This is a genomic window from Cupriavidus sp. 2KB_3, from assembly GCF_052115685.1.
GTDB classification, from domain to species: Bacteria; Pseudomonadota; Gammaproteobacteria; order Burkholderiales; family Burkholderiaceae; genus Cupriavidus; species Cupriavidus campinensis.
In genome coordinates, this window is sequence record NZ_JBFRHD010000003.1 from 113,539 (window position 1) to 171,209 (window position 57,671).

46 protein-coding genes (2 of these 46 only partly in view) are annotated in these 57,671 nt (G+C 68.5%); 20 read left to right on the plus strand and 26 right to left on the minus strand.

What is annotated here, in order from left to right; translation table 11 throughout:
* Positions 1-694, plus strand: partial view of a DSD1 family PLP-dependent enzyme gene (locus AB4120_RS03835; protein WP_149139418.1) — the 3' portion only. Its footprint begins 455 nt before the window's first position; only the last 694 of its 1,149 coding nucleotides appear in the window; the start codon falls outside the window, past its left edge; its stop codon occupies positions 692-694.
* 50 nt (positions 695-744) lie between these two features.
* Here AB4120_RS03835 and AB4120_RS03840 read toward each other — a convergent pair whose 3' ends face one another.
* Entirely contained in the window at positions 745-1,230 is a 486-nt protein-coding gene (locus tag AB4120_RS03840; protein WP_149139082.1) for a hypothetical protein, read from the minus strand.
* 450 nt (positions 1,231-1,680) lie between these two features.
* Between AB4120_RS03840 and AB4120_RS03845 the strand changes: the two genes are divergently transcribed.
* The 5 genes from AB4120_RS03845 to AB4120_RS03865 all read left to right on the plus strand — a co-directional run bounded on the left by AB4120_RS03845 (position 1,681) and on the right by AB4120_RS03865 (position 6,969).
* Entirely contained in the window at positions 1,681-1,893 is a 213-nt protein-coding gene (locus tag AB4120_RS03845; RefSeq protein WP_441641861.1) for a hypothetical protein, read from the plus strand.
* A 52-nt stretch (positions 1,894-1,945) separates the two neighbouring features.
* Complete coding sequence (locus AB4120_RS03850; protein WP_149139080.1) at positions 1,946-4,096, plus strand: phosphocholine-specific phospholipase C; 2,151 nt, start codon at positions 1,946-1,948, stop codon at positions 4,094-4,096.
* A gap of 117 nt (positions 4,097-4,213) precedes the next feature.
* Positions 4,214-5,128, plus strand: a complete 915-nt coding sequence (locus AB4120_RS03855) for a LysR substrate-binding domain-containing protein (RefSeq protein WP_441641862.1) — start codon at positions 4,214-4,216, stop codon at positions 5,126-5,128.
* A 48-nt stretch (positions 5,129-5,176) separates the two neighbouring features.
* A complete protein-coding gene (locus tag AB4120_RS03860; RefSeq protein WP_441641863.1) occupies positions 5,177-6,208 on the plus strand; it encodes a M14 family zinc carboxypeptidase in 1,032 nt (343 codons plus the stop codon).
* Complete coding sequence (locus tag AB4120_RS03865) at positions 6,205-6,969, plus strand: alpha/beta fold hydrolase (protein WP_441641864.1); 765 nt, start codon at positions 6,205-6,207, stop codon at positions 6,967-6,969. Before AB4120_RS03860 ends, AB4120_RS03865 begins: the two co-directional genes overlap by 4 nt.
* On the opposite strand, the gene AB4120_RS03870 is transcribed toward AB4120_RS03865, so the two are convergent.
* The 4 genes from AB4120_RS03870 to AB4120_RS03885 all read right to left on the minus strand — a co-directional run bounded on the left by AB4120_RS03870 (position 6,966) and on the right by AB4120_RS03885 (position 8,928).
* The gene (locus tag AB4120_RS03870; protein ID WP_144196965.1) at positions 6,966-7,298 is read right to left on the minus strand and encodes a helix-turn-helix domain-containing protein; all 333 of its coding nucleotides are present in this window, start codon (positions 7,296-7,298) and stop codon (positions 6,966-6,968) included. The two genes, AB4120_RS03865 and AB4120_RS03870, sit on opposite strands and share 4 nt — an antisense overlap.
* A gap of 2 nt (positions 7,299-7,300) precedes the next feature.
* Positions 7,301-7,639 (minus strand): type II toxin-antitoxin system RelE/ParE family toxin, encoded by a 339-nt coding sequence (locus AB4120_RS03875; RefSeq protein ID WP_144196964.1) that lies wholly within the window; start codon positions 7,637-7,639, stop codon positions 7,301-7,303.
* A gap of 207 nt (positions 7,640-7,846) precedes the next feature.
* Positions 7,847-8,449, minus strand: coding sequence for a TetR/AcrR family transcriptional regulator (locus AB4120_RS03880; protein WP_149139077.1), 603 nt, complete (start codon positions 8,447-8,449; stop codon positions 7,847-7,849).
* 128 nt (positions 8,450-8,577) lie between these two features.
* Entirely contained in the window at positions 8,578-8,928 is a 351-nt protein-coding gene (locus AB4120_RS03885; RefSeq protein ID WP_441641865.1) for a copper resistance protein CopQ, read from the minus strand.
* Positions 8,929-9,222: 294 nt separating this feature from the next.
* Between AB4120_RS03885 and AB4120_RS03890 the strand changes: the two genes are divergently transcribed.
* Positions 9,223-10,131 carry an alpha/beta hydrolase gene (locus AB4120_RS03890; protein ID WP_149139076.1) on the plus strand — a complete coding sequence of 303 codons (909 nt, stop codon included), beginning with the start codon at positions 9,223-9,225 and terminating at the stop codon, positions 10,129-10,131.
* A gap of 7 nt (positions 10,132-10,138) precedes the next feature.
* Here AB4120_RS03890 and AB4120_RS03895 read toward each other — a convergent pair whose 3' ends face one another.
* The 6 genes from AB4120_RS03895 to AB4120_RS03920 form a co-directional block, all read right to left on the minus strand.
* Positions 10,139-11,371: a methyl-accepting chemotaxis protein gene (locus AB4120_RS03895; protein WP_441641866.1), complete on the minus strand. Its 1,233-nt coding sequence runs from the start codon at positions 11,369-11,371 to the stop codon at positions 10,139-10,141.
* Positions 11,372-11,508: 137 nt separating this feature from the next.
* A complete protein-coding gene (locus AB4120_RS03900) occupies positions 11,509-12,120 on the minus strand; it encodes a vWA domain-containing protein (RefSeq protein ID WP_149139075.1) in 612 nt (203 codons plus the stop codon).
* A 74-nt stretch (positions 12,121-12,194) separates the two neighbouring features.
* Positions 12,195-13,250 carry an ATP-binding protein gene (locus AB4120_RS03905; RefSeq protein ID WP_187645237.1) on the minus strand — a complete coding sequence of 352 codons (1,056 nt, stop codon included), beginning with the start codon at positions 13,248-13,250 and terminating at the stop codon, positions 12,195-12,197.
* Between the two features lie 5 nt (positions 13,251-13,255).
* The gene (gene cobN / locus AB4120_RS03910) at positions 13,256-17,074 is read right to left on the minus strand and encodes a cobaltochelatase subunit CobN (RefSeq protein ID WP_149139073.1); all 3,819 of its coding nucleotides are present in this window, start codon (positions 17,072-17,074) and stop codon (positions 13,256-13,258) included.
* Between the two features lie 4 nt (positions 17,075-17,078).
* Positions 17,079-18,158 carry a cobalamin biosynthesis protein CobW gene (gene cobW, locus AB4120_RS03915; protein WP_149139072.1) on the minus strand — a complete coding sequence of 360 codons (1,080 nt, stop codon included), beginning with the start codon at positions 18,156-18,158 and terminating at the stop codon, positions 17,079-17,081.
* Between the two features lie 44 nt (positions 18,159-18,202).
* Positions 18,203-22,300 carry a cobaltochelatase subunit CobN gene (locus tag AB4120_RS03920; protein ID WP_187645236.1) on the minus strand — a complete coding sequence of 1,366 codons (4,098 nt, stop codon included), beginning with the start codon at positions 22,298-22,300 and terminating at the stop codon, positions 18,203-18,205.
* A gap of 463 nt (positions 22,301-22,763) precedes the next feature.
* Between AB4120_RS03920 and AB4120_RS03925 the strand changes: the two genes are divergently transcribed.
* From AB4120_RS03925 to AB4120_RS03935, 3 genes are all read left to right on the plus strand, one after another.
* A complete protein-coding gene (locus AB4120_RS03925; RefSeq protein WP_149139069.1) occupies positions 22,764-23,075 on the plus strand; it encodes a hypothetical protein in 312 nt (103 codons plus the stop codon).
* Positions 23,076-23,194: 119 nt separating this feature from the next.
* Positions 23,195-23,866, plus strand: a complete 672-nt coding sequence (locus AB4120_RS03930; RefSeq protein ID WP_149139068.1) for an alpha/beta hydrolase — start codon at positions 23,195-23,197, stop codon at positions 23,864-23,866.
* Positions 23,863-24,234 (plus strand): hypothetical protein, encoded by a 372-nt coding sequence (locus AB4120_RS03935; RefSeq protein WP_186296803.1) that lies wholly within the window; start codon positions 23,863-23,865, stop codon positions 24,232-24,234. Before AB4120_RS03930 ends, AB4120_RS03935 begins: the two co-directional genes overlap by 4 nt.
* 10 nt (positions 24,235-24,244) lie before the next feature.
* Here the strand turns inward: AB4120_RS03935 and mdtD are convergent, their stop codons facing one another.
* Entirely contained in the window at positions 24,245-25,651 is a 1,407-nt protein-coding gene (mdtD, locus tag AB4120_RS03940) for a multidrug transporter subunit MdtD (RefSeq protein ID WP_262389786.1), read from the minus strand.
* A gap of 129 nt (positions 25,652-25,780) precedes the next feature.
* Between mdtD and AB4120_RS03945 the strand changes: the two genes are divergently transcribed.
* The gene (locus tag AB4120_RS03945) at positions 25,781-26,638 is read left to right on the plus strand and encodes a LysR family transcriptional regulator (protein ID WP_144196952.1); all 858 of its coding nucleotides are present in this window, start codon (positions 25,781-25,783) and stop codon (positions 26,636-26,638) included.
* Positions 26,639-26,666: 28 nt separating this feature from the next.
* On the opposite strand, the gene AB4120_RS03950 is transcribed toward AB4120_RS03945, so the two are convergent.
* Positions 26,667-27,779 carry an AGE family epimerase/isomerase gene (locus AB4120_RS03950; protein ID WP_149139067.1) on the minus strand — a complete coding sequence of 371 codons (1,113 nt, stop codon included), beginning with the start codon at positions 27,777-27,779 and terminating at the stop codon, positions 26,667-26,669.
* Between the two features lie 198 nt (positions 27,780-27,977).
* Between AB4120_RS03950 and AB4120_RS03955 the strand changes: the two genes are divergently transcribed.
* The 4 genes from AB4120_RS03955 to AB4120_RS03970 all read left to right on the plus strand — a co-directional run bounded on the left by AB4120_RS03955 (position 27,978) and on the right by AB4120_RS03970 (position 31,039).
* Positions 27,978-28,247 (plus strand): hypothetical protein, encoded by a 270-nt coding sequence (locus AB4120_RS03955; protein ID WP_149139066.1) that lies wholly within the window; start codon positions 27,978-27,980, stop codon positions 28,245-28,247.
* A 175-nt stretch (positions 28,248-28,422) separates the two neighbouring features.
* Positions 28,423-28,689, plus strand: a complete 267-nt coding sequence (locus AB4120_RS03960) for a hypothetical protein (RefSeq protein WP_144196949.1) — start codon at positions 28,423-28,425, stop codon at positions 28,687-28,689.
* A 278-nt stretch (positions 28,690-28,967) separates the two neighbouring features.
* Positions 28,968-29,876: a ferritin-like domain-containing protein gene (locus AB4120_RS03965; protein ID WP_211943569.1), complete on the plus strand. Its 909-nt coding sequence runs from the start codon at positions 28,968-28,970 to the stop codon at positions 29,874-29,876.
* Positions 29,877-29,896: 20 nt separating this feature from the next.
* A complete protein-coding gene (locus AB4120_RS03970; protein WP_441641895.1) occupies positions 29,897-31,039 on the plus strand; it encodes a glycosyltransferase in 1,143 nt (380 codons plus the stop codon).
* Between the two features lie 24 nt (positions 31,040-31,063).
* On the opposite strand, the gene hpnA is transcribed toward AB4120_RS03970, so the two are convergent.
* The gene (gene hpnA / locus AB4120_RS03975) at positions 31,064-32,056 is read right to left on the minus strand and encodes a hopanoid-associated sugar epimerase (RefSeq protein ID WP_149139065.1); all 993 of its coding nucleotides are present in this window, start codon (positions 32,054-32,056) and stop codon (positions 31,064-31,066) included.
* Positions 32,057-32,268: 212 nt separating this feature from the next.
* On the opposite strand from hpnA, the gene ispH reads away from it, so the two are divergent.
* Both ispH and hpnH read left to right on the plus strand, forming a co-directional pair.
* Positions 32,269-33,267 carry a 4-hydroxy-3-methylbut-2-enyl diphosphate reductase gene (gene ispH, locus AB4120_RS03980; protein ID WP_149139064.1) on the plus strand — a complete coding sequence of 333 codons (999 nt, stop codon included), beginning with the start codon at positions 32,269-32,271 and terminating at the stop codon, positions 33,265-33,267.
* Positions 33,268-33,300: 33 nt separating this feature from the next.
* Entirely contained in the window at positions 33,301-34,467 is a 1,167-nt protein-coding gene (hpnH, locus tag AB4120_RS03985; RefSeq protein WP_149139063.1) for an adenosyl-hopene transferase HpnH, read from the plus strand.
* 111 nt (positions 34,468-34,578) lie between these two features.
* Here hpnH and AB4120_RS03990 read toward each other — a convergent pair whose 3' ends face one another.
* Entirely contained in the window at positions 34,579-35,220 is a 642-nt protein-coding gene (locus AB4120_RS03990) for an MlaC/ttg2D family ABC transporter substrate-binding protein (protein WP_144196945.1), read from the minus strand.
* A 168-nt stretch (positions 35,221-35,388) separates the two neighbouring features.
* Here AB4120_RS03990 and AB4120_RS03995 point away from each other — a divergent pair, with 168 nt between their 5' ends.
* Together AB4120_RS03995 and AB4120_RS04000 are read left to right on the plus strand one after the other, a co-directional pair.
* Complete coding sequence (locus AB4120_RS03995; RefSeq protein WP_441641867.1) at positions 35,389-38,115, plus strand: MMPL family transporter; 2,727 nt, start codon at positions 35,389-35,391, stop codon at positions 38,113-38,115.
* A gap of 155 nt (positions 38,116-38,270) precedes the next feature.
* Positions 38,271-39,149, plus strand: coding sequence for an MlaA family lipoprotein (locus AB4120_RS04000; RefSeq protein ID WP_149139414.1), 879 nt, complete (start codon positions 38,271-38,273; stop codon positions 39,147-39,149).
* Between the two features lie 189 nt (positions 39,150-39,338).
* Here the strand turns inward: AB4120_RS04000 and AB4120_RS04005 are convergent, their stop codons facing one another.
* The 9 genes from AB4120_RS04005 to AB4120_RS04045 form a co-directional block, all read right to left on the minus strand.
* The gene (locus AB4120_RS04005) at positions 39,339-40,508 is read right to left on the minus strand and encodes a sensor histidine kinase (protein ID WP_441641868.1); all 1,170 of its coding nucleotides are present in this window, start codon (positions 40,506-40,508) and stop codon (positions 39,339-39,341) included.
* A gap of 16 nt (positions 40,509-40,524) precedes the next feature.
* On the minus strand, positions 40,525-41,241 hold the full coding sequence (locus AB4120_RS04010) for a response regulator transcription factor (RefSeq protein ID WP_092297083.1): 717 nt from the start codon (positions 41,239-41,241) through the stop codon (positions 40,525-40,527).
* A 261-nt stretch (positions 41,242-41,502) separates the two neighbouring features.
* Positions 41,503-42,873 carry an exopolysaccharide Pel transporter PelG gene (pelG, locus tag AB4120_RS04015; protein ID WP_149139062.1) on the minus strand — a complete coding sequence of 457 codons (1,371 nt, stop codon included), beginning with the start codon at positions 42,871-42,873 and terminating at the stop codon, positions 41,503-41,505.
* A 1-nt stretch (position 42,874) separates the two neighbouring features.
* Positions 42,875-44,470: a GT4 family glycosyltransferase PelF gene (gene pelF / locus AB4120_RS04020; protein WP_149139061.1), complete on the minus strand. Its 1,596-nt coding sequence runs from the start codon at positions 44,468-44,470 to the stop codon at positions 42,875-42,877.
* The gene (locus AB4120_RS04025) at positions 44,467-45,453 is read right to left on the minus strand and encodes a lipopolysaccharide N-acetylglucosaminyl transferase (protein WP_144196937.1); all 987 of its coding nucleotides are present in this window, start codon (positions 45,451-45,453) and stop codon (positions 44,467-44,469) included. The genes pelF and AB4120_RS04025 overlap by 4 nt, the downstream gene beginning before the upstream one ends.
* A 3-nt stretch (positions 45,454-45,456) precedes the next feature.
* Positions 45,457-46,947: a PelD GGDEF domain-containing protein gene (locus tag AB4120_RS04030; protein WP_149139060.1), complete on the minus strand. Its 1,491-nt coding sequence runs from the start codon at positions 46,945-46,947 to the stop codon at positions 45,457-45,459.
* A gap of 40 nt (positions 46,948-46,987) precedes the next feature.
* A complete protein-coding gene (locus AB4120_RS04035; RefSeq protein WP_262389924.1) occupies positions 46,988-47,539 on the minus strand; it encodes a penicillin-binding protein activator LpoB in 552 nt (183 codons plus the stop codon).
* Positions 47,540-47,587: 48 nt separating this feature from the next.
* The gene (locus AB4120_RS04040) at positions 47,588-51,742 is read right to left on the minus strand and encodes a tetratricopeptide repeat protein (protein WP_441641869.1); all 4,155 of its coding nucleotides are present in this window, start codon (positions 51,740-51,742) and stop codon (positions 47,588-47,590) included.
* Entirely contained in the window at positions 51,705-54,584 is a 2,880-nt protein-coding gene (locus tag AB4120_RS04045; protein ID WP_441641896.1) for a bifunctional glycoside hydrolase 114/ polysaccharide deacetylase family protein, read from the minus strand. The genes AB4120_RS04040 and AB4120_RS04045 overlap by 38 nt, the downstream gene beginning before the upstream one ends.
* A gap of 848 nt (positions 54,585-55,432) precedes the next feature.
* Here AB4120_RS04045 and AB4120_RS04050 point away from each other — a divergent pair.
* The gene (locus tag AB4120_RS04050; RefSeq protein ID WP_039009350.1) at positions 55,433-55,636 is read left to right on the plus strand and encodes a cold-shock protein; all 204 of its coding nucleotides are present in this window, start codon (positions 55,433-55,435) and stop codon (positions 55,634-55,636) included.
* Between the two features lie 203 nt (positions 55,637-55,839).
* Here the strand turns inward: AB4120_RS04050 and AB4120_RS04055 are convergent, their stop codons facing one another.
* Both AB4120_RS04055 and AB4120_RS04060 read right to left on the minus strand, forming a co-directional pair.
* Positions 55,840-57,261, minus strand: a complete 1,422-nt coding sequence (locus AB4120_RS04055) for an aldehyde dehydrogenase family protein (RefSeq protein ID WP_149139058.1) — start codon at positions 57,259-57,261, stop codon at positions 55,840-55,842.
* 55 nt (positions 57,262-57,316) lie between these two features.
* Positions 57,317-57,671: the 3' portion of a LuxR C-terminal-related transcriptional regulator gene (locus AB4120_RS04060; RefSeq protein WP_441641870.1), read on the minus strand. It continues 2,402 nt past the right edge of the window; only the last 355 of its 2,757 coding nucleotides appear in the window; the start codon falls outside the window, past its right edge; it ends in the stop codon at positions 57,317-57,319.

Below are 57,671 nucleotides of genomic sequence, written 5' to 3' on the forward strand. Positions count from 1 at the left end.
CCGCTGCGGCGTGGCCGACGCGCCGGCGGCAATCGCCCTGGCAGAACGGATTGCCGCCCATCCCCGCCTGTCCCTGCGCGGCTTGCAGGCGTATCACGGCGGCATCCAGCATCTGCGCGACTGGGCAGCCCGCCGCGACGCCGCTGCGCAAGCCGCCGAACGCACCGGCGCCGTGCTGGCGAAGCTGGCGGCGGCGGGCGTGCAATGCGAGGTGGTAACGGGCGGCGGCAGCGGCAGCGTGGAGTTCGACCTCGGCAGCGGCGTGTACACCGAGATCCAGCCGGGCTCGTACGTGTTCATGGACGCCGACTACGGCAGCAACGCCTATCCCGGCGCGCTGCGCTTCGAGCACAGCCTGTTTATCGCCACGACGGTGATGAGCGTGGCCGCCGGCGACCGCGTCATCCTCGATGCGGGGCTGAAGTCGATGGCGGTGGATTCAGGCTTGCCGTGGATCTGGGCCGATGGCGCGGCGTCCGGGGCGCTGGAATACGTGGCGGCGAACGACGAGCATGGCATCGTCAAACCCCGGCAGGCCGGCAACCTCGCCGCCCTGCCCGCGCTGGGCAGCCGCGTGCTGCTGGTGCCGGGCCATTGCGACCCGACCCTCAATCTCTACGATGCACTGGTGACGGTGCGCGGCGGCGTGGTGGAAGCTCTGTGGCCGGTGGCCGCGCGCGGCTTCAGCCGCTGAGGGAAGGGAAAGGGAAACGGGGAACGGGAAAGGGAAGGGAAAGGCGTGCGCTAGGCGAGCTGGGCGGCCAGCTCGTTGAGATCGGCGGTGGTCCATTCGCGGCCGGTCCACGCCTCGAAGCGCAGCTCGGACAGCGGAATCTCGTTCAGCGTGCCGATCCAGTCGGTGGGCGCGGCGCCGCAGCGCAGGCCGGCGGCCACCATCGCCATGGCGTCTGGCACTTCGATATCGGCCACGCGCGTGACCGTCGGCCACGGCAGCAGGCGCGCGTCAGTGGCCGCGATGCCAAACCGGTAGAGCCCAAAGCGTGCATGCAGGGCGGCGCGCGAAAGCGCGTGACGCGCCTCGTTCAGGCCATCGTCCTGGGTGGCGGATGGGTCCCATTGCTGGTTGCGCGAAAACCATAGGATGTCCTGCTCCCCAGGACGCGCGGGCCGGCCATGGGCCATCGCGGGCTTGAGCCGTCCCGAGCGCGCAATCGCGGCCAGCGGCGTACCCACGGTGTAATGCCAGACGTAACGTGATTCGGTGTTCATGTACCGCTCCTGCAAGCCCTTCCGCTTTGCAGAATGGGGGCGGAAAGCCTCGCTCACAAGCAAGGTCATGCCACGTTGCAAGTGCAACAAAAATGCGTTTGTGGGGGTTATCCGATGCGCCGGTCCTGCAGCCCGGTCTGGGCAAGGATCTTCCCGAGTCCGGCAGTCTGACAGGTAAACAGGATTCGGGGGCGAATTGGAGGAAACCTTCCAAACACCATAGCACAGGACTTGGTGCGACGCAGCATCCGTCGCCATCAAATGTGCGTCCGGCGCCCTTTGGGGCCAAATCGGCGAATGTCCGTATCAGGATTCTTTGGGCGTATGTCACCGGGGGGACAAGGCGGGTCCGTACGCTGCGAAGCGCATCGCGAGCCACGCGAACGACGCGAGCAACGCATAGGGCGCTTGACGGCACCCACCCCACCCCTCCGCAAGAGAATCCAGACCATGCACGACATCCGCACCCTTGCCAGCCTTGCCCACGTGCGGCCGCCCAAAGCCCCGCGCCCCCTGGCCGGGCTGGCCGCCACCCTGCTGCTCTGCGCGGCGCTGACCGCCTGTGGCGGCGACGACACCCCGCCCACCGCTGGACAACCTGGCGGCACACCGACCCAGCCGGGCCAGCCCACCGATACGCCCAAGCTGAAGTGCGCGCCCTGAAGCGCCGCGATCCCCCTCTCCGAATCCAGAACCGCTCAGGGCAGAACTCGACATGAACTCCAGCAGCCGACGCAATTTCCTCAAGATGGCAGGCGGCAGCGCCGCCGCAACCGCCGCGCTCTCCGCGTTTCCGCCGGCCATTCGCCGCGCGCTGGCCATTCCGGCCAACAACGTCAACAAGTCGATCCAGGACGTGCAGTACGTGGTGATCCTGATGCAGGAAAACCGCTCGTTCGACAACTACTTCGGCACGTTCAAGGGCGTGCGCGGCTTCGGTGACCGCTTCCCGATCCCGCTGCCGGGCGGCCGCAACGTCTTCCAGCAGACCTACGCCAACGGCAACACCAACCGCGTAGTGCTGCCGTACCACCTGGACAGCACCGCCGGCAACGCCCAGCGCGTGAGCGGCACCCCGCACAGCCAGCCGGATGGCCAGGCCGCCTGGGACCTCGGCCGCATGAGTGCCTGGCCGACCTCGAAGAAGACCCAGTCGATGGGTTACTACAAGCAGAAGGAACTCGAATTCCAGTTTGCGCTGGCGGACGCCTTCACGCTGTGCGACGCCTACCACTGCAGCTTCCACGGCGGCACCAACACCAACCGCCTGTTCCACTGGACCGGCACCAACGACCCGTTCGGCCAGAAGGGCGGCCCGGTGATCGACAACAGCGGCGACTCGCTCGACGCCACCGGCATCAACTACACCTGGACCACCTACCCGGAGCGCCTGCAGACTGCCGGCGTGACCTGGAAGGTCTACCAGAACATGCCGGACAACTTCACCGACAACCCGCTGGCCGGCTTCGCCCAGTACCGCGCCGCCAACGCCGCGCTCGGCAACGCGGCCAACGGTGCGCCCTACCCAGCCTACACGCCGGCCAACGACGCCGTGAACCCGCTGTTCAAGGGCATCGCCAACACCATGCCCGATGGCGGCTTCCTGCAGGCACTGCGCGATGACATCGCCGCCGGCACGCTGCCGCAGGTGTCGTGGATCGTGGCCCCGGCCACGTACTCGGAGCACCCGGGGCCGTCGAGCCCGGTGCAGGGCGCCTGGTACACCCAGGAGGTGCTCAACGCGCTGACGGCCAACCCGGACGTCTGGAGCAAGACCGTCCTGCTGATCAATTTCGACGAAAACGACGGCTTTTTCGACCACGTGCCGCCGCCCTGCGCCCCGGCGCTGGACGGCAAGGGCAACCCCATCGGCGCCGCCACGATGGACGCCGCCGCCGAGTACTACAGCGTGGACAAGACGCCGTTCGGCCCCGGCCCGCGCGTGCCGATGTACGTGGTGTCGCCGTGGAGCCGTGGCGGCTGGGTCAACTCGCAGGTGTTCGACCACACCTCGGTACTGCGCTTCCTCGAAAAGCGGTTCGGCGTGCAGGAGACCAACATCAGCCCCTATCGCCGCGCGGTGATGGGCGACATGATGACTGCGTTCGACTTCGTCAACCCCAACGGCACCACGTCGATCTCCTTCACGGGCCTCGACAAGACCGGCGCGGACACCCAGCGCACCCAGCAGGAGGCGCTGGCCCAGATTCCCACGCCGACCGTGGCGGCGCAGACCATGCCGACGCAGGCCAGCGGCACGCGGCCCTCGCGCGCGCTGCCGTACACGCTGCACACCAGCGGGCTGGAAGATCCGGTCAACCGCGCCATGATCCTGAAGTTCCACAATGACGGCACCCAGGCGGCGGTGTTCCACGTCTACGACCGCCTGCACCTGGGCAGCGTGCCGCGCCGCTACGCGGTGGAGCCGGGCAAGAAGATCGACGCCACGTGGGATGTCTACGCCACCGACAGCGGCCGCTACGACCTCTGGGTACTCGGCCCGAACGGCTACCATCGCGCCTTCATCGGCGACGTGAGCGCCCAGCAGGAAGCCGGCGGCGGCGCCGCGCCGGAGATCCGCGTGTGCTACGAGGAATCCGACGAGCCCAAGGTCTGGCTGACGCTGATCAACCGTGGCAAGGCAGCCTGCACCTTCACGGTGGTGCCCAACGCCTACCGCACGGACGGCCCGTGGACGTTCGAGTTGCCCGCCGGCAAGGAACTCGACCAGCCCTTCCCGGTGAAGTCGCAGGGCAACTGGTATGACTTCACGGTGACCACCCCGCAGGGCGGCTTCTCGCGGCGCTTTGCCGGCCGCGTGGAGAACGGCACCCACACGGTGTCCGATCCGGCGATGGGAAGCTAAGCCCGCCAGGGCCCGGTCGGCGCCCCTGTCCCCTTGGGAGAGGGGCGCCGCCGTACCCACCACTGTCACATTGCCAGGCTAGGCTCGCGGGTTCGTCCTGAATTCGATGGGAGCCCCATGCTTGGCGATCTGCTGATGACGTTCTATGAAGTGGCGCGGCAAGGCAGCATCACGAGCGCGGCCCGGCAACTGCGGCTCAGCCAGCCCACCGTCACCGGCCGCATCCGCCAGCTGGAAGTGCTCTACGGCGTGGAACTGTTCCACCGCCGCGCCAGCCGGCTGGACCTCAGCGACGTCGGCGTGGCCCTGATGCCGCTGGCCGAACAGATGATGCAGCAGGAGGGCGAGGCCGATTTCCTGCTCCGCAACGCCGGCAACCTGCGGCTGGGCAGCCTGCGGATTGGCGCCACCGGCCCCTACTACATCCTGCGCAGCGTGGCTGCGTTCCGGGAACGCTACCCGGCCGTGGCGGTCAGCATCGAGATCGGCAACTCGCGGCAGATGCTCGACGCGCTGTTCGAATACCGGATCGATGCCGCGGTGTCGTCGCACGCCGTGGACGACGACCGGCTTTCCCGCACCCTGCTCGCCGCCGACCCGATGGTGCTGGTTGCCCATCCGCTCCACCCGCTGGCGCGCCGCCCGCGCGTGGAAGTGGCGGAACTGGCCGCCTGCCATCTGATCGTGCGCGAACAGGGGTCGATGACCCGCGAGGCCACCGAGGCCGCGCTGGGCGCGGTAGGCATCGATCTGCCGCCCCATACCGTGATCGGCAGCCGCGAAGCCATCTGCGAGGCGATCCGGCACAACCTCGGCGCCAGCGTGATGCCCGTGGGCGAGGTGCCGCGCGACCCCGCGCTCTGCGTGGTGCCCTTCGCCAGCCAGGCGCCGGTCATCCACGAATATCTCTACAGCCTCAAGATCCGCAGCGGGACGCGGCTGGTGCGCGCGCTGCTGGACTGCCTGGTCCTGCCGGGCAGCGCCGCGCAGCGGCATTGCGAGGTTCCACGGCCTGCACCTATATTGAACTGAGTTGACCTGCGCCCCCCCGTCCACCGCCCCCAAGGACCCCCTCCGCCGATGACCGACCCGGGCCGCCCCAGCTTTCCCGAGTACGACCAACTGCTGGCGCTGCTGGAATTGGGCGCCCCGTGGTTCCGGTCGCGCGTGGCGTGCGAGGTAGCCGTGGACGGCCGCTCGTTCGGGGTGCATGTGGCGGCGCTGGGCACGGACGCGCCCGATGCGCCGGCCATCGGCATCTTCGGCGGCATTCACGGGCTTGAGCGCATCGGCACCCAGCTGGTGCTCGATTACATGCGCTCGCTGCTGTGCCGCCTGCAATGGGACGAGCTGCTCCACCGCGAGTTGCAGGCCGTGAAGCTGGTCTTCATGCCGATCGTCAACCCGGGCGGCATGCATGCGGCCACGCGCGCCAATCCCCGCGGCGTGGACCTGATGCGCAACGCGCCGCAGAACGCCGATGCGCGCGTGCCCTTCCTGGCCGGCGGGCAGCGTCTCGGCGCGTGGCTGCCGTGGTATCGCGGCCGCGCCGGGGCGCCGATGGAGCCCGAGGCCGCCGCGCTGCTGCGCGTGGTGGAGGAAGAACTGCTGGGCCGGCCCCTCAGTTTTGCGGTGGATTGCCATTCCGGCTACGGCTGGCGCGACAGCATCTGGTTCCCCTACGCGCGCACCCACACGCCCATGGCGCACCTGCCAGAGATGTACCTGCTCAAGACCATGTTCGAGCAGGCCCACCCGCACCACGGCTACGCCTTCGAGCCGCAGAGCCACCAGTACCTGCTGCACGGCGACCTGTGGGACTACGCCTACGACCGCGCGCCGGCGGGCACGCTGTTCCTGCCGATGACGCTGGAGCTGGGCTCGTGGCTGTGGATCAAGAAGAATCCGCGTCAGCTCTTCTCGCGCGCGGGCATTTTCAATCCGATCAAGGCCCACCGCACGGCGCGCGTGCTGCGCCGGCACGTGAGCCTGTTCGACTTCCTCGGCCGCACCGCCTTCGCCCCGGAGCGATGGCTGCCCCAGGGCGCCCATCGACAGCAGTTGCTGACGCAGGCGCGCGCGCACTGGCAAGACCGGAAACCTGCGCCATGAGCCCGTGGATCTTCCTGCGCGGCCTGACCCGCGAGTCGCGCCACTGGGGCGACCTGCCCGCGCTGTGGACCGCCCGCGGCCTGGGGCGCCCGACCCTGATCGACCTGCCCGGCAACGGCACGGCCCACCACGCGACGGTGCCCGCCGACGTGCGCGGCATCATGGAAGCGGTGCGCGCCACTGCCTGCGCCACCGGGGTGACGGCCCCGTACCGCATCCTGGCGATGTCGCTCGGCGCCATGGTTGCCACCGAATGGGCCCAACGCTACCCCGGGGAAGTGGCCGGACTGGTGCTGATCAACACGAGCATGCGCCCCTTCAGCACCCTGCCGCAACGGCTGCGCCCCCAGAACTGGGCGGCGCTCATCGGCATGGCCAACCATTGGCACGACCGCGCCCGCTGCGAGCGCACGGTCCACCGCCTGACCTGCGAGCGGATGGATACGCGGGACACCGACCTGGCGGCGTGGGTCACCATCGGCCAAACCGCCCCGGTCACCCGCGCGGCGGCCCTGCGCCAACTGCTGGCAGCCGCCCGCTACCGGGCCGCCCCCGCCGCCCCGCCCTGCCCCACGCTGATCCTCTCCTCGGACGCCGACCGCCTCGTCAACCCGGTCTGCTCGGCCCGCATCGCAGCGGCCTGGAGGGCGCGGCACCTGCGCCATCCGTGGGCAGGACATGACCTGCCGCATGACGATGGGGGGTGGTTGTGCGGGGTGGTGGCCGGGTCTGGCCTTGCGTCAGGGGATGCGACTGCCTAGCCCACCGCGATCGTCACCGGCTTGCCGATGCGACTCAGCATCTCCACCAGCGTGTCGAGCGTGAACTTCGCGGTTTTCTGATTCACGACGTCGGACACGCGGGGGCGAGACACCATCAGGATCTCGGCAGCATCCGCCTGCCGCAGGTTGTGTTCGTCGATCCAGCCGCTGATCTCGCGCATCAGTTGCTGCTTGAGCAGACGGGTGTCGTTAATCTCCTTCTGGGAAACGGCATGGAGCCGTTCGGCCTCGTCCGGGGCAAATCCCAGCTCGAGAAACAGGTTCGCACCCGGCTTGGTGACGTGTCGGATCTTGGTATCGATCGTCATGACTAGTGTTTCCATCCTATATCCAGCGCCCGATAGCGCGCGCGTGCAATCGCACGGTCCCCCAGGCTGGTGGCCTGGGTCTTCTTCTGAAAGCAATGCAGTACGTAGACCGCGTCGTCGAATCGTGCGACGTACATCACCCGATAGATCCCACTCGCCTCACGAATTCTCAGTTCGCGCGTGCCGGGCCCGATGTCGCCAAACGGTTTCCAGTCGGTGGGATCCAGCCCCGCCTGCACCTTGGCGAGTTGAAAGCCCGCCTGCCGTCTGGCGTCGTCGGGAAACAAAAGCAGATCTGCATAGGCTGACCCTACCCAACGGATTTCTCTTTCACGATCCATGCTGCCCCATCTGTACAAAATTTTATACCAAGGCAGTTCCGTGCACAACGGTCACACGGCCCCGCTGCCTCTGGATGCACAGATGTAACGTGCTCTTTTCCCGACAAAATTGAGCCACAGCAGATCGCACGCCGATTTAACAATCTGACAAAGAAAAACCGCCGGAGACCTTGCGGCCATCCGGCGGTTTTTTATGCAGCGTCTACGTCAGGCGCAGGTCTTGCCCAGCAGTGCGGCGGCACGTTTGTTGCACAGGGCGCCGAGCAGGGTTTCGGCGGCGGCTTCCAGGCGCTCCTGCGTGCCAAACAGCCGGGCGGCGATCAGGCCGTTCTGAAGCGCACCATACAGCACTTGTGCGAGCATTTCGGGCGGCACGGGGTACAGGGTCTCGCGTTGTTGCTGCCCCCGCTCGAGCAGCTTGGCGAGCCAGGCCTCGTTAATGTGATAGAAATCCTTGAGCACGTTGTGCACAGGCTCAGGCAGCGACAGCACCTCGGTGGAGAGCATGCCGGCCAGGCAGATCTGGTCAGATCCGCAGGTAGCGCGCAGCGGCTCCAGGTACTGGCGGGCCTGTTCCAGCACCGGCAGTTCGGGGTCGATATTGCGCAGGCGCTCGACGATGCGCGCGCTGTATTCCTTCACCGCTTCCAGGACGAGGTCGTCCTTCGACGGGAAGTAATAGTGGATGCTGGAGGTCTTGACCCCCACCAGCTCGGCCAGATCGCGATAACTGAAGCCATTGAAACCACGGCGGCGAATCAGTACCAGCGTGTGTTCGAGCAGCTGCTCACGGACGGGTTGGGTTTTCATGGGGCAAAGTTTATCTACACGAAGATAGATACTCAACCGGGATTACCCCGATGTCAACGCAAAGGCGGCCGGCACCCTTTTGGGGCGCCGGCCGGTACCGCATGCCGCGATCCGCGGCGGAGCGATGTTTAGGCAGTTTCAACAGCCGTATCAGCGGTACGGCCCGGTTCGGCGGAGACGCCGGTGCGGTCGCGACCGGCCACGGTGCGGGCGCCATCGGTGTACGGGTCGAACTTGCCGGCGCGGGCGCCATCGGAGAACGGGCTGCGTGCGTCATTCACTCGGGCGCCGTCCACAAACGGGTTGCGGGGGCGATGTACGTCGCGGGCACCGTCGCTGTACGGGCTGCGTGCGTCGTTCACGCGGTAGCCGTAACCATAGGCTTCACCGGTCTGGTTGCTGGGGGGAGCGGCCTGGGCGGCGCCCGTCACGAAGGCGGCGGCGAGAGCGGCGGCACTGAGGATGGTCTTGGCGTTCATGGTGAAGCTCCTTGTATTGGCTACGTTTTTCCGGGGCTACCTTCCGATGCTATCTACGACTAGATAGATTTCTTGGCTCTGGAAGGTCCCGTTCGAGGGTCTTGCTCGGACACCGCTTGGTTCGTGCGGCGAGTCCATGCGCTGAATAATATCTACTGGTAGATAGACAAGCAAGGCGAATCTGCCAATCGCGCCGAAAACTTATTTATGAGGCCGATAGCCTGCCTCTCTTGCGGCCGGCGCACCGCCCGATCGGGTGCTAGGCTTATCACATCCCCCGCGCCCCGGCTATCCATGCCAAACCCACCCGCCGCCGCCTCCCGCCCCCTGAAACGCTGGCTTGCCGGCGCAGCCGGCGTTGCAGGCGTTGCAGTGGTTGCCGGCCTGGGCCGCTGGCTGGTCTTCCGGGTGATGGAACGTGACGCTTTCGTCACCATACCGGCGGGCGACGTTACCCCCGACCACCTCGGGGTGCCGTCCCGCCAGTACACCTTTGCCAGCGGGGACCGCACGCTGCATGCCTCGTTCGTCGCCGCGCCCGACCCGACCGGCCCGGCGCTGTGCGTCTTTCATGGCGATTCGGAGTCCCTGTCCGACTGGGCGCCGGTGCAGGCCATGCTTCACGCCGCCGGCATCGGCTCCTTCGTGTTCGACTACAGCGGCTATGGCGCGAGCACCGGGCGGCCCACGGTACGCAACCTGCGTCAGGACGCGCTGGCCGGCTATCTCCAGTTCATCGCCGCCACGCCGGCTGCGGCGCGGCGCCACGTGATGGGCTATTCGCTGGGAAGTGGGATTCTGCTCGATGTGATTGCCCGGCTGCAGCCTCGGCCGGACGGCGCCGTGATTGGCGCCGGTTTCCGCTCCGCGCGCGCGGCGGCGGTGGTCACGGGGCGCGTGCCCGCGTGGCTGGCGTGGATGCTGCCGGAGCCGTGGAACAACGCCGCGCGCATCCGCAAGCTGCGCATGCCGCTGCTGCTGATCCACAGCCGGCAGGACCAGACCATCCCGTTCAGCCATGGCGAGTATCTGGCGCGGATGGCACGCGCGCCGAGCCGGCTGGAGATCTTCGAGGACCTGCCCCACAACGCCGCCATCGAACCCGCGCACGCGCAGGCCTTCTGGGCGCCGGTGATCGCCTATCTCCAGAGCGGCGACCTGGGCGTGGCCGCCGCGCCGGACATCGTCCGTCCGCCCGCTTAGATATTAATCAGGCGCGGGCCAGCCTGGGCTGGAGGCCCAGCGACTGGCGCGCTGCCGGGCGGGCCGGCTCGTCGTCGTCGAGCTTGAACTCGCCTACCACCTGCTGGAGCTGCTGGGCCTGCTCGGCCAGCGCCGCAGACGCCGCGGCGGCCTCTTCCACCAGCGCGGCATTCTGCTGCGTCACCTCGTCCATCTGCATCACGGCCTCGTTGACCTGCTCGATGCCGCCGCTCTGGTGCTCGGACGCCTCGGCGATCTCGCCCAGGATCTGGGTCACATGCCGCACCGACTGGACGATTTCCGCCATGGTCTGGCCGGCCTGCCCCACCAGCGAGGAGCCCGACTCCACCTGCCGCGCCGAATCGTTGATCAGCACGTTGATTTCCTTGGCCGCCGCCGCGCTGCGCTGGGCCAGCGTGCGCACCTCGCCCGCCACCACGGCGAAGCCGCGCCCCTGCTCGCCCGCCCGCGCCGCTTCCACGGCGGCGTTCAGCGCCAGGATATTGGTCTGGAAGGCGATGCCCTCGATCACGGCGATGATGTCCGTCACCTTGCGAGAACTGGCGCTGATGGCCTGCATGGTCTCCACGACATTGCCGACGATGGCGCCGCCGCGTTCGGCCACGCCCGACGCGGACGCCGCCAGCCCATTGGCGGTGCGCGCGCGTTCGGTGTTCTGCTTCACCATGGCGGTCAGCTCGCTCATGCTCGACGCCGTTTCCTCGAGCGTGGCGGCCTGTTCCTCGGTGCGCTGGGACAGGTCGGTATTGCCGGCGGCAATCTGGTGCGACGCCGACGAGATCGAATCGCTAGACGCCTTGATGCGCGTGACCAGGTCCGTCAGCATGTCCTCCATCTCGCCCAGCCCGCCCAGCAGGCGGCCGAAATCGCCGCCCCGCTCGGTCTCGAATTCCTTGCTGAGGTCGCCCGCCGCCACGGTTTCGGCGATGAACTCGGCCTCCTTGAGCGGGATCTCGATGGCGCGCGTGAGGCGGAACCAGCACACCACGCTGGCCAGCAGCACCGCGCCACCCAGGCCCCAGATCCAGATACGGGTGTTGTCCTCGTTCGGGGGCACAGCCTGGGCCGTGGCCGCCGGCTTGTCCGGCCCGGCCGCTGCCCGCTGTTCCAGCTCGCCAATGCGCCCGAGCGCCAGTGTCATCATGACCGCCACCAACAGCACGACCACGCCAAACGCCGCGCCCAGCCGCGTGCGCATACTCAAGTTGTCCCAAGCCATGATGCCGTCCGCTCCTCGTAATGCCCCGCTGTTTCGATGCTGCGTGCCGGGGCTATCGATGGGCTAACGGTCAGGCAGGCGCGAGACTTTAGACCGGGTATGCCCTACGAAAGAGGGATATGGCGCAGGCGTTACTTTTAATCGATCAACGCGGCGGCATCGCGATAGTCGGCGCTCCACGCCAAGGCCAGCGCATGGCAGCGGCCCAGCGCCACGGCGCGGCGCTCCACGTCCACTACCACCACGTGATCGGCCCAGGCAGGCCGGGGCGGCAGCTCGCCGCTGCGTCCGTCGGTCAGCAGCCAGAGCCAGCGCCGCTGCATCGGCCGGTGGCGGGCCTGCGCCTCCAGCAACTGGCCGGCGCGCGCCACGCCCAGCGCCAGCGGGGTGCCACCGCCGCCGGCAATCGGGCGGATCCAGTCGGCGTTCCAGTAGCGTGCGCGCGACGGCGCGAGCCGGACCTCGGCCTGCCGCCCGGCAAAGCAGACCAGCGCCACATCCGCACGAGACTGGTAGGCGCGCTCCAGCAGCCGCACGAGCACGCCCTTGGCCAGCGCGAGTTGCTCGCCCTGGGTCATCGAGCCGGAACAATCGAGCGCCACGCAATGCAGCACCCCGGCGCGCGCGTCGGCACGCCGGTGGCGCAGGTGCTCGGCGGCCAGCCGCGCCTGCCGCTTGGCCGCCAGCGTACGCGGCCAGTGGATGCGGGCCCCGGGCACGCCCGCGCCCGGCGTGGCCGGACGTGGCATCGGACGTGGCATAAAACGAGGGGTCTGCCACCGGTTGCCGCCTTGCCGGACCGGCCCGGCGGCCTGCCGGTGGCTCAGGCTTTTTTTGACGGACGATTCCCGAAGGCGCGCAGCGGCTTGATGCTGGCGATGCCGGCAGCGCTGTCGGTGACGTTCCCGGCCGGGGACGGCATGGCGCCCCACGGGTTGTCCGCCGGTGCTTGATCCTCCGAGGTACTGCCCTCCCCGGCCGCCCCACCCTGCCCCGCCTCGGGCGAGGCCGGCGAACCAGCATGGCGGCGATGATGAAGCACCAGCTCCGCCACGGCGTCCACATGCGCCACGGTCACCGCCGGGGCGCCGTCCCATGCCGCCAGCGCGCGCGCGGCGCGCAGCATGACGAGGTCCGCCCGCACGCCATCCACCGCCGCCGCCAGGCACAGCGCGCTGACATGGGCGTGCACGGCATCGGAGAAATCCAGCCCGCCGAGCGCCCCGCGCGCCTGCACGACCTGCGCCGCCAGCGCCTGCTGGGCCGTCGCCACGGCGGCGCGGAACGCCTCCGCGTCGGTATCGAAGGCCAGCCGGGCGCGCACGATGGCCTGCCGCGTAGCCGGGTCGGCGTAGTTGTCGAGCGCCAGCGCAAGGCCGAAGCGGTCCAGCAGTTGCGGGCGCAGCTCGCCTTCCTCCGGATTCATCGTGCCGACGAGCACGAAGCGCGCCGCGTGCTGGTGGGACACGCCATCGCGCTCCACCACGTTCACGCCGCTGGCCGCCACGTCGAGCAGCTGGTCCACCAGCGGGTCCGGCAGCAGGTTGACTTCATCCACATACAACACGCCCTCGTGCGCGCGCGCCAGCAGGCCCGGCGCGAAGCGCACCTCGCCCTGTTGCAGCACGTGGCTCAGGTCCAGCGTGCCGGTCAGCTGCTCCTCGCTCGCGCCCAGCGGCAGCGTGACGAAGTGGCCGTGCGGCAGCAGTTCCGCCAGCGCACGCGCCGCCGTGGACTTGGCGGTGCCGCGCGGCCCGGTGACCAGCACGCCGCCGATGCCGGGATCGACGGCAGCCAGCAGCAGGGCCTGTTGCAGCCGCGCCTGGCCGACCAGGGCGCTGAACGGAAACGGATGACGCACCACGGTGACGGGGCTCATGAGCATTAACCTTCGGAAGAACCTTCGATGCGCTGCTCGTTGTCGAGCAGATGTTGTTCGATCCGGCCGCGCTGGGCGCCCGGTTGTTGCCAGAGTCCGCGCTCCATGGCCTCCAGCAGCCGCTCGCAGATGCCTTGCAGCGCGCGCGGATTGTGCCGGGCGAGGAATTCGCGATTGGCGGGGTCGTTGACGTAGGCGTCCGCCACCAGCGCGTACTGGTGGTCGCCCACCACGCGGGTCGTGGCATCGTAGCCGAACAGGTAGTCCACGGTGGCGGCCATCTCGAACGCGCCCTTGTAGCCGTGCCGGCGCGCGCCGTCGATCCACTTGGGATTGACCACCCGCGCCCGGATCACGCGGGCGATTTCCTCGCCCAGCGTGCGCACGCGCGGCGCGGCCGGGTTGGCGTGGTCGCCGTGATAGATCGCCGGCTGCTCGCCGGCCAGATGCCGCACGGCGGCCACCATGCCGCCCTGGAACTGGTAATAGTCGTTGGCGTCAAGCAGGTCGTGCTCGTGGTTGTCCTGGTTCTGCACCACGGCGTCGATCTCGGCCAGCCGGGTGGCGAAGGCGTCGCGCGCGTCGATGCCATCGGCGCGCTGCCCGTAGGCGTAGCCGCCCGCGTGCAGGTAGGCATGGGCGAGGTCCGCGTCGTCCTGCCACTGGCGGCCGTCGATCAGGGCCTGCAGGCCGGTGCCGTAGTCGCCGGGCCGGGCGCCGAAGACGCGCCAGCCGGCGCGTTCGCGCGCATCGTCCGGCGCGGCGCCCCCGGCTTGCAGCCGCGCCTGCTCCGCCAGCACGCGCGCGCGGATCGGGTTGACGTCCGCCGGCTCGTCGAGGTCCGCCACGGCGCGCACGGCGGCGTCGAACAGCGCCACGAGGTTGGCGAAGGCATCGCGGAAGAAGCCGGACACGCGCAGCGTCACGTCCACGCGCGGGCGGCCGAAGTTGGCCATCGGCAGGATCTCGAAATCCACCACGCGATGACTGCCCTGCGCCCACTTGGGCCGCACGCCCAGCAGGGCCATGGCCTGGGCGATGTCGTCACCGCCGGTGCGCATGGTCGCCGTGCCCCAGACGGACAGGCCCACCGCGCGCGGATATTCGCCATGCTCCTGCACGTGCCGCTCGATCAGCAGGTTGGCCGCGCGCAGGCCGAGCGTCCACGCGGTGCGCGTGGGCACCGCCCGGGTATCCACCGAATAGAAGTTGCGACCGGTGGGCAGCACGTCCGGCCGGCCGCGCGACGGCGCCCCGCTCGGACCGGGCGGCACGAAGCACCCGGCGAGCCCGCGCAGCAGTTGCGTCAGCTCCTGCGCGCCGCAGGCGTCCAGGCGCGGCGCCACGTCCTGGCGCAGCCGCGCAAGGACCTGCGCGGTGCGCGGCAGTGGTTCTTCGTCATCCAGCCCGCCATCGAGCAGGCGCAGCGCCAGCACTTCCAGCCGCTCGCGCGTGTCGCCGTGGTGGCGCCACGGGCCGGCGTCGATGTCCGCCAGCAGCGCCGGACGCGGCCCCAGCCACGGCGCGGCCCAGTCGGCGTCGAGCGGATCGAAGGCGTCGCCCAATGACAGGTCGGCGGCCAGCGCCGTCAGCAGCCCCGCCCGGGCATCCCGGCCATCGCCCACCGGGAAACGCGCCAGCGCCGCCAGCGTGTCCCGGCGCTGCACGCCGGCCGGGGACTGGCCGAACACATGCAGGCCGTCGCGGATCTGTGACTCCTTGAGTTCGCACAGCCATGCATCGGTGCGATTCAGCAGCGCGTCTTCCTCCTCGCCGCCGGTGGGCGCCGCCAGCCCCAGTTCCGTGTGCAACTGCTGGCCGACAATCGACGCCAGGATCTCCTTGCGCAGCAGCCGGGCGCGGCGCGGGTCCACGGTGAGCGCCTCGTAGTACTCGTCCACCTGCCGCTCCAGGTCCTGCAGCGGCCCGTAGTTCTCGGCGCGCGTGAGCGGCGGCATCAGGTGGTCGATGATCACGGCCTGCGCGCGGCGCTTGGCCTGCGCGCCCTCGCCCGGATCGTTGACGATAAACGGGTACAGGTGCGGCAGCGGGCCGAGGATGGCATCCGGCCAGCAGGCGTCGGACAGCGCCACGCTCTTGCCCGGCAGCCATTCGAGGTTGCCGTGCTTGCCCACGTGCACGATGGCGTCGATGCCGAACACGTGGCGCAGCCAGAAGTAGAAGGCCAGGTAGCCGTGCGGCGGCACGAGTTCGGCATCGTGATAGCTGGCGTAGCCGTCCGCACCATCGCCACCCACACCATAGGCACGCGCCGGCTGGATGCCGACGAACACCTGCCCGGTGCGCACGCCGGCGATCATGAAGCGGCCCTGCCGCACCATCGGATCGGCCTCGGGTGCGCCCCAGCGGGCCGTAATCGCCTGCTGTAGCGCCGCCGGCAGCGCCGCCAGCCAGCGCCTGTAGTCCTCCACCGTCACGCTCTGGAACGCGGGCCGCACCGCGTGCTGGTCCAGATCGTTGGTGATGCCGCGCGTCAGGCCCTGCATCAGGGCATCGCCGTTTTCGGGCAGCGCGTCGATGGCGTACCCCTCGGCATGGAGGGCGGCCAGGATGTGCACGACCGATGCCGGCGTATCGAGCCCCACGCCGTTGCCGATGCGCCCTTCGCTGGCCGGATAGTTGGCCAGCACCAGCGCCACGCGCTTCCCGGCGTTGGGCAGCGTGCGGAGCCGGCACCAGCGGCGCGCCAGTTCCGCCACAAAGCGCACGCGCTCCGCGTCCGGCTGGTATTGCACGATGTCCGCCTCGGTGTGCGGGCAGCGGTAGGCCAGCCCCTTGAAGCTGACCGCGCGCGTGATGATCCGCCCATCGACCTCGGGCAGCGCGATGTGCATTGCCACGTCACGCGTGCCGAGCCCCTGGTTGTCCGCCAGCCAGTCCTCCCGATTGCCGCCGCTCAGGATGACCTGGAGCACCGGGGCATCGTTGGCGAGCGGGGCGTCCGCCGCTCCATCGCCGCTGTCGAGCGAGGCCACGGAGAACGCCGTGGTGTTGAGGACGAGCGCCACGTCGTGCGCGTCGCACAGGCGCTGGAGCACTTCGCGGCAGAGCGGCGCCTTCAGCGACGTCACGGCCAACGGCAGCGGGCGCAGGCCGGCATCCAGCAAGGCATCGGCGATGGCGTCGAAGACGGCCGTGTTGCCGGCCTGCAGGTGCGAGCGGTAGAACAGCAGCGCCACCACGGGGGCGTGGTCGGCCAGCCCATGCGCGGCCCAGCGCGCGGCCCAGTCCTCGACGGTGGCGACCGTCTTCTCCGGGTGATAGATGGCGGCCTCGGGCAGCACCTGCGGCGGCAGCGCGGGCGCGCCCCAGCCGAAGGCATGGTGCGCCAGGCAGCGGAAGAACTGCTCGGCGTTGCCGGCGCCGCCTTCGCGCAGGTAGTGCCACAACTGGTGGGACAGCGCGGCGGGCGCATTGCCGTGCCGGGCGAGGTTGTCGTCCTCGGCCAGGTCGCCGGAACCCATCACCAGCAGCTGGCCACGCGCGCGGGCCAGCTCCGGCAGCCGCTCCAGCCCGTAGGCCCAGTCGTTGACGCCGCCCAGATGGTCCACCACCACCACGCGCGCGTGCTGGAGCACCTCGTCGATATAGAGGTCGAGCGAGGCCGGCTGCCGCAGGTACATCTGGTTGGCCAGCCGCACGGTGGGGTAACCGGGGCCGAGGCGCGGCACCGCGCCAGCCAGCAGCGACAGCGTGGTGTCCGCCGCGCTCAGGACGACGATCTCACCGGGCGTCTGCGCGATGCGCAGCACGACAGCGCTGTCCTCGACAAAGCCGCCGGGCCGGGTGGACAGCAGGTGCATGGGATCAGCGGGCCGGCAGTGCAGCGTCCAGCGCGGCGTCCAGCGACGCCTGCAGCGCGGCGCGGTCCAGATCCTGCCCGATCAGCACCACGCGCGTGCCCTGCGGCTCGGCGGCGCGCCAGGCGCGGTCGAAATAGCTGTCGAAGCGCTGGCCAACGCCGTGCAGCACCAGCCGCATCGCCTTGCCCGGCAGCGCGGCAAAGCCCTTGATGCGGTAGATCGTGTGGGCCGCCACCAGTTGCTGGAGGGCGCCGATCAGCTGGTCGCGCTCCACAGTGCCCGCTTCCACCACCACGGAATCGAATTCATCGTGATGATGGTCGGCGTGGTCTGGGTCATCGGCATTGCCGTGATGATCGACGCGCAGATGGATGGTCTCCTCCGAAGCGCGTTGCAGGCCCAGCAGCATCGCCACGTCGAGCTTGCCAGCCTGCGCCGGCACGATCTTGACCTCGGCCGGGATCTCGGGACGCACCAGCGCCTCCACGGCAGCGATCTGCGCCGGGTCCATCAGGTCGGTCTTGTTCAGGATCACGAGATCGGCGCTGGCCAGCTGGTCCTCGAACAGCTCGTGCAGCGGCGATTCGTGGTCGAGATTCGGGTCGGCGCGGCGCTGGGCGTCCACGGCCACCGGGTTGGCGGCGAACTGGCCGGCGGCAGCGGCCGGGCCATCGACCACGGTCACCACGGCATCCACCGTGAAGGCGTTGCGGATGCTCGGCCAGTGGAACGCCTGCACCAGCGGCTTGGGCAGCGCCAGGCCCGAGGTCTCGATCAGCACGTGGTCGATCTGCCCGCGCCGCTCCAGCAACTGCTCCATCACCGGAAAGAACTCCTCCTGTACCGTGCAGCACAGGCAGCCGTTGGCCAGTTCGTAGAGCTGGCCGGTGGGCTCGCCGTTGTCATCGCAGCCGATGCCGCAGCCCTGCAGGATCTCGCCGTCGATGCCCAGCTCCCCGAATTCGTTGACGATCACCGCGATGCGGCGGCCGTTGGCGTTGTCGAGGATGTGGCGCAGCAAGGTGGTCTTGCCGCTGCCGAGAAAGCCGGTGACGATGGTGGCGGGGATCTTGGAGGTTTGCATGCGGAAATCCAGTGGATGAGCGGGGGCGGGTCGCTTGAAGGCGATCAGGATAAAGAGATGTGGGGTGGCTGTCCATCGACAGCCGGCAAGGCCACGCGCCGCGCCCGGCGCCATTCCCGGAGGGCGCCCAGCGCGATGGCGAGCACGGCCAGCGCCAGCGCGATCAGGCCATGGTGCGAGCGGGCGGGCGACAGAGGCGCCGCCGGTTCAGCACGCGGGACGAGGTGTTGACCCGTCACCGGCTGCGGGGCGTTGGCCGGGACCGCTGCCTGCGGCACAGGCGCCGGCACCGCCCTGGCGGTCATCGACGGTCGCGCTACCGGCCCCGGCGCCACCACTGCATCGGCCAGTTGCCGGCCCAGCGCGCGCAGCAGCGCCGGGTCCACGCGTGCCGCCCGGCCGGCCTGCGCGATATGGGCCATCAGCACCGGGTTGCCGCAGGTATTGGCCGTGCAGGAGAGGCCATCGCGCCGCACGGCGTCCGCATAGCGGCGCAGCAACTCGGCGCGTTCCGCGTCCGTGAAGCGATAGCTGCCCTGCCGGTCCACTTCGAGCAGCCGCGCCAGGATGCCCTGCTGCGCGTGCGGATTGGCTTGCCGGAAGAAGGCGTCCATGCCGAGGCCGAGCTTGTCGGCCACGTAGACGTCATAGGTGCGCTGCCAGAACTCGCCCGGCATCTGCTCCGGCACGGTGGCCTGGAAGCCGTACAGGTGCTCGATTTCCTTAAACATCTCGCGCGCGCCGGCGTAGCCCGAGCGCTGCATCGCGCCGATCCACTTCGGGTTCCATTGCCGCGCGTTCAGCTCGGTGGCCAGCCATGTACGGGCGTCCACGGTATCCGTCTCGCCGGCGCGGCGCAGGTTGTGCAGCCAGAGGCGCGGCGCCCGCCCGCGCACCGCGCGCGTGGCGGCGGTCAGGCCGCCGGCGTACTGGTAGGTGTCGTCGTTGTCCAGCGCGCCGTACAGCGTGCTGGTGCGCGAGAACAGCACCGCCTCGTTCGAGGCCAGATGGCTCGCCAGTGCGTCCGGCGCGCTGGCGCCCCAGCCTTCGGCGGAATAGGCAAAGTTCATGTAGCGCAGGTATTGCCGCGCGAGAGCGTCCGGGCCGTCCTGCGCATCGCGGCTCTGCTCCACCATCTGCTGTACGCCGATGGCGTAGTTGCCGGGCTTGGCGGCGAACACGCGGGCACGGGCCAGCTTGCCGGCAGTGTCCGAGTCGGTGCCCCGGGCGGCCAGCGCGGCGGCCACCGTGCGGTCGTGGCGGCTGATGGCGTTGTCGCCGGCGGCGGCGGCCAGCCGCGCGGCCTTGTCGAGCAGCGCCACCTTGTCGCCAAACCCGTCGCGGTAGATGCCGGAAATGGTCAGCAGCACGTTCACGCGGGGCCGGCCCAGTTCGGCATCGGGAATCAGCCGCACGTCCTCCACGCCACCGCGCGCGTTCCACACCGGCGCCACGCCCATCAGCCAGAGCGCTTCGGCCTCCATCGCGCCCTGATGCCGCTCGGTCTCGCCGTACCAGAGCACCATCGACACCGACTCCGGCAGCCGCCCCGTTTCCTGCCGATAGCGCGCCAGCGTCTGCGCGGCCATGGTCTTGCCGAGCGCCCACGCCGCCGGCGTGGGGATCTTCGCGCCATCGAAGGCATGCAGGTTGCGGCCCGTGGGCAGGCCGTCGGGCGTGCGCACGGGGTCACCGAGCGGCCCGGTCGGCAGATAGCGGCCGGCCAGCACGGTGACCAGGCCGTCCAGTTCGGCCCGGGGCGATGCGCGCAGATCGGCCAGCCATTGCCGGGCAAGCCCCAGCGCGGACCGCACCGCCGGCACCTGATCTTCGGCAATCCCCGCCAGTGACGGCACGCGGCCCGCGACCAGATCCTCGGCCCATGCACGCACATCGGCATCATGGGCGGGATTGCGGAGCTGGGACGCGAGCAGCAGCGCCAGCGCGTCCACCTGATCGGCCTCGGGCGGCATTTCGCCGAGCGCGTGGATGCCCAGCGGCATCGGCTCGGCCTCCACCTTGTGCAGGAAGGCGTGCAGGGTCGGCTCGATCTGCGCCCACGGTGCGTTGGCATCGAGGCCCAGTTGCTGGTCGAGCTTCAGCGCGCGCATCTGGGCGATGGCCTGCTGCCGGTACTGCGCCGACAGCTCGGGCGAGCTGTCGCGCGTGGCCTCGGCCTGCTCGATGGCTTCGTCCAGCTGCGCCAGCACAGGCGGCTGGCCGGCGCTGGCCAGCAGCGGCGCCAGATGGCTCACCAGCACGGCGGCGCTGCGGCGCTTGGCCTGGATGGCCTCGCCGCCGCCGTCCTGGATGTAGACGTAGGCGTTGGGCAGGTCGCCGAGCAGCACTTCGGCGCTATCGTCGCCGGCCTGCCCCACCTGTTTGCCGGGCAGCCATTCCAGCGTGCCGTGCCGGCCCACGTGCACCACGGCATCGGCGCCGAAGGCATGGCGATACCAGAGATAGGCGGCGAGGTAGGAATGCGGCGGCGGCGTGATGGTGTCGTGCGAGGTGTCCATCGCACGCGCGAAGGTCGAGCGCAGCGGCTGGGGGCCGACGAAGACATTGCCGAAGCGCAGGCCCGGAATCACGAAGACCGGCTCGCCCTGCGGGTCGCGCGCCAGCATCAGCGGATTGCGCTCGGGCGGGCCCCAGGCCCGCGTCACGGCGGCGCGGAAGGCCGGCGGCAGCGCCTCGAACCAGCGCCGGTACTGCGCCAGCGGCAGCAGCGTGACGTGGCCGCCGCGCACCATGCGCGCCAGTTCGCCGGGCGACCAGGTTTCGATATTGCGCCCGTTCGCCTCCAGCAGCGCGGTCAGCGTGGGCGTATCGGGCAAGTCGTCGCTGCTTTGGTTGCCAGTTTGATAACCCGCCGCGCGCAGTCGCTGCAGGATCTGCGTGAGCGACGGCAGCGTGGCCAGATAACTCGCACCGAGATTGCCGCGCCCGGGCGGGTTGTTGTAGTAGAGCACCGCCACATGCTTGCTGGCGGGCGGCTTGTCCTGCAGCGCGATCCAGCGGCGCACGCGCGCCACGATGGCCTCCACGCGCTCCGGCACCGCCGCGCTGGCCTTGCCCCCTTCCTCGCCTTCCTGCGTGGCGAACAGGATCGGCTCAGTCGCGCCGCTGCGCTCGGGCGCGGTCAGCAGCAGCGGCAGCCGCTCCCCGGCGATGCCGCGCACGTCGGCACGCCAGCCGGCTTCACTGTCGCGCGTGGCAATCAGGTTGATCGTGTGCAGGCCGTGCCGCGCCAGCCAGTCCTTGTCCTCGGCGCGCGGAATGGTCAGGTTCAGCGCCAGCAGCGCGCGCAACGGCGACGCGCCATCCTGCGTGACCAGCGCATCGAGCCCGGAGAGCGGCCAGCCGAACACCGGCACCGCGCCCACCCCCTGGTGCTCCAGCCCGGCGATCAGGGCGTCGATATGGGCGAGGTCGCGCTGGCGGTAGTGGGTGGCGTAGAAGGCGATGCCGACCAGCGGCGCCCCATCGCCAACGATGCCGGCCTGCCGATACCACTTGAGGTAATCCTGCAGCGACGCGAACGGCAGCGCCGCGCGCGGATGGTAGATGCCGGCGGCTGGCGCGGGGCGCACGGCGGGCACCGCGATCACGTCCTGCGCCGGCAGGCCCTGCATGCGCTGCCGTGATGCCACGGCAAGGGCAAGGAAGGCGGCGAGGTTGTCCACGCCGCCAGCCTCCCAGTAGGGCTGCGCGGCATCGCTGGCATCACGCTTGGCCGCGCCCGGGCCCCACGCCGCATCGACGCTCTCCGCCGGCGCACCGAAGACCAGCGCGCCGCGTGCGGCGGCCTGGCGCACCCCGGGCGCCATCGCGCGCAGCACCGTGGCCGGGGCGAATCGTGCATAGATGACGTCGGCCTGCGCGAGCGTTGCCGCGTCCGGTGCATCGGTGCGGAACGTAAAGGTGGCCGGCGCGTTGCCGCGCATGGCGCGGAACGCGGCCTCGGCGGCTGGCAGCAGGTGCGCATTCGACGTGACGACGAGCACGCGCACCGGCGCGGCAGCCATCGCCGGCGGCAGCCGCCACAGGGCGCAGATCAGGCAGCAGAGCAGCGCAAAGCATGGACGCAGGCGACTGGCGAAGGCAGGATGGGGAATCACTCGGCGGGGGCAGGATGGCATGGCGGGCAGCACACCGCACATCGCGGAAGCGGCTGGCTCGGCATTTTACCCGGCGGGGATGCGCCCACCGCTTGCCTTTCGTACAGATGTTTGATGCGCGCAGATCACCTACTGTTGCGCGCCATCCACGCCGGTGTTGTTTTTTTCGTGCGATGGGCGCCTGAAAGCGGGTTGGCAAATTTGACCACGACAGGCAATTACGTCACAAAGCCGCGGGTAGTAATCACAAAGTATGGCGTCCGAATCGCCCCGGATATTGCCTGCACGGCCCGGAATCCCGGGGCGGGAGGCCAATGGGCGAACAATCTACTCATCCATGCAAGTGGCGGCAATCATCCTTGTGGGCGACGCCACATGCATTGTGGTGACCCATCGTGTACCTCGCGGCGGATCGACTATATTTGACCTATGGCGCGCACATCCCGAATCACCCAGCCGTAAGACAGCCCTGGAGGTAACTGCCATGCGTTCGCTTGCCAACTTGTTCAGTCCGCCGACGCCAGAGAAGATCGCCGAGAAGGAACTGCAAGACATGAGGCTGACGCTTTTTCAGGCAGAGCGCCGCCTGCTGGAAGCGCAGATGCAAGTCGATTACTACCGCAACATGATCGCGTTCCTCGAGGAAGTGGGCGCGACCGGTGTCGAAGGCGTGGCGGACCGTCGCCACGCGGCCATGTCGCCGACCACCGGGGCACCCGCCCTGCCGCCGGCCTCGCAGCCCGCGCGCGTGGCGCCGGGGCTGACCACCGTACCTATCGTTCCCTCGGCCGCCTGACCGTTCCTTCGTCCGGCCGGCATGCCCGGCTGTGCGATACTCGCCGCGTTCGATGCCATGCCGCCCCCGCACCGGGGCGGCATGCGCACGTCTGCACCAGGACTTCAAGGAACCGGCCCATGAGCACCCTTCTCCCCGCGATTGACCTCGAGACCGCGCCAAACCCCACGCACAGCGTGATCTGGATGCACGGCCTTGGCGCCGATGGCAACGATTTCGTCCCCGTCGTGCCCGAGTTGGGCCTGCCCGCCACGCTGGCGGTGCGCTTCATCTTCCCGCACGCCCCGGCGATTCCGGTCACCTGCAACAACGGCTATGTCATGCCGGCCTGGTATGACATCTATTCGCTCGACGAAGCCGGCCGGCGTGCCGACGAGGCGGGCATCCGCGCCTCGCGCGAGGCCATCCGGGCGCTGATCGCGCGCGAGAACGCGCGCGGCGTGCCGACGAGCCGCATCGTGCTGGCCGGGTTCTCGCAAGGTGGCGCCGTCGCCTACACCACGGCCCTGACGCACCCGGAGACGCTGGCCGGGGTGATTGCGCTCTCCACCTACATCCCCGCGCCGGACCTGATCGCGGCCGAGGCCACGCCCGCCAATGCCGCCACGCCGGTCTTCGCCGCGCACGGCACCGAGGACGACGTGGTGCCGCTGGGCCTGGGCACGCGCGCCCGGGACTTCCTCACCGCGCGGGAGCAGCCGGTGACCTGGCACACGTACCGCATGCCGCACTCGGTCTGCCTGGAAGAGATCGCCGATATCGGCGCGTGGCTGCGCGAGCGGCTGGCATGATTCCCACCACGCCCCCGCCCCGCATCGACTTCAACACCCGCAAGGCGCTGCTGTTCGCGCTGACGGCCGAGCGCCTGGCGGCGTTCTACGAACACGGCAAATGGATGACCGACGCGCAGGGCGCCACGCTGGCCGGGATGTGGCTGTCGCGCTCGAAGCTACAGCTGGCGCTATCGGAACGGCGCCTGCTCTCGGAACTGAGCGACCAGTTCGCGCGCCAGTTGTCCGAATCGCTCTCGCGCGAGGCCGGCCTCTACGCCGCGCACGAGATGATGGAAGCGCTCGATCCGAACTACCAGTCCGCCTTCGCCCACGACATGCTGGACGAATGCGAACGGCTGCTCCATGAGAACGGCGTGACCGAGTGACAAATCCGGCTCAGACCGCGCGGCGCACGGGATTAAGCGCCTCGCCGTCCAGCCGCCGGAACACGAAGGCCGACAGCAGCGTGATGATGCCCACCGCCAGGAAGGCCAGCCGATAGGCGGGTGCGGCCACGCCCAGCTCGTTCGAGAACAGGCTGACGAGCCCGCCGCCAATCGTCACCCCCAGGCCAATGGCCAGCATCTGCACCATCGAGAACAGGCTGTTGCCGCTGCCGGCGTCCTCGCGCGAGAGCCCCTTCAGCGTCACGCTGTTCATGGCCGCGAACTGCATCGAGTTGGAAGCGCCGAAGGTGGCCAGTTGCAGGATCGACACGGCCAGCGGCCAGCCCGGGGACATCGCCGCGAACGAGGCAATCGAGGCCCCCACGATCAGCGTGTTCACCAGCAGGAAGTTGTCGTAGCCGTAGCGGTTGACCAGCGGCACGATCCAGCGCTTGGACACCGCCCCGGCCACCGCCACCGGCAGCAGCATCAGGCCCGAATGGAACGGGGAATAGCCCAGCTGCAACTGCATCAGCAGCGGCAGCAGGAACGGCACCGCGCCGGAACCGATGCGGCAGACCAGATTGCCCACCAGCCCCACGCTGAAGTTCGGCTCGCGGAACAGCGCCAGCCGGAACAGCGGCGTTTTGTGGCGGCGTGCATGGGGGATATAGAGCAGCGCGGCGACGATGCTGACGGCGGCCAGCACCAGGCTCCACAGCAGCGCGTGGGAGGCGCCGTGCGGTACGTCCAGCGCCAGCGAGAACGCCACCATGCACAGCGAGAGCAGCCCGCAGCCCACCCAGTCGAACGGCGGCGCCACGCCGGCCTCCCCCGCCGGCAGGTAGCGGCGCACCGCCAGCAGGCCAACCAGTCCCACCGGCACGTTGATCAGGAAGATCCAGTGCCAGGACGCGCTCTGCACCAGCCAGCCGCCCAGCACCGGCCCGAAGATCGGCCCCACCTGCCCGGCAATCGACACGAACGCCAGCGCCGCGATGTACTGCTCGCCCGGGATATTGCGCAGCACGGCCAGCCGGCCGATCGGCAGCAGCATCGACCCGCCCACGCCCTGCAGCACCCGCGCAATCACCAGCTGCGTGAGCGTATGGGCCGTGGCGCAGTACACGGAGCCGAGTACGAAGATCAGGATGGCGCAGAAGTACACGCGCCGCGTGCCGAACTTGTCGGCCAGCCAGCCGGAGGCCGGGGTCAGCATCGCCATGGTCAGCGTGTACGCCACCACCACCGGTTTCAGGTCCAGCGGCTTTTCGCCGAGGCTGTGCGCCATCGAGGGCAGCGCGGTGTTGACGATGGTGGTGTCCAGCGTCTGCATGAAGAAGCCGGCGAAGACGATCCACAGCATGGCCTTCTGCGAGGCGACGGCTGGGCTGGCGGGGGCTGGAGCGGTGGTCATGGGAATTCTTTGGAATCCCTGGTCGGCAGTGGCCAGGAACAATGGACCCTATGGTAAACACCGGGATAGCCATCGGGAACCCCTCTGGCGTTATTGACTGCAATCGCAAAATCCGATGACAATCGGCCGATGCTCAATCCCGTCTGGATCCAGACCTTCGCCACCGTGGCGACGGCGCGCAGTTTCACCGATGCCGGCCGCCAGCTTGGCCTCTCGCAATCGTCGGTCAGCGACCATATCCGCCGGCTCGAAGACAGCGTGGGCCGGCGCCTGTTTATCCGCGACACCCACTCCCTGCGCCTGACTGCCGATGGCGAGGCGCTGCTCGTGCACGCCCGGCTGATCCTGGAGGCGCTGGCGCGCGCCGAATCCCAGTTCAGCGCGCCCCGGCTGCAGGGCCGTGTGCGGCTGGGCACCTCGGACGACCTCGCGCAGGGGCCGCTGCCCAATGTGCTGGCGGCGTTCCGCGACACCCATCCCGATGTAGAACTCGAAATCACCATCGGCATGACCGGCAAGCTCTATGAACTGGTCGATGCCGGCATGCTGGATTTGATGATCGGCAAGCGGCGCGAAGGCGACCGGCGCGGCGTGTCGCTGTTCCGGGGGCCGCTGGAATGGCTGGCGCGGCCGGGCACAGTGATCGACGTGCGCCAGCCGCTGCCCCTGATCCTGGTGAACGAGCCCAGCGTCACGCGCTCGATTGTGCTCGCCACGCTGGCCAAGGCCGGCTGGCCCTGGCGTGTGGTCTGCGCCAGCAGCAGCCATTCGGGCTGCATCGCGGCCGCGCGTGGCGGGCTTGGCATCACCGTGCGGGCGCAGGCGCTGGCGGGGCGCGGACTGGTGCCGCCCGTCAACAGTCAGGAATTGCCGGCGCTGCCGGAGGTGGAGTTCATCTCGCTGGCGGCGGGCCGCTTGTCGGAGCCGGCCGAGACGCTGCTGACGCTGCTGCGCAAGAGTGATCTGCGCGCATCGCGCACGGATTGATGCGTCAGCAGCCCGCTTCGTCGTCGATTCAGCCGAGCGCGCGCAGCGCCTGATAAGCCGTGAGCAGGTGGTAGGGCGTGGTCGACGGCATTTCGGCGCGCACCACCTCGCCATCCGGCGCCACGCATTCGTGCCAGCCATCGGCATGGAGGAAACGGCTGCGGAAGCGGTCGATCCACTGCTCCAGTTCGATCAGCGGCGCCGGGTCTTGCTCCACGGTGCCCTTCACGGCCAGCGCGCGGGCGAATTCGGTCTGGGCCCAGATCCGCTGGGTGCCGTCCTGCAGCGCGCCGTCCAGATCGAGCGCGGCACTGACGCCGAGTGTGTCATTGATCACACCATGGGCACGCGCGAAGTCGTACGCGCGGCGCAGCGAGGCCGGCAACGGCGTATCGGCGAACAGGGCCGGTGCCGTCATCACCAGCGAATACCACTCGAACTGATGCCCCGGCTCGATCCGGTTGCCGGGCGTGCCCTGCGGCTGCTCGGCCACGCAGCCATTGGCGGGATCGACGAAACGCTGCGCCACCGCCGCCGCCATCTCCGGCAGGCGGGCGGCGAACCAGGGGTCGCCGGTCACCTCGCTGGCGGCGAGGTAGGCCTCGGTCAGGTGCATGATCGGGTTCTGGAGCACGCCCCCGCCATTGACCGCAAAATTGGGCGACAAAGCCGCGTGATAGAGGCCGTTTCCTTCGCCAAATCGATTTTCGATCACATCCACGGTGCGGCGCAGGGTGTCGAGCGCCGCCGCGCTGCCGCCGGCGCGATGGTAGTGGGCGCAGGCGAAGACCACGAACGCATGGGTGTAGAGGTCGCGGGTGGTATCGAGGGGCGCGCCATCGGCATCGATGCTGTAGATCCAGCCGCCCGCCCCGTCGCCGAAATAGTGCTGGAGCGAGGTGAACAGCGTATCGGCGTGGGCGAGGTGGCCGGCGGTGGCGAAGACGTACAGTTGCCGCGCGCAGGCCATCGCCCGGAAACGCCTGTCTGGCAAGGGCTGGCTGGTGGCGCCGTCGAGTGCCTCGTGCGCCAGCCGGAGGTCTGCCCGCCAGCCGGGGCCGGTCCAGGCGGGCAGGATGGCCGTGTCGAAATGGGCGATCAGCGAGGCAATCCGTTCGGAAAGTGTCGGGGAGGCGAGCATGGGGTGAGCGAAATACGGGCGCTGCCGCATTGCGCGGCCACTGCCCAGGCGACACAAGATACTGGAAATGGCAGGGCGGCGGAAGGCGCCGTGCGCCGCGCGCGCCGCACGGCGGCAGATGACACTGGCAAAGCGGCCATGCGGTGCTATGTTGAAAGTCCACCACCGGTCGTAACCCTGCCCTCCGGGAGAACCGCCATGTCCGCTCATCCCACGACAATCGCCGACCACCGTCGCACCCTTGTGATGCATGTGATGGAAGACCCACCCGGACGCTACACGTGGCGTATCGTCGTGGAGGAGAAATGCGGTGGTGCTGACTGCGACAGCATGATCGAGGCCGCCACGGACTATGGCTCACAGGCCGAGGCGGAAGCGGCCTGCTGGGCGGCCGGCAACAGCATGCTCGATGGCCAGCGTGCCGCGAGCGAGCTGCCCGGCATGTATCCAAAAGATATGCGCCATTGATATACGCCATTAAGCGCATCCATTATCCGTTTGGCTGCTGTTAGGGGCGGTTAGCCTCTTTTTCCATTTTCGCCCCTTTATCCACCGTGGCCGCCGGCCTAGCCTGAAGGTGTGGCGGCACACGGCACGGGACGCTTTGTCCCGTTTTTTCCCGTATGCCCCTCGGAGAAAAGCGATGGACAAGCCCACTGTCAGCCCTCGCCGCTTTGTCGAACTGATGAACGAGCGGCTCGCGCGGCATCCCCTCTATCGTGAAGGGATGCATGTCTACGCCATCCCGCAGCATTCCGACCATCCGCGCAGCCTGGTCTGCGTGGGGCCGCGCGGCACCGAGGGCATCTGCGCCACCATCGAGAACATTGTGCGGGGCGAGTGCGATGTCTTCCCCGAATTCCCGCCTGACCCCCACCGCCGCCCCGGACACGAATCGCGCGCGCGGTAGGCACGGCAAGAAAATCCGCCGAAATCCCGCCGAACACCCGCCGAACACCCGCCGAAAGCCCGCTCGCGGCAGTGCGCGCCCTAAAAAATCAGGCCGCCCTGGCCTGCGATATTGACCGGCGCTAGATACAATGGCCTCCGCATCCCCTGCCCGGAGCGCCAATGAAAAGAGCTTTCGAAGCCGATGGCAGCGTCGCGGACCTGCCATCCGCCCCTGCCGACACCGCCAGTTCGCCGAGCCCATCTGCCCCCGCCAGCGCTGAAGCGCGCGCCGCCGCCGTGGCGGCGACCATCGCCCGCACGGCGGTGGAGCAGGCCGACCACGCCATGCGCCACTGGACCGATCCCTTGCCGGACCGGCTCCGCATCGGCTCTCCCGAGCATCTGCGCATGTTCTGCAACATGCTGCTCCAGACCCACAACCCCTACAAACCGTCCGTGATCGACTGGCCGGTGCTGCCGCCCGATGCGCTGCGCCGCGTGACTTCGCTGCCGATCTGGGACATCGCCGTGCAAACCGAGGGCCGTGCGTCCATCCGCGTGCACAGTTACGCCCGCACCGTGCGCGACCCGCTGCTGCGCAGCGCGCTGGAGATGGATGCCGACGAGGAGGCGCGCCACAAGGTGGTGCTGGCCAAGCTGGTGGAGGCGTATGGCATCACGCTGGCACCGGAACCCGAGTACCTGCCGCCCGCCGACCCCGAATGGGGCTGGCTGGTGACCGGCTACAGCGAGTGCATCGACAGCTTTGCCGCGTTCGGGCTGTTTGCCGCGGCCAAGGATTCCGGCTTCTTCCCGGCCGAGCTGGTCGAGACATTTGAGCCCGTGATCCAGGAAGAAGGCCGCCATATCCTGTTTTTTGCGAACTGGGTGGCTTGGTATCGCGCCAGCCTGCCGTGGTGGCGCAAGCCGGCCTTCGCCTGGAAGGTCTGGCGGGTCTGGTTCTTCCTGATCCGCGAACGCATCGGCATCGCGCGCGGCATCGACGTGGATGTGGACGGCGCCGCCCAGGATGCGAATTTCCCGATGAACGCGGCCGATACGCTGGGCCAGACGCTCTCCCCCGGCGCCATGATCGACCTCTGCCTGGCCGAGGACGCGCGGCGCATGGCGGGGTATGATGCGCGGCTTCTGCGCCCGACCACGGTGCCCCGGCTGGCCCGGCTGGTGCGCCGCTTTCTCAAATGAATCTGGAATTGACGCACGCCATGGCGTTTGGATTGTCCCTGCTGGTCCTGCTGATCTGGTGCGTGCTGGTCTTCGCCCGCGCCGGCTTCTGGCGCGTGCGCAAGCCCGCGCCCTCCCCCCGCCCTGCCGCATGGCCGCCCGTGGTCGGCATCATTCCCGCCCGCAATGAGGCCGATGTGATCGGCCGCGCCGTGACTGGCGTGCTGGGCCAGCACTATGCGGGCCGGCTCCACCTGATCGTGGTGGACGACCACAGCAGTGACGGCACCGCCGACATTGCGCGAGCCGCAGCCCTGTCGATCGGCAAGGCCGACCAGCTCACCGTGGTGGCGGCACGCGACCTGCCCACCGGCTGGAGCGGCAAGGTCTGGGCGCAGTCCGAAGGGTTGGTCGCTGCCGACGTGCAGATGCCCGACGCCGGGTTCGCCTTCCTCACCGACGCCGACATCTGGCATGGCCCGGGAACGGTGACGGAACTGGTGGCCCGCGCCGAGGATGAGCGCCGCGACCTCGTCTCGCTGATGGTGCGCCTGCGCTGCGAATCGGCCTGGGAACGCATGATCGTGCCAGCTTTTGTCTTCTACTTCGCCAAACTCTACCCGTTCGCGCGGGTGGCGGACCCGTCCAGCCGCGTCGCGGCGGCGGCGGGCGGGTGCATGCTGGCACGGCGCTCGGCGCTGGCACGCATCGGCGGTTTCCATGCCATACGCGGCGAGTTGATCGACGATTGCAGCCTGGCGGCGCGGATCAAGGAAGGCGGCGCAATCCGGCTCGATCTGGCGGACGACAGCATCTCGCTGCGCCCCTATGACGACTGGGAAAGCCTCTGGAACATGATCGCGCGTAGCGCCTACACCCAGTTGCACTACTCGCCCTGGATGCTGGCCGGCGCCACGCTCGGCATGATCCTGACCTACCTGGCCCCGCCCGTGCTGGCGCTGGCCGGAGGCGCCGCGCTGTGGCCGGCCTGGCTGGCGTGGATACTGATGGCGGTCAGCTATCGGCCGATGCTCCGCGAGTACCGGCAGCCGGCGTGGCTGGCGCCGCTGCTGCCGCTCACGGCGCTGTTCTATCTGGGCGCCACGCTCGATTCGGCGCGCCGCTACTGGCTGCGCCGGGGCGGCCAGTGGAAAGGCCGCGCCCAGGCGCCGATCCGCTCCTGAGCGCGCTCCTATATCTACATAGTGCTAGTTGAGATAGCCAGCCTCGCGGAACCAGGTCAGGGCGTCGCGCAGGCCTTCCTGATAGGGCCGCGGCGTGTAGCCAAGCTCGCGCCGGGCCTTGTCCGAGGTGAAGAACATCCGGTATTGAGACATCTTCAGGCCGTCAACGGTGACGAACGGCTCCTTTCCGGTAAAGCGCGCCACGGTCTCCGCCACCCGCGCCAAGGGGTACAACGGCCAGCGCGGCAGTTGCACGGTGGGCGGCTTGCAGCCGGTCATGCCGGCAATGTCGTGCAGCATCTGCTGCAAAGTGACGTCTTGACCACCCAAAATGTACCGTTCGCCGATCTTGCCGCGCTCCAGCGCCAGGAAGTGGCCGGTGGCAACGTCATCGACATGGGCGAGGTTCAACCCCGTATCGACAAAGGCCGGGATCTTGCCGGTGGCCGCCTCGACGATGATCCGCCCGGTGGGCGTCGGTCGCACATCGCGCGGGCCAATCGGCGTGGACGGGTTGACGATGACCGCCGGCAACCCCTCGGCAACCAGGCGCTCCACCTCGCGCTCGGCCAGCACCTTGCTGCGCTTGTAGGCGCCGATGGCCTCGTGGCCCGCCATGGCGGCGGTCTCGTCCACGGGCGCGGTGGCGCCGGCCACGCGCAGCGTGGCCACGCTGCTGGTATAGACAATGCGCTCCACGCCGGCCTGCCGGGCGGCTTCCATCACGGTCACGGTGCCATCCACGTTGGATCGCACGATTTCCTCCGGATCGGGCGCCCAGAGCCGATAGTCGGCCGCCACGTGGAACAGGTAGCGCACGCCCGCCATCGCGCGTGCCATGGACGCCGCGTCGCGCATATCGCCCTCCACCACCTCCACGGGCAGCCCGGCGAGGTTGGCACGCGGGCTGGTGGCCCGCACCAGCACCCGGACCTGGAAACCCCGGTCGAGGGCCTGCCGCATCACAGAAGAGCCAAGAAAGCCCGACGCGCCTGTCACCAAAATGCAATTGTTAATTTCAGTTCCCCTGTCTACAGATTGCCGTTTTGGGCCGTTAAGGCCCTAAACCACGTGCATTGTGAGCCAAAAGCCCGTGTTGGCCCCAGCCAACGTGCCAGACAGAAATTTCTGCACCGGTATATAGTAACCACCGTGAGCCGGAAAGTGATGCCGGCATACCAAGATAAGAAAATGTTGAATATTCGTCAGTGGGTCGGGGGGCCGTCCCTATGCAGGTAATACTCGCCCAGCCTCGGGGCTTCTGTGCCGGCGTGGTCCGCGCGATCGAGATCGTCGACCGCGCGCTGGTCAAGCACGGCGCCCCCGTCTACGTCCGGCACGAGATTGTCCACAACAAGCACGTGGTGGAAGGCTTGCGGCAGAAAGGCGCGCGTTTCGTCGAGGAACTGGAAGAAGTCCCCGGCGGCGCGGTCACCATCTTCAGCGCCCACGGGGTCTCGCGGGAAGTCGTGGCGGATGCCCAGCGGCGGGAATTGCACGCGATCGATGCGACTTGCCCGCTCGTCATCAAGGTGCATACCCAGGGCCGCCAGTATGCCGCGGCCGGCCGCCACGTGATCCTGATCGGACACGCCGGCCACCCCGAGGTGGAAGGCACGATGGGCCAGATCCCCGGCAAGGTGATCCTGGTCCAGAATGAAGCGGAAGTGGCCACGCTGGACCTGCCGGTGGATGCCCCTGTGGCCTATATCACGCAGACCACGTTGTCCGTGGACGACACCCGTAATATCATTGCGGCGCTCGCGGCGCGCTTCACCAATCTGGTGGGGCCGAACACGCGCGACATCTGCTACGCCACCCAGAACCGCCAGAGTGCGGTGCGCGAGATGTCGTCGCGGGTGGATGTGATTCTCGTGATTGGGGCGACAAATAGCTCCAATTCCAACCGTTTACGCGAAATTGGCACGGAAAGCGGCGTGCCGAGCTACCTCATTGCCGATGGCAGCGAGCTGGATCCCGCCTGGGTTCGGGACGCCGATGTCGTGGGCATTACCGCGGGGGCCTCGGCGCCCGAGGCGATGGTGGAAGACGTGATCGCGGCATTACGCCGACTCGGGCCGGTCGAGGTATCGACCATGGAAGGCATCGTGGAACACGCGGAATTCCGCCTGCCGGCCGAACTGGCCGACACAGCACTGGCGCAACCCGCCAGCAAGACAACCGAACAGCGCGATGCGCGCCTCGCCGACCAGACGGCGGCAGGCTGAACCGCACCGCCGAACCCTCACAGGAAGCACCCCTTGGCCATTCCGTTTCTGCAGGTCGCCCGCGTTGGCGCCTATATTGCTCGCAAGCACCTCTCCGGGCAAAAGCGCTATCCGCTCGCCCTGATGCTGGAACCCCTGTTCCGCTGCAACCTCGCCTGCTCCGGCTGTGGCAAGATCGACTATCCGGACCCCATCCTGAACCAGCGCCTGTCCGTGGCGGAATGCCTGGAGGCCGTGGACGAGTGCGGCGCGCCCGTGGTGTCCATCGCCGGCGGCGAACCGCTGCTGCACAAGGACATGCCCGAGATCGTGCGCGGCATCATCGCCCGCAAGCGCTTTGTCTACCTGTGCACCAACGCGCTGCTGCTGGAGAAGAAGATCGACCAGTACGAGCCGAGCCCGTACTTCGTGTGGTCGATCCACCTCGACGGCGACCGCGAGATGCATGACCACTCGGTCAACCAGGAAGGCGTGTACGACCGCTGCGTGGACGCCATCCGCATGGCCAAGGAACGCGGCTTCCGCGTGAACATCAACTGCACGCTGTTCAACGACGCCAAGCCGGACCGCGTGGCCAAGTTCTTCGACTCGGTCAAGGCGATGGGCGTGGACGGCATCACGGTGTCGCCGGGCTATGCCTACGAGCGCGCGCCGGACCAGCAGCACTTCCTGAACCGCAACAAGACCAAGCAGCTGTTCCGCGACATCCTCTCGCGCGGCCGCGCGGGCAAGAACTGGGCATTCAGCCAGTCGACGATGTTCCTGGACTTCCTGGCCGGCAACCAGACCTACAAGTGCACGCCCTGGGGCAACCCGGCGCGCACGGTGTTCGGCTGGCAGCGCCCGTGCTACCTGGTGGGCGAAGGCTACGTGAAGACCTTCAAGGAACTGATGGAAGACACGGACTGGGACGCCTATGGCGTCGGCAACTATGAAAAGTGCGCCGACTGCATGGTCCACAGCGGCTTTGAAGCCACCGCTGTGGCCGACACGTTCTCCCATCCGCTCAAGGCGCTTGGCGTGACCCTGCGCGGCGTGAAGACGACCGGCGCGATGGCCCCGGACATCTCGCTGGACAAGCAGCGCCCGGCCGACTACGTGTTCTCGCGCCACGTGGAGATCAAGCTGGCCGAAATCGGCAACCTGAAGAAAGCCCAGGGCAGCCGCGCCGAGGCCGTGCAGGCGCAAGCGACGCATTGAGCACATGAACGCACCCCGGCCCGCGCAAGCGGCCGGGGCAAACGCTTCAAATGAATGAAGCCGATTTGACTACGTCTGTAGCCAAATCGGCTTCATTTTTTGCTTGGGCGATTAAGCCGCCGCCCGGGCGTTGTGATTGGTCAGGTACTTGATCAGGCCGTCCACGCCGTCGCGGGCAACGATGTCGGCGAACTGCTTGCGGTACACCTCGATCAGCCAGGCGCCCATCATGTTGATGTCGTAGATTTTCCAGCCGTCGTTGCCGCGCTGCAGGCGGTAGTCGATCAGCATCTCGTCGCCGTTGTTCAGCACGCGGGTGGCCACCACGGAGTCGTTGGCGCTGCTGCCAGCCTTGGCCGGCTTGTAGGTAAATTTGGGACTCTGGTCACGCAGTTGCGAGAGCGAAACCGCGTAACTGCGCACCAGCAGGGCGGTGAATTGCTCCTGGAGTGTTTTTTGCTGTTCAGGGGTAGCCTGCTTCCAGGCATTGCCGAGCGCGAGGCGGGTGGTGCGGCCGAAATCCGTGTAAGGCAGGAACTCGCGCTGCACCACGGCGGTAATTTTTGCCAGATCGCCGCTGCGGGTCTCGGGATCGGCCTTGATCTTGGCAATCACGCCTTCTACGGCGGTTTGCACGAGCTTGTCAGGTGACGTCTGGGCGTGTGCGGTGCCGATCATCGCCACGGCCGCAATCGCCACGGTGACGGGGGCAATCGCGGGAGCGATGATGGCGGTGGGAAATTGTCGGTTCATGAGTCTCCGATGCAGGGATAATCGGCCACAGGGCCAGTCGGGGCAGTATATAGCGGATCGCGGCGCGGCCGGACCGCGGCGGGTGCGGGAAAGCCGCCGCCAGCGGCTATACTCCGGGCTGCCGCCTCCGCGCGCCCCGGCCGGGCCGGGTGCCAGAACACCACGCAAATGATCAGATCCACGCTGACCCGTATCGTCAAGTTTTCCACCGTCCGCGCCTGGACCGTGATCGGCATTTCGCTGCTGCTCACCATCGCCAGCGGCGTCTACATGGCGCGCAATTTCGCCATCAATACCGATATCAGCCGCCTGCTGGAGTCCGACCAACCGTGGGCGCAGAACGACGCGGCCATCAGCAATGCGTTTCCGCAGCGCGACAAAATGATCCTGGCCGTGGTGCAGGCCCCGGCCAAGGAGCTGGCCGACGCGGCCGCCAACGAGCTGGCCGACGCCCTGCGCCAGCAGCCGCAGCGCTTCCGCGCGGTAGGCCAGCCCGGCGCGGGCGCCTTCTTCGAGCGCAACGGCCTGCTGTTCGCCGACACGGCCTCGGTCAATGACATGGCCGCCAAGCTCACCCAGGCGCGCCCGCTGATCAACAACCTCGCCCATGACCCCACGCTGCGCGGGCTGTCAGACCTGCTGACCACCACGCTGACCCTGCCGCTGCAACTGGGCCAGATCAAGCTGGGCGACATGGAGAAGCTGCTGGCAGCCAGCGCCACCACCGTGGACGGCGTGCTGGCCAACAAGCCCGTGGCGCTGTCCTGGATGGGACTGGTCGACGACAGCCTGAAGCCCAATGCCGATGGCCGGGCGTTCAGCTTCGTCACGCTGTCGCCGGTGCTCGACTTCAGCGACCTCAAGGCCGGTGCCGGCGCCAGCGAGGCCATCCGCCGCGCCGCCGCCGATCTCAAGCTCGACCAGCGCTATGGCGCGGCCGTCCGCCTCACCGGCCCGCAGCCGCTGGCAGACGACGAGTTCGCGTCCGTGAGCGAAGGTGCCGTGCTCAACGGCGTGCTCACGCTGGTGGTGGTCATCGGTATTCTCTGGATGGCGCTGCGTTCCGCGCGCCTGATCGTGGCCGTGCTGGCCAGCCTGGTGGCCGGCCTGCTGATGACGGCGGCGCTGGGCCTGATGATGGTGGGCGCGCTGAACATGATCTCGGTGGCATTCGCCGTGCTGTTCGTCGGGTTGGGGGTGGACTTCGGCATCCAGTTTGGCGTGCGCTATCGCGCCGAGCGGCACGAGCACGACGACCTCGACGAGGCCCTGCGGCTGACCGCGCGCGACGTCGGCACGCCGCTGACGCTGGCCGCCGCCGCTACTGCCGCCGCCTTCTTCTGCTTCCTGCCCACCGACTATCGTGGCGTGGCGGAGCTGGGCAAGATCGCTGGCGTGGGCATGTTCATCGCCTACGCCACCACCTTCACCCTGCTGCCGGCCCTGATCCGCGTGCTGCGCCCCAAGGGCGAGGCCGAGCTGCCGGGCTTCGGCTGGCTGGCCCCGGCCGATGCGTTCTTCGAGCGCCATCGCAAGGGCGTGCTGGTGGGCGTGCTGGTGGTGATCATCGGCGGCGCTCCGCTGCTGCCGCACCTGAAGTTCGATTTCGATCCGCTGCACCTGAAGGACCCGCATTCCGAGTCGATGTCCACGCTGCTGGCGCTCAAAGATGCCCCGCAGGCCGGCACTGACGACGTGAAGGTACTCGCCCCGTCGCTGGCGGCCGCCCAGCGCACCGCAGACAAGCTCAAGGCCCTGCCCGAAGTCGAGCGCGTGGTCACGCTGCGCACCTTCATCCCCGACGATCAGGCGCCCAAGCTGGCGATCATCGCCGGACTGGCGAAGACGATGATGCCGGCGCTGACGCAGACCCCGTCTGAACCGGCCGACGACGTGCGGCGCGTGGCATCGCTGCGCAACGCCTCGCGCCAGCTCGACCTGGCCGCCCTCGATCATCCCGGGCCGGGCGCGGAAGCCGCCGCGCATCTGTCGCGCTCGCTGAAGAAGCTGTCCGATGCCGAACCTGCCACGCGCGACCGTGCCGAGCGGGCCATCGCCCTGCCGCTGCGGCTTGCGCTCGCCACGCTGCAACGCTCGCTCCAGCCGGAGCCGGTGTCGCAGCAGACGCTGCCGCCGGAACTCGTGCGCGACTGGCTGGCCCCGGACGGCAAGGCGCTGGTCAGCGTATCGCCCAAGCTGCCGCCTCCCGGGGTCAAGAACGAGGCCGCGCGCGCGGCTGCGCTCGACCACTTCCTGGACGTGATGGCGCGCGTGCAGCCTGATGCCACGGGTGGCCCGATCGCGATCCGCGGTTCGGCGGACACGATCATGACCGCGTTCAGCCATGCGGGCCTGTGGGCCGTGCTGTCGATTACGGTGCTGCTCTGGATTACGTTGCGGCGCGTGGGCGACGTGCTGCGCACGCTGATTCCCCTGCTGGTGTCCGGCATCGTCACGCTGGAGCTGTGCGTGGTGTTCGGCATCGCGCTGAACTTCGCCAACGTGATTGCGCTGCCGCTGCTGCTGGGCATCGGCGTCGCGTTCAAGATCTACTACGTGATTGCGTGGCGCAACGGCAAGACCAAGCTGCTGCAATCGAGCCTGACGCATGCGGTGCTGTTCAGCGCCGCCACCACGGCCACGGCGTTCGGCAGCCTCTGGCTGTCGCACCACCCGGGCACGGCGAGCATGGGCAAGCTGCTGGCGCTGGCGCTGGTCACCACACTGGCGGGCGCGGTGTTCTTCCAGCCGATCCTGATGGGGCGGCCGCGCCGGGCGCCGGTGGGGCGCCACGATCCGCTCGGCCCCTCGCTACCCCCCTTGACGGTGGCTACGACGCTGGGGAATTCCGCCGATAACCACCATGGGGCAGACCACGGGAATACCAGGCGGTAAGTAGCGGTGATGCGGTATTGTTGCCTGCCGCAGCCCTTGAAGTGCCGGCGGCCGGCCCCCATAACCACAAGAAATCAAGAAAGACCTACCGTCTCACCATGCTCTCCCGTCTCCCGCTCCTGCCCGGCGCCCGCCGTCTTCCGATTTCCCGCTCGATGGGCCTGACCGGCCGCTCCCGGATCGCCAGCGCACTCGCCGCCACCACCCTCTCCGCCCTGCTCGCGGGCTGCGCCTCCGGCCCGCAGGCCAACCCGGACGATCCGCTCGAGCCCATGAACCGCGTGACCTTCAAGGTCAACGACACGGTGGACGAGTACGTGGCCGTGCCCATCTCCAAGGGCTACAAGGCGGTGACGCCCGAGCCCGTGCGGCAGGCGGTGACCAACTTCTATTCGAACCTGGCCGACGTCGGCAACTTCGCCAACAATCTGCTGCAGGGCAAGGGCACCGCCGCGGCGGAAACCCTGATGCGCGTGGCGATCAACTCGGTGCTCGGCATCGGCGGCCTGATCGACATCGCCACGGCGGCCGGCATTGAGCGCCATTCGCAGGATCTGGGGCTGACGCTAGGGGTGTGGGGCTTTCCGCAGGGGCCGTACATCGTGCTGCCGCTGTTCGGGCCGAGCACCGTGCGCGATGGTATCGGGCTGGCCGGCAGCTTCTACCTCGACCCGGCGCACTACCTCGACCCGGCATGGCGCAATTCGCTGTTCGCGCTCAACGTGGTGAACGTGCGGACCAACCTGCTCGGCGCAACGGACCTGCTCTCGCTGGCCGCGCTGGACAAGTATTCCTTCGTGCGGGATGGCTATCTGCAGCGGCGCCGCTACCTGCTGGGCCAGGGGGGCGACGATCTGCCGTCGTATGACGAAGAGGATGAGGGCACGCCTTCGGACGTGCCGAAGCGGATCAAGCCGGACACGCCGGCTTCCCCCGACGCACCGGCCAAGCCGGACGCCGACGGCGCCAAGCCCGAAGCCACCCCACCCGTGCCGGCCGCTACGCCGGCGCCCGCGCCGGGCATGGCGAAGTAGTAAGGGGCACCGGAAAAAAGCCGTGTCCGCGCCGAGGCCAGCGCGGACACCAAAGCCTCGGATGCGGAGTCCGTGGCCCCGCCCATCGTAAGCAATTTCGTCCAGGTCGATTGCCAACAATTGTGTCGGCGGGCGTGTCTATACCGCCGCTCTGGGCGAGTGTCGACGCCCGATGTGGGCGCGGCCCGGTCAGCCGGCGCGCCGGCGCAACGGCAGCAACAGCGTAAAGGTGGCCCCGGCGCCGGCGGCGCTGTCCACCATGACACGGCCGCCGTGCCGTTCCGCCACGGTCTTCACGAACACCAGCCCCAACCCGCTGCCGGCCGGCGCATCGGCGCCCGGCGCGTGCACGCGGCGGAACGGTTCGAACAGGCGCGCCTGATCCGCGTAGGAAATGCCCGGGCCGGAATCCGACACCGCCACCGCCAGGAACAGCCCCATGCGCCGCAGCCGCACCGACACCGGCTTGCCGGGCGGCCCGAACTTGATGGCATTGCTGACCAGATTGGCGATGGCGCGCACCAGCAGCACGGGGGCGGCGCGCAGGGTCTCGCCCTCTGCTTCCAGACTCAGTTGCAGTTCGATGCCGCGCGCCTTGGCCAGCGCCCAGAGTTCGTCGGTGGCGTCCAGCACCAGGCCGGTCAACTCCACCTCCGCAAACTCCAGCCGTTCCGAATCCGCCTGCGCCAGCCGGATGAAGTCGTCGGCCAGCGCCAGCGTGCGGTGCGCGTGTTCGGCGATGCGGGCCAGCAGCACCTCCGGCGGCAGCGCGCGGCTGGGGCGCGACTGCATGTCGATCAGCGCCAGGATCGAGGCCTGGGGGGAACGCATGTCGTGCGACAGGAAATGCAGCATCTGGGCGCGCTGACGCTCGGCGCGGCGCACCGTGGTGATGTCGATCAGGCTGACGATGGCCCCGGGCGGCCGGCCGCTTTCGCTCTGCAACGGCGCACCGTGGAGCAGGAAGCGGCGGTCGTCCTCGGTGGCCAGTTCCACGCCCTGGGAATCGTCGGACGACATGACCGGCGCGTGGGAGTCCAGCACCGCGCAGAGCGCATCCCAGTAGGCGAGGCCGGGGCCCGGCACCGGGAACAGCGCTTCGATCAGATCCGGCAGGCCCGGCGGGGCAAGGCCGCCATAGGCATCGTCGGGGAAATCAGGGAAATCAGGGGAATCCGGAGAATCCGGGGAGGCACCCGGCGCGGTGCCGCCGCCGCGCACGGCCAGATCCTCGATGCCGGACAGCATGGCGGGAGCCAGCGCCACCGCGCGGCGGTTCGCCACGAGGATGCCGCCGTCGATATCGCAGATCACCGTAGCCTCGGGCAGGTTCTCGAGGCCGTCGAGAAAGCGGGGCAACGGCGGCGGCGCCTGGCTATGCATCGGGCTGCCCGGCGGCCAGCGTGCTGGCCTCCTCGAACCGGTAGCCGTGCGAGTAGACGGACATCAGCCGCACGCCATTGTCGGGCCGCATCTCCAGCTTGATGCGCAGCCGCGAGATATGGGTGTCCAGCGTGCGCGAGCCGGCTTCCATCGCGCGGCCCCAGACGGCCTGCTCGATCACCTCCCGCGAGAGCAGCCGGCCGATATTGCGGAACAGGAACAGCGCGAGGTCGAACTCGCGCGGCGACAGTTCCACCAGCGTGCCCGAGAGCGTGATGGATCGCCGGCGTGCATCCACCACATAGCGGCCCTGGCGCAGCAACTGGTCGTCATGGGGCACGGCCGGATAGGCGCGGCGCAGCAGCGCGCGCACGCGGGCCACGAACTCGGCGGGCCGCACCGGCTTGGCCAGGTAGTCGTCCGCCCCGACGGCGAGGCCGGCGACGATATCGGATTCGTCGATCCGGCTGGTCAGGAACAGGATGGGCGGCAGCCGGCCGGCATGCTGGCGCACCCAGTTCACGACCTCGTAGCCGCTCATGTCGGGCAGTTGCCAGTCGATGACCAGCAGGTCGAACACCTGGTCGCGCAGCGCGCGCAGGAAGTCCGATCCGGCGGCGAAGCTCGTACACGTAAAGCCGGCCTCCTCGAGCAGTTGTCGGATCTGTGCGGCCTGGCTGGGGTCGTCCTCCACGGAGGCAATTCTCATACATCCCTCTGATGACTGCCGCCGATGTGTGGCGCGGCCGCATCATGTTACCCAAACGCGCGACGGCGCGTCGAGGCTCCGTTCGAGGGGCATGCAACAGTGTTGCGGCGCCGCTGCGACGGCGGGGGATGGCGCGGGGCAAGCGCAGCATTGGGCCCGCACGTTTGAAACGATGGCCAGCGGGGCCGCGCGCGCGCGCCCTGCCGTGTGTAAAAGCTATAACAGGCACGACCCCGGCCTGCGGCCCTTGACTCCCAGGCCCTACTGCAGCATGTACGTCTCGTACTCCAGCCGCTCCAGCTTGCGGTCCAGCAGGTACAGCGCCAGCGCCACCACGATCAGCAGCGACACCGCGAACCCGTAGCCATACCAGGCCGGGCCCAGCTCCAGCGTCAGCCGGGTCAGCACGAAGTTCAGCACCACGAAGGTCCCGGTCAGCAGCAGCACTTCGCGCCGGCGGTCCAGGTAGAAGTAAATGTTGAGCACGCCGAGCAGCACCACCTGCAGGCTCGCGCCGATCACGTCGACATAGAGCAGCGGCAGGTACAGCTCGGAAATGCCCAGCAGCCGCAGCACCCACGGCCCCACCACGAACAGCAGCAGCGCCGCGATGGCCTGCACCTTGACGATCTCGTACAGCCCCAGGCGGATGGTCTGGACCATCGTGTTGCGCATGTCCTCGATGTGCTCGAGCGAGCTGCCGCCGCGCACCGCGTTGTAGAACGCGTCGTAGTACTCGACGAAATCGGTCTCGATACGCACCAGGAACACCGCCATGCCCGGGATGATGGCGAGGTAGGCCAGGAACACCGGGATGTCGTAGATGATGGACGCGTGCAGCGGGCCGATCACCTGCTGGCCCGTGGACGGCGCATACCAGAACATGAACTTGTCCAGCCAGATGCCGAGGTTGTAGAACAGGCCGATGGCCACCAGGCTAGGATAGGCGTAGCGCTTCTGGAACACCTCGAATGACATGAAGCGCTGGCTGGTGTAGTTGCGGTAGATCAGCGTGATCATGCCCACCAGCAGGCACAGCTGGCCCACCACGAAGCCGGCCAGCAGCCCCTCCAGCCCGCGCGAGCGCAGCGCCAGCGCGCCCAGCACCGTGATCGTGTAGCCGACGAAGAACGTCCACACGATGGCCTTGTACTGCTTCATGCCCGACAGGAAAATCGCCGCGATCCAGATATTGCTCATGATCACGAAGCCCGCGATCATCAGCAGCCGGTACAGCACCGACTGCTCCGGGAACGCCCAGACCGCGCAGCCCACGCCGATGGCGCCGGCCAGCCCCGTGGAGAGCAGCGCCACCGCGTGGTAGTTCGACAGCACGAGGTGGTCGCGCTGCTCGAACAGCCGGTCGGAAGTAAAGCGCGTGAACGACAGCTGCATCGGCCCGGTCAGGATCAGGCTGCAGGCAATCAGGTAGGTCACCGACACCTGGAACTGCGTGATCAGCATCCCCGGAATCACGAAACCAATGCTCAGCAGGCCGATCAGCAGGATGCCGAGGATCGACAGCACCCACGGCCCGGAGCTGATCACGCCGGCGTAGGCGTAGGCGCTCAGCATGCCGGACAGGCTGTCGCGCCGGAGCATCTTGCGGAGTTCGAAACCAATCCCGGCCATGTCAGCGTCCTCCGTGCACGGGGCACTTGGCCGGATTACCGGCCGGCGCGGCCCCATCCGTGCGTCCCGTGTGATCGGGCTTGTCCATCAGCGCCGCATACAGCGCGCGATAGCTGCCCACCATCTGCTCCTGCGTATAATAGCGTTCCACCCGCGCAATGCCGGCCGCCTGGGCGGCCTGCCAGCGTGGCGGATCGGTCAGCAACGCCAGCGCGGCACCGGCCAGTGCAGCCGGATCGGCGATGCGGACCACGCCGCCCGCCGCGCCCAGCGCCGCATCCTCGCCGGGCAGGCCGAAGATCAGTTCGCGGCACGAGCCCACGTCAGTCGTCACGCACGGCACGCCCGCCGCGAAGCCCTCCAGCACCACCAGCGGCAGCGCCTCCGAGATCGAGCTGAGGATCAGCACGCCCACCTTCGGCAGCAGTTCGTCGATCTTCTGGAAGCCGAGGAACTTCACTTTCTTGCCGAGCCCCAGGCTTTCCGCCAGGCTGCGGCATTCCTGCGCGTACTCGGGATCCTCGTCCTCGGGGCCGGCGATCCAGCCTTCGGCGTCCGGGTACTCGCGCACCACGGTCAGCATCGCGCGGATAAAGGTCTTGATGTCCTTGATCGGCACCACGCGGCCGATCAGGCACAGCACCGGCGGCACGCCTGGCGCCCGCTGCGTGCGCAGCGCCGACAGCCGGGGCAGGTTGATGCCGTTGGGGATATTGCGCGTGCGCGCTTCCACCGCGCCATCGGCCACCTGGCGGCGCCGGTTGCCCTCGTAGAGCGCCACGATCTCGTCGCCGGCGTCGTAGCAGACCCGGCCCAGGGTCTCGAAGAAGCGCACCCACAGCTCGCGGAAGTAGCTGATCTGGGAAATGTCCCGCTCGAAGATGTTGCGGTTATCCCGGATCCACTGGCTCTGGAACAGGTCGATCTTGCGTTCCTTCGTATAGATGCCGTGCTCGGACACCAGCAGCGGCCGCCCGGTGCGGTAGCGCAGCATCGCACCCAGGAAGCCCGCGTAGCCCGTGGACACCGTGTGGTACATCTTCGCCGGGATCAGCGAGTCGGCAATCCGCACCAGCTGCCACAGCGGCTTGTGCATGATGCGGATGGTCCAGAAGTAGTCCGTGAACGACGGGTCCGTGCAGAACTGCCGATACTGATCGGTAATGGTCTGCCAGGCGCGGCGGCTGTAGAGGAAAGCGTCCTCGGAGAGCGCCCCGCCCTCGCGCAGCGCCGGCATCAGTTCGCGGATCAACTCGCCGGCTTCCTGCTCGCGTCCGGGCTCGCGCAGCATCTCGTGCAGCGCGTCGGCCTTCTCGAAGGCGCGCGGGTCGCCCGTGCTGCCGTGCACCATCGGCGGCGGCGGAAAGTCGTACAGGAAATGGGTTTCCAGATGCACGACGTTGTCCGGCAGCGTGTAGGCCATCTCGCCATAATCCTGCCGGCGGCTGCCGATAAAGACGATGCCGAAGCGGATGTCCGGGAAGGCGCGGATCATCTGGTTGACCCAGCTGGACACGCCCCCGCTTACATACGGGAACGTGCCTTCCAGCAGCAGCATGACGTCGGCGGACGTTCCCTTAACCAGTATTTCACTCATGATTGCCAGTACCGCAGCAGGGGCCGCACCAGCGGGAGCGGCGAAGGACTGTCGAAAGCCGCCATCAGGCGATGCACGGCGGCGTAGTCGCGTTCCAGGTAGGCGGCTTCCGCCAGCAGCGGCAGCACGCGCTCGCGCGCGAAGCCGAGCGACTCGGCCCGCGTGAGCCAGGCGCGCGCCTCGGCCGGCGCATTGCGCGTGAGCGCCAGCCGGCCCCGCATGTACCAGAGCGCGGCGTTGGTGTCGTCGGTCTCCAGCGCGGCGCTGGCGTAGCGTTCCACCTGGCTGGCGGTATAGCGGTACACATCGCCCTGCACCAGGTTCTGGTAGATCAGTTCCCAGTAGAGGTCGGCCAGCCGCTTGTTGATCTCGCCGCGCGCCTGAGGCGTGTCAGCGGCTTCCAGGCGCGGCAATTCGGCCAGGATCTGTTGCGTCAGCTGCTTCTCTGCGCCATCGAGCATGCCGTAGGCGAGCAGGCGGATGTCGTCCGTGCTGTCCGCCAGCAGCTCGCGCAGCACGGGGCTGGCGGTGCGCGTCGGCATCGACTGCATCGCCACCAGCGCGTTCATGCGCTCCGGCAGCGGTGCGCGTGTATTGCCAAGCTGCGCGCGCAGGCGCGCCCCGCCGCCGTGCGTCACGCGCTGGATCAGGTGGGTGACGAAGGCCGGCAGCGCCACCGAGGCAATGCCGGACGCATCGCGCCGGCCCGGGAACAGCCGCGCAAACAGCAGGCTGCCGAGGCAGACCAGCGTCCCGCCCAGCGGCACGAAGAAGCAGAACGCGGCCAGGTAGGCATAGGTCCACGCAAACGGCGTGCGGAAGCGGCGTGGCAGCAGGCGCCACAGCGCCAGCCCCAGCAGGCCCGCAGCCGCCGCCTGCAGGGCGAAGAACGCCAGCAGCAGCGGCAGGCCCGTGCCGCCGCGAAACAGCAGCGCCAGCGCGGCGATCTGGAAGGCGGTGCCGCCGAGGGTCAGCTTGCCCATGCGTCAGCCCGCCTGCGTGCCTGCCGAAGCAGGCACCGGAGCATTGTTGCCAGCCACCACGCCGGACGCCGCCGGGCGCGGCGCCGTGGCATCGGTCGCCGTGGCGCCATCGATCTGGCAACGCTGCAACAGCCGCACCAGCGCGTCTTCGGCGCCGGTGGCCGGCACGGTCAGCGAGTACACGCCGATGTGCGAGGTGGCGAAGTCGGTGCCGAACTGCGCGCGCAGCATGTCTTCGATCCGCACCAGATAGGCCGAGACGGCCTGGCTGTCGGACAGCGGCATCAGCGTCAGCATGGCGCGCTGGCGCGGGCTGCGCGCGGGCCAGGCCACGTCCAGCGCCCGGCGGCTGCGCACCACCTGTTCGAACAGCGCGTCGCGGGCTTCGTCGAGGTCGAACACCAGCGCCACCACCGAGCTTTCGACGCCGGTTTCCTGGCGCAGCCGCGACAGCCGCGCGTAGTCGAGCGCAAATGCGTACGGAATGGCAGGCATCAGCGCCTGGATGCCGTGCGTGGCCTGGCCGTGCTCCACGCCATCGGCGTAGTAGCCCATCAGCACCATCAGCAGCTGGAGGTTTTCATAGGTCAGCGAGAGGAACGGCATGCGTTCCACCACCAGCACGCCGATCAGGCGGTCGGAGCCGGCCAGCACCGGCGCCACGGCCACGTAGCGGGTCTCGGCGTCCTGCTGCAGGCCGGACGAGCGCAGGTGGGCCAGCTCGCGCGTGTCGAGGCAATGGCGCACCAGCGGATCGTCCAGGTTCAGCTCGAAGGCCGGCCCGATGCTCGCAGCGGCCTGCGGCGAGATGCGCTCGCCATCGCACGCGAACAGCGCCGCGCCTTCGATCTGGCAAGCCTGCGCCACCACCTGCAGCATCGGCTGGGCGCCGGGCAGCGTGTCGGGCTGGCCCGCCACGCCCCGTGCGGCGTCGCCCATGGCGACGGCCCGCATCTGCGAGAGTGTGTCGCGCAGCGTGGTCGGGCGTGCCAGCAGGTCGTTCTCCAGCCGCGCATGGGAAATGCGCAGCAGGTAGTGGTTCTTGGTCAGTGCGGCCAGCCGCTCGTCCAGGTAGCGGTTGACGGCCCGGGCGCGCGCCAGCCGCGTGCCCCACACATCGCCAAACTGCCCCGAGACCAGCACCAGCAGCAGGCCGCCCAGGAAAAACATGCGCGGGAACGCGCTGGTGTAGCTGCCGAGCGATTCAAAGACAAACCAGCCGCCCAGCAGCATCAGCACCGAGCCCACGCCAATCAGCGTGCCATAGCGCAGCGCCAGGATCACCGGCAGCAGCCACGCCCAGGGAAAGCCCATGCCGAGCAGCAGCGGGTTCTGCGGCAGCACGAGCCAGGCCAGCCCCATCGCGATCACCATGGTGGCGATCAACTCCAGCGCCGCGGCCGGCCCGCTCACCGCGGGCGCCAGCCAGCGCGCATAGCGCCCGCCGAGGCCAATCCCCTGCCCCTGGCGCCTCTTTTCCGCAGAATTCCCCACGCGTGTCACCTGTCCTTTTCTACAGCGTCCGAGAACGCGATCAGCCCTGCATCAGCGGCGCCAGCAGGCGGCGCAGCAGCTTCTGCGCGGTGCCCGACAGCGAGGCGCGGCTCCAGCCGCTGTCGCTGCCCGTGGCGGACCACACCACCTGGCCGCTGGCCACGTCGATCAGTTGCAGCGAGATGCCCACCGCCGGCTCGCCATCCACACCTACCTTATAGCGCCATTCCTGCACCGCGCCGGTCAGCGCGTAGCGGGCGCGCTCGCCGCGGGCCCATTCCAGCGCCTTGCCCACCGACTCGCGCTCGGCCGGCTCGAACAGCGTTTCCGGGTTCAGCGAAGCCGGGTAGCGCTTCAGGTTGGCAATGCCGCCGGTCTTCAGCAGCGATTCGGCGATGGCTTCGGCGCGCAGGCCGGCCTGCGGCGTCTCGGTGTAGTTGACGATTGGCAGCACTGCCACCGTGTCGCCGGCTGCCATTTGTGGCGCGCGACCCACATCCGTCACCGCGCAACCCGCCAGCCACAGCGCCGCGCCAACGGTGCCGATCCATGCCGCCATCCGCCCGATGCGGCCCTTGCCAGTCATTGTCATTTTCATGGGATTCCCCTCGTTTACCTTGAAAACCTTCGTCGTCAATCTTCAGTACAGCCAGCGATAGCGCAGGCCGACCTCGGTCAGCGGCGTCCCGCTGGTGCGGGCCGCGGTGTCGTGCGAGATATACAGCGCCAGATGGTCGTTGCCGAACACCGAGCCGGCCACGCCCGCCTGCCCGTGGAAGTTGTGCCCGGCGCGGGAGTCGTACAGCGCACCCACCTCCGCGAATGGCCGCCACTTGCGCGTGTATTCGGCAAGCAGGTCGGTGCCGAAGCCGAACAGCACGCCGGTCTGCGTGAAGCTCTGCGGCATGTAGAACGCCGTGTTCGCCTCGTCGTCATCGGCCGGCATCAGCCGCTGCAGGGCCGGCGTCAGCGTGCCGCTGTTGCGGGTGTAGATGCCGCGCGTGGCCACGGCGCGCACCGTGTAGTCGGGATACTGCGTGCGGATGCGGTAGCCCGCCTCCACGTCGAACAGCAGGCCATGGCCCAGCGCGCTGCGGTCCTGACCATAGAAATGGCTGTATTCGAAGCGCCCGCTGATGAACTCGCGCAGGCCCAGCCGCCAGGTGGCGCCAGCGCCCAGTACGTCCTTCATGCCGCCCACGCGCAGTTGCGAGGACTCGTCGGCGGGCTGGTTGTAGCCGGCCAGCGTCGTGAACGACACCCGGCTCTCCAGGTTCCACTGGCCGGTCATGCGCGCGGTGGTGAAGCTCTCCAGCCCGTCGCGGCGGCCCACGCCCACCAGCCAGCGCTTCTGGGAGTCGCGGTAATCAAGCGTCAGCTCGGCGCGGCGGTCACCGGCCGGCACGTTGGCCAACTGGGTCGGATCGGTACTGCGCTGGTCGCGGAACACGCCGCGCAGGCCCACGGCGTAGCCGTCCCACAGCCGGGCGCCGGCGCCCAGGCTGTATTCGAAGTATTCGAGCGGCTTCTGGTGCTGGAAGGTCACGCGCGGCTCGATGGCCTGCGCGTTGAACAGCAGCGCGTCCTGCAGCGTCTCCTGCAGGGTGTCGTCGGTGCGGGCCATCTCCTGGGTCTCGAACGCCTGGGTCTGCGCGGCCGAGATGCGGTCAAGCTGGCGATTGGCCTCGATCTGGTTCGCCACGGGCACGCGGCCCGCCTGACGCTCCATGATGCGGTCCAGTGCATTCAGATCGTTGTTGTCGAGCGCGATCGACACTTCGGCATAGGCCGGGCGCTGGAGCGTCTTGACGTACTGCCGCGCCAGCCACGCGCGGGCCAGCTCGTTCGACTCCGACGACATCGCCCAGGCCAGTGCCACCTCGCGGCTGGCGGCCGAGATCAGGCTTTGGCGCCGGCGCTCGCGCTCGGTCAGCTCGGCGGGCGGCGCCACCACCAGCGGCGGCAGGCCCGGCACGTTACCAAGCTTCGACGCCCCTGTGACGGCCGGCGACTCACCCGGCGACTGACGGCGTGCGGCCACTTCCGCGCGGTCGCGGCGCAGCATTTCTATCACCAGATTGCGCGAGACATCGCCCGACGCAAAGATCTGGCCCAGCGCCACGGTCTGGCGGCGCAGGTCCGCGCGCGCCGGGGCGCCCTGCGCGTTTTCCTCGTCCTCGGGGTCACTGGCCGCGTCGTCCTCCTCACCGGCGTGCGGCACCTCGGCGCCCTTCTGCCCCGCCGGCGACCACGCGTGATGGAGGTCGATCCACGCCTGCTTGCGGATGCGCCATGCCATCTGCGTCTGGCCGATGGCCTCGTACGCATCGGCCATCAGGCCCAGCCAGAGCGGATCGGCGCTCTTGCCCATCTGGATCTTGTGCAGGTAGTGCAGCGCGGTGCGCCCGTCCTGGAAGCGCATGGCGCCGGCGGCATAGGCGCCCCACAGGCCGGGATCGTCCTCGGCCTCGGGCTTCAGCCGCTGCATCACGGCGCGCACTTCGCTGTCCGTCCCCATGTCGACCAGCGCCCACAGCAGGGCGGCAAAGGTCTCGCTGTCCGCATCGGACTGGCCTACCGCGTGGCGCAGGTCGGCCAGCGCGTGCTCGCGGTCGCCGGTCAGGCGCCAGTACTCGGCGCGACGCATCAGGAACGTCGCCGAGCCTTCGGCGTCGCGCTTCTGCTCGGGCGTGAGGCTGGCGAACAGCTGTTCCACGCGCACGTAGGCATGGGCGCGGGTGTAGTAATAGATGGCGAGTTCGAGCTGCTCGCGCTTGCCGCTCTTGCGCCAGCCGGCCTCGGCAATCCGGCCCGCATCGATGGGCGTCGTGTCGTAGTACTGGATCAGGTTCGAGAAATCGGCTTCCTCGGTATCGCGCACCTCGGCCAGGCAGTCGTTGCGGGCAGCGCCGGGCGGCATTGCCATGCAATGGTCGTCGTGCGTGTTGCCAACCGCGATCATCATCTGGCGGTAGCCGTCCGTGAGCAGGTCATCGCGCTGCGTCAGGCGCGCCAGCTCGGTGTAGGTGCGCCAGTACAGCAGGTCGCGCGGGCCGGCCTTGGCGCGTGCCGGCAGCAGCGCGTCCATGGCCTGCGTCAGGCGGCCATTCACATAAAGCATGTTGGCGCGCTTGAGCGCGTACTCGGGCTGCGCGCCGAAGCGCTGTTGGAGCTGGCCATACAGTTCGAAGGCGCGGCTGTCGCGGCCGGCGCGCTCGGCCAGCTGCGCGTTGCGCTCCATCACCGCGCGGCCGTGCGGGCCGCGGCTCAGGGAATCGAGGAAGGCCATGCCGGCCTCGGGCTCGCCGAGGCGTTCGTAGGCGGCCACCACCTCGTCGATGGTCTTCAGGTCGCCGCTGCCGGCACGGTGCCGCAGCGCCGCCAGATAGGCGCGGTCGTCGGACAGCCCCGGGGCCAGCCGCATGACGTTGTTCCACGCACGTTCGTCGTTGGTGGCCTGGGCGTACTGGAGCCAGCTTTGCAGCGCGATCATCGGCTGGCGGTTCCATTCGGCCACCTGCGCCAGCCGCTCCCGCCAGACCGGCTCGTTCGGCAGCTTCTGCACGGCGGTCTGCGCCACGCGCTGCGCCTGGTCGAGCTTGCCTGCGGCCAGGAACACGCGATAGGCGAGATCGTAGTCGTCCGGATTGAACGCCTTGCCGTCTTTGGCCGCTGCAGCGGCCGCAGCCGCCACCTCGGCCTTGGCCGCCGCCTGGGCGTCGGCCTGCGAGAGGTTGCCGGTGTCCGCCACGTGGCGCACGCCGAGTTCGCCGGCTGCCGCCAGCCGCTCGCGCAGCGCCACGCCGCGCGGGCCGTCCAGGAACACCACCTCGCGGGCCAGCCACGGTTCGGTGTCGGAGACGCGCCGCAGATGGGCCTGCGCGAGCAGTGTCGCGCCCATCGGCTTGTTGGCCGACAGCTTCAGCAGCCGCTCGACGTACTTCGCCGCCAGCTCGGGCTTGCCCGCCGCCAGCGCCAGCTTGGTCAGGTAGCGCAGCACCTCGGCATCATCGAGCAGCTTGCCGCCCCGGCGCTCGGCTTCCGCCAGCGCCTCGTCGAGCAGATTGCCCGATTGCAGCGTCTGCAGCGCCTGGAGGAACAGCGTGCGCTGCTCGTACAGGTTCTTGGCGCGCGCCTGCGCGTCGAACAGCGCCTGGGCGGAGTCACGATAGTTGCCGCCGGCCAGCGCGATGCCGGCCAGCTGCTTGTTGTAGAAGTCCGCGTTGCCGGGGTCGCGTACGGCCAGTTCGCGGAACAGCTTGCCGGCCGGGTCCGCGGCGCCGATCTGGCGCGACTGCGTGGCCAGCGCCTGCAGATCCGCGAGCGACCACTTGCGCATCTGCGCCGGCGCGGTGGCGTCCTTCAGCAGGTCGTTCATGGTCGCCAGCCGCTGCGCGCGCTCGGGCGTCTCCGGCAGCGCCGCGTAGGCGCGCTGCTGGGAGATCTCGATCCGCGTGCGCAGGATCGGGCCGCTCAGGTCCGCGCCCTGCACCGCCTGCATGCGGGCGAGCATGGCCTCGGCGTCATCGAGCCGGCCGCTGCGGGCGTACTGCTCCGCCAGCACGCCCATGAAGCTGGTGTCGTTGGGGGCCACGCGCGACCATGCCTCGAGGTAGGCCACGGTCAGGCCATCGACGGTGCGGCCCTGTCCGAGCAGGCGCTCGCGCAGCGTTTCACGCGGGAACATCAGCGCCAGCCCCACCCCCACCATGGCGGTGAAGGTCAGGACCAGCGCGGGCGGCAACAGCCGCTCGCGTTCAGCCGGCGCAGCGGACTTCGACTTGTTGCTGGACATGGATCGGATCATTCACCGCGGGGGTATCGATTCGCAGCGTGTTGCGCTCGCGCACACCGGCCACGGGCTTGCCGTCGACCGTCACACTGCACTGGCCGGCATTGGCCAGCCGGAAGAAAGGCTTGTAGTAGCCGCTGAAACGGAAGCGCGTGACCTGGCCGTCGCGCTGCCAGTCGCGCACCAGGCCGTTGGCCTCGGGGATCTCGGGCACGGCGCGCGTGGCGGCCGGCACGATCTGGAAGCGCGCATTGCCGCCATCGAGGTGCACGTAGGTGCCGCCGCCCGGCGCCGGCGACGAACCGGTCACGCCGCGCGCGGTGGCCACGTCCGGCACGCCCGTACCGTTCCAGCGCAGGTTGCGCAGGTTGCCGTCGCCCCGCACCACCCAGGCGCCGGTGGCCGGCGCGCCTTCCGCGCCCGCCACGCCCTCGCCCAGCTCGCGCGCCACGGCCATGCCCTGCCAGTCGATGACCTTGAGCACGTAGTCGGTGGAATGCATCGGCAGCAGCGGCTGCGTGAGCACGTAGTCATAGACCTTGCGCAGCGCCCGCAGCGACGCCACCTTGGTGCCGGAATAGCTGTGGTAGTAGATGTTCACGGCCTTGAAGCGGTACGGCTTCTCGGTCAGCTCGTAGGTCTCGATCACGCGCTCGAAGCCATAGAACGGGCCATGCCACAGGTTGGTGTAGATGTTCTCGTTCTGGTTGGTGGCAAACACCTGGAAGGTGTTGTCGGCCTTGTGGATGCCCAGCGGCGCAATCGCGGTCCAGCTGGGGTTGCTGCGCGTGATCATGGTGTCGCCACCGTTCATGTTCAGCACGCCGGCCTGCTCGGTCAGCTTGAGCGCCTCGGGCGGGGCCTGGCAGTCGCCGGGCCACAGCACCATCTTCACCGGCTTGCCCGGGGGCGCCAGCACCTTGTTGATGTAGTCGATCGACCCGCCGATCTCGCGGTTCAGGTCCATCTTGTAGCCGGGAATCGCCAGGTGATAGGCCTCGTCACCCTCCTGGATGCGGGCATCACTCTCGTGGCCGGGCACGGTACGGCCCCACTCGAACGGGTGCGAGTAGGTGTGGCTGGCCACTTCCACGTACGGCTGGGCGAAGATCTTGCGGGCAATCGGCTCCAGCTCCGCCGTCAGCTTCGGGTACATGCCCGACTTGCCCACCTCGCCCTCGATCACCGACATGGTCATCGGCAGGCGGTATTTGTCGAAAATCTCGCGGAACAGCACCTCGCCCGAGAAGCCCCCGCCAGGAATTTCAGCCTTGGAGGCAAAGCCGTCGCCATCGATATGGATGGTCAGCAGGCGACGGCCGCTCTCCGTGGTGGAATCCGGGACGGGCATCTGAGGCAGACGCAGCGCCTCGCGCAGGAACTGGAGCGGCTGGATAATCCAGCGGTCCTGGTCGGTGGCCGCGTTCTGGCGCACCGCGTAAGGCCCTGTGACGTATCCGCCCCATGGCGTGATGGCCGCGGCATCATAGGTCAGCGTGCCCGAGCGCATGCGCAGCAGCGACCGCGTGTTGGCCGCGCCCTCCTGCACCTGCACCGGCACCGCTTCCGAGCGGTCCGGGGCGACCGGCATCTCGAAACCCAGCATCGGGTCCTTCGACACGATGGACACCGGCCCAGAGACGCGGCCCTTCACCGGCTTGAGCCCCAGCGTACGCGCCAGCGAGCCGGCCACGGGGGCGCCGAAGCCGTTCATGAAGACCACGGGCACACCCTGGGCCATCTGCTTCTCCACCCAGGCCAGGAAGCGGCCGGGCTGCTGGGTGAAATAGCCGTTGGACCAGACCACCACGCCCGCATAGCGGTCCGGGCCGATCTCGGGCAGCGGATCGCGCGTCTCGGCGAAATCCACCCGGTAGCCCAGGTAGTTGATCGGCATGGAGACGAAACGCACGCCCTCGGTGTTGTCGATGGCCACGCCGGGCTCGCTCTCCTGCACCACCAGCACGCGGCGCGGCATGACCTCGATCTGGCCGACGCCCACGGTCTGCAGGCCGGAATCGGTCACGTACGGCGTGATGCCGAGCGCGCGGATGCGGCGCGCGGTGTCGCGGGCGCAGCGCCGGTCGGCCGGCGGGCAGTAATCGATGGAAATCACGGGCAGCTTGTACTGCTCGCGGATGACGCGGGCCTGCGCCAGCAACCAGTCGCGATCCTGCTGGCTGACCTCGGTATAGCGGCCCTGCGCCTGGTTCCAGCCCCGGAACAGCGATTCGAACACCACGCCGTAGACCAGGCTGTGTACCTGCGGCAGGATCTCGAAGCCCCGGTTGAACAGCAGCCGGGCCTCGGGGTAACGGGCCTTGATGGCCTGGATCACGCGCACCATGCCGGCTTCCTGCCGGGCGCGCTCGGCGTCGGTCTTGGCCACCAGGTGATAGGAGTCGAGCGTATCGAGGAAGAAGCCGCGATAGCCGCGCTCCCACAGCGGGGCGATGACCTTGTCCACATAGAATGCCGGCCAGCCGTCGGTGGCCTGGTCAACCACGCGTGCCTGCCAGGCGTCGTTGCTGCCGACCAGCCAATTCTTGGGGATGTCCTGGAAGTAGGCCCGGCTGGGCAGCACCTCGCCCAGGCTGACGTAGGCGAACCACGCCGTCTGCGGCGTGGCGGCGCGGCGGGGGTCGAAGCCGCTGTCGGGCTCCACCACGGCCACGTCGAAGGCCTGCAGGGCGTCCACGGGCGGCTTGCTGCCATAGTGGAAGGCAAGGTTGGGCGCTGCCGGCTGGGCCAGATCGGCCGCCGGCTGGGCCTGAACCGCCGTCGAAGGCGTCAGCGTGGCAAGCACCACGCCGAGCGCGGACGCCAGTACCGCCACGACCGCCATGGCGCGCTGCCATGTGGCGGCGGCCCGCGACGGCGCCTGGCTGGCATCGCCGGCATTGCCGAAAAGTCCCCGGATTGAACGTTGCACTTGCTTCACTGGCTGTTATCCGCTTCTTCTGTTATGCCTTGGGCGCGCCGTTGGCGGCGCTGCCCGCGCGATGCCCGTCCCCGTGGCCATTGATACGGGATTTTCCCTAATGTGCCGGGCAAGGGGCGATGCTAGGGCATTCGCTGGGAATGGATTGTGAAAAATTGTGGCGGGTGTCCGTCCAACCCGGATGCGGGCCGACATGGACCGAGGCGGGCCGACGCTGCGACGCGCGCACGGCACGTCCGGTCGGCCAGGCTATGGCTCGAATGACATGAAAATCCCCGTTCTTCGTTCAAATTGCGCCTTGGGCGCGCGCCGCCCGGTGTCCGGGCGCCGCTGTTTTGTATTGGCCGCCATTGTCGTGGCATCGTCCGCCAAATGCCATAGTCCATATGGAGTACAGGAGTTTGAAGCAATTGGGCGCCGGCACAGGGGCCGGTTGGACTGCCGGGCGGAACGGAATCCCGCGAATTCGTACCGACTATCGATACTCGCTATGCTGATATAGCTGTCTTATCATCGCGTAAGCCCTTCAGATGTCAGACAAAACCGCTTTCGATGTAGAAAACTCTAATATCTGCTGTTTGCATGCCGAAATACCGTTAGGGGGTTAGTCCGATTGACACGCGAAAAAAAACCGGCAGAATGGGTCCTCGCATGCGCACTGCCCTCAAACGAGTTTTTCGACGCGGGCTGTTGCGAAGATCATGCCTCGTCGGGCGATTGCGCTCATCTGAAATTCAAGGTTGGATAGAAATATGGAAACCGGTACCGTTAAGTGGTTCAACGACGCCAAGGGCTTCGGCTTCATCACCCCGGACGCAGGCGGCAACGACCTGTTCGCGCATTTCTCGGCAATTGAAGGCAATGGCTTCAAGTCGCTGAAGGAAGGCCAGAAGGTCCGCTACGTCAAGGCAATGGGCCAGAAGGGCGAACAGGCCACGAAGATTCAGGCAGTTTGATTACCGCCTGAAGCGCCCGGCAATATCTTGCCTGGGAAGCCCCGCCTCCGGCGGGGCTTTCTGCTTTTTGCAGTCTTGATAATGTATGGCTTTGGGGACGTTTCCCCGGGGCATGTGTCCGGGTTCTCGTTTACCCATACTCACATACCCATATTCCGTGTCACCGGAATGACCGCGCGCCAATCCGGGACAAGCATCATCGATCAGGCCGCGATGGCCTTGATTTCCATATATTCAGCCAGCCCATAGCTGCCGAACTCGCGGCCATTGCCGGACCGCTTGTAGCCGCCGAACGGCGCGCCGCTGTGCGGCTGGGCGCCGTTGATACGGACCATGCCGGCCTGCAGGCACCCCGCCACGCGCCGCGCCCGCGCCGGATCGCCTGACCAGACATAGGCAGCCAGGCCATATTCGGTGTCGTTGGCGATGGCAATCGCCTCTTCCTCGGAGTCATACGGGAGGATCGCCAGCACCGGGCCGAAGATCTCCTCGCGCGCCACGGTGGCATCGTTGCGGACGTTGGCGAAGATGGTCGGCCGCACGAAATAGCCCGACGCCAACCCCTCGGGCCGGCCGACACCCCCCGCCACCAACTGCCCGCCCTCCTCGATGCCGATGCCGATCAGGCGCTGGACCTTCTCGAACTGCGCCCGGTTGGCCATCGACCCGACCTTGCTCTCCGGCAGCGCCGGGTCGCCCACCTTCAGCGCGGCAACCGTGGCCGCCGCAATGGCCACGACCTGCTCGTGCAGATGGCGCGGCACCAGCATCCGCGTGGGCGCCACGCAGGTCTGGCCGGAGTTGATCATGCAGCTGATCACGCCGTCCGAGACCGCCGCGCGCAGGTCCGCATCGTCCAGAATCACATTGGCCGACTTGCCGCCCAGTTCCTGGAGCACGCGCTTGACCGTGCCGGCGGCGGCCGCCGCCACCTCGATCCCGGCCCGCGTGGAGCCGGTGATCGAGATCACGTCCACATCACGATGGCGCGACAGCGCCGCGCCGACCGTTGGCCCGTCGCCGTAGACCATATTGAAGACACCCGCCGGCACCTCGGCCGCGTGCAAGATTTCGGCGAAGATCCGCGCATCGAGCGGCGCCAGTTCCGACGGCTTCAGCACCACCGTGCACCCCGCCGCCAGCGCCGAGCCCACCTTGGTGGCGATCGTCGTGACCGGCCAGTTCCAGGGTGTGATCAGCGCGGCCACGCCAATCGGCTCGCTGACCACCTCGGTGCCGCCAAGCTGCCGCGTGAAATCCGCATCTTTCAGCGCCGCCAGCGCCGACTCCAGCATCTGCAACCCCAGCGGCGCCTGCTTGACCTTGCACAGCCATTGCGGGGCGCCAATCTCCTGATGGATGGCCAGCGCGATATCGTCCATGCGCGTCTTGTACAGGGCGATCAGCCGCGACAGCACCGCCACGCGGGCTGCACGGGTGGTGGCCGACCAGGCCGGAAAGGCTGCCCGGGCCGCCGCCACGGCCGCATCGACATCCGCCGCGCTGCCCATGGCCACGTGGCCAATCACTGCCTCGGTGGCCGGATTGACGATGTCGAAGCGGCCGGCACCGGCCGCTGGCGCCACCCATTGGCCGCCAATATAGAACTGGTCGAGCTGATACATGCGCTGTGTCTCCCTGAGGGTTGGACTTCGGGTATTTGAAGCGGGGATGCCCGGCTCACTGCTCGCAGGTAGCGAGCTTGCGGGCCGCAACGATGGCTTCGTAGCGGCTGGTGACCTGCAGCTTGACGAAGATCTTCTTGAGGTTCCACTTGACCGTCTGCACGCTGATGTTCAGCGTCAGCGCAATGCGCTTGTTCGACATGGACTGCTCGAGCAGCGCGAGCACCTCCTGTTCCCGCCGGGTGAGCCCCGGCGTAGCGGCGATGGCGCGCACCGGCGGGGGTGAGGTCGGCAACAGCGGCGCCGCGGCCACGGCCGGCGCCGTGCTACCGACCATCTGGTCCCTCTCGCCCCTCTCGCCCAGCAGCGCGCGCACATGGTCCACCAGCGCCGCACCACCATGCGTGGCG

What these genes read in the sequence shown, in the direction of transcription:
- AB4120_RS03840 (WP_149139082.1), bottom strand. Translation starts at nt 1,230, where the DNA reads ATGAACACCGAATCACGTTACGTCTGGCATTACACCGTGGGTACGCCG.
- AB4120_RS03845 (WP_441641861.1), top strand. Translation starts at nt 1,681, where the DNA reads ATGCACGACATCCGCACCCTTGCCAGCCTTGCCCACGTGCGGCCGCCC.
- AB4120_RS03850 (WP_149139080.1), top strand. Translation starts at nt 1,946, where the DNA reads ATGAACTCCAGCAGCCGACGCAATTTCCTCAAGATGGCAGGCGGCAGC.
- AB4120_RS03855 (WP_441641862.1), top strand. Translation starts at nt 4,214, where the DNA reads ATGCTTGGCGATCTGCTGATGACGTTCTATGAAGTGGCGCGGCAAGGC.
- AB4120_RS03860 (WP_441641863.1), top strand. Translation starts at nt 5,177, where the DNA reads ATGACCGACCCGGGCCGCCCCAGCTTTCCCGAGTACGACCAACTGCTG.
- AB4120_RS03865 (WP_441641864.1), top strand. Translation starts at nt 6,205, where the DNA reads ATGAGCCCGTGGATCTTCCTGCGCGGCCTGACCCGCGAGTCGCGCCAC.
- AB4120_RS03870 (WP_144196965.1), bottom strand. Translation starts at nt 7,298, where the DNA reads ATGACGATCGATACCAAGATCCGACACGTCACCAAGCCGGGTGCGAAC.
- AB4120_RS03875 (WP_144196964.1), bottom strand. Translation starts at nt 7,639, where the DNA reads ATGGATCGTGAAAGAGAAATCCGTTGGGTAGGGTCAGCCTATGCAGAT.
- AB4120_RS03880 (WP_149139077.1), bottom strand. Translation starts at nt 8,449, where the DNA reads ATGAAAACCCAACCCGTCCGTGAGCAGCTGCTCGAACACACGCTGGTA.
- AB4120_RS03885 (WP_441641865.1), bottom strand. Translation starts at nt 8,928, where the DNA reads ATGAACGCCAAGACCATCCTCAGTGCCGCCGCTCTCGCCGCCGCCTTC.
- AB4120_RS03890 (WP_149139076.1), top strand. Translation starts at nt 9,223, where the DNA reads ATGCCAAACCCACCCGCCGCCGCCTCCCGCCCCCTGAAACGCTGGCTT.
- AB4120_RS03895 (WP_441641866.1), bottom strand. Translation starts at nt 11,371, where the DNA reads ATGGCTTGGGACAACTTGAGTATGCGCACGCGGCTGGGCGCGGCGTTT.
- AB4120_RS03900 (WP_149139075.1), bottom strand. Translation starts at nt 12,120, where the DNA reads ATGCCACGTCCGGCCACGCCGGGCGCGGGCGTGCCCGGGGCCCGCATC.
- AB4120_RS03905 (WP_187645237.1), bottom strand. Translation starts at nt 13,250, where the DNA reads ATGAGCCCCGTCACCGTGGTGCGTCATCCGTTTCCGTTCAGCGCCCTG.
- cobN (WP_149139073.1), bottom strand. Translation starts at nt 17,074, where the DNA reads ATGCACCTGCTGTCCACCCGGCCCGGCGGCTTTGTCGAGGACAGCGCT.
- cobW (WP_149139072.1), bottom strand. Translation starts at nt 18,158, where the DNA reads ATGCAAACCTCCAAGATCCCCGCCACCATCGTCACCGGCTTTCTCGGC.
- AB4120_RS03920 (WP_187645236.1), bottom strand. Translation starts at nt 22,300, where the DNA reads ATGCCATCCTGCCCCCGCCGAGTGATTCCCCATCCTGCCTTCGCCAGT.
- AB4120_RS03925 (WP_149139069.1), top strand. Translation starts at nt 22,764, where the DNA reads ATGCGTTCGCTTGCCAACTTGTTCAGTCCGCCGACGCCAGAGAAGATC.
- AB4120_RS03930 (WP_149139068.1), top strand. Translation starts at nt 23,195, where the DNA reads ATGAGCACCCTTCTCCCCGCGATTGACCTCGAGACCGCGCCAAACCCC.
- AB4120_RS03935 (WP_186296803.1), top strand. Translation starts at nt 23,863, where the DNA reads ATGATTCCCACCACGCCCCCGCCCCGCATCGACTTCAACACCCGCAAG.
- mdtD (WP_262389786.1), bottom strand. Translation starts at nt 25,651, where the DNA reads ATGACCACCGCTCCAGCCCCCGCCAGCCCAGCCGTCGCCTCGCAGAAG.
- AB4120_RS03945 (WP_144196952.1), top strand. Translation starts at nt 25,781, where the DNA reads ATGCTCAATCCCGTCTGGATCCAGACCTTCGCCACCGTGGCGACGGCG.
- AB4120_RS03950 (WP_149139067.1), bottom strand. Translation starts at nt 27,779, where the DNA reads ATGCTCGCCTCCCCGACACTTTCCGAACGGATTGCCTCGCTGATCGCC.
- AB4120_RS03955 (WP_149139066.1), top strand. Translation starts at nt 27,978, where the DNA reads ATGTCCGCTCATCCCACGACAATCGCCGACCACCGTCGCACCCTTGTG.
- AB4120_RS03960 (WP_144196949.1), top strand. Translation starts at nt 28,423, where the DNA reads ATGGACAAGCCCACTGTCAGCCCTCGCCGCTTTGTCGAACTGATGAAC.
- AB4120_RS03970 (WP_441641895.1), top strand. Translation starts at nt 29,897, where the DNA reads ATGGCGTTTGGATTGTCCCTGCTGGTCCTGCTGATCTGGTGCGTGCTG.
- ispH (WP_149139064.1), top strand. Translation starts at nt 32,269, where the DNA reads ATGCAGGTAATACTCGCCCAGCCTCGGGGCTTCTGTGCCGGCGTGGTC.
- AB4120_RS03990 (WP_144196945.1), bottom strand. Translation starts at nt 35,220, where the DNA reads ATGAACCGACAATTTCCCACCGCCATCATCGCTCCCGCGATTGCCCCC.
- AB4120_RS03995 (WP_441641867.1), top strand. Translation starts at nt 35,389, where the DNA reads ATGATCAGATCCACGCTGACCCGTATCGTCAAGTTTTCCACCGTCCGC.
- AB4120_RS04000 (WP_149139414.1), top strand. Translation starts at nt 38,271, where the DNA reads ATGGGCCTGACCGGCCGCTCCCGGATCGCCAGCGCACTCGCCGCCACC.
- AB4120_RS04010 (WP_092297083.1), bottom strand. Translation starts at nt 41,241, where the DNA reads ATGAGAATTGCCTCCGTGGAGGACGACCCCAGCCAGGCCGCACAGATC.
- pelG (WP_149139062.1), bottom strand. Translation starts at nt 42,873, where the DNA reads ATGGCCGGGATTGGTTTCGAACTCCGCAAGATGCTCCGGCGCGACAGC.
- pelF (WP_149139061.1), bottom strand. Translation starts at nt 44,470, where the DNA reads ATGAGTGAAATACTGGTTAAGGGAACGTCCGCCGACGTCATGCTGCTG.
- AB4120_RS04025 (WP_144196937.1), bottom strand. Translation starts at nt 45,453, where the DNA reads ATGGGCAAGCTGACCCTCGGCGGCACCGCCTTCCAGATCGCCGCGCTG.
- AB4120_RS04035 (WP_262389924.1), bottom strand. Translation starts at nt 47,539, where the DNA reads ATGACAATGACTGGCAAGGGCCGCATCGGGCGGATGGCGGCATGGATC.
- AB4120_RS04040 (WP_441641869.1), bottom strand. Translation starts at nt 51,742, where the DNA reads ATGTCCAGCAACAAGTCGAAGTCCGCTGCGCCGGCTGAACGCGAGCGG.
- AB4120_RS04045 (WP_441641896.1), bottom strand. Translation starts at nt 54,584, where the DNA reads ATGGCGGTCGTGGCGGTACTGGCGTCCGCGCTCGGCGTGGTGCTTGCC.
- AB4120_RS04050 (WP_039009350.1), top strand. Translation starts at nt 55,433, where the DNA reads ATGGAAACCGGTACCGTTAAGTGGTTCAACGACGCCAAGGGCTTCGGC.
- AB4120_RS04055 (WP_149139058.1), bottom strand. Translation starts at nt 57,261, where the DNA reads ATGTATCAGCTCGACCAGTTCTATATTGGCGGCCAATGGGTGGCGCCA.